The sequence below is a fragment of the Acidovorax sp. Root219 genome, from assembly GCF_001428665.1.
In the GTDB taxonomy this organism is placed as follows: Bacteria; Pseudomonadota; Gammaproteobacteria; order Burkholderiales; family Burkholderiaceae_C; genus Acidovorax.
In genome coordinates, this window is record NZ_LMIJ01000046.1 from 347 (window position 1) to 56,502 (window position 56,156).

Consider the following 56,156-nt stretch of genomic DNA (forward strand, 5'->3'; position numbering starts at 1 on the left):
ACCCTCAACAAAGGCACGCCTCATCAAAGCGAAGCGACACCCAAAGCCAAATAATCAAAAAACCCGCGCCATCACAACATGCGCAATCCCAGCCTCCTCATAAGACTCCCCCACCACAGCAAACCCCGCCCTCCGGTAAAACCCCTCCGCATTGCCCTGCGCATGCAACTGCACCTCCCGGTCCCCACGAGCCCGCGAAGCATCCACCAACGCATCCAATAACTTGCGCCCCCACCGCGTCCCCCGCACCGACCGGTCCACCGCCAACCGCCCAATGCGCCCAACACCCGGCGCCTCCTGCAACAGCCGCCCCGCCGCAATCGGCTGCCCCAGCCGGTTGTAGACCACCGCATGGCGCGCAGTGGCATCGAGCGCATCGGCCTCGATCTCGGCGGGAATGCCCTGCTCTGTGACGAACACGGCAGTGCGCAAGCGGCCCGCATCACGGCCCAGCGCATTCCAGTCGCCGGTCCTGACCTCGGCCGTGTCCTCCCCGGCTTCGAAGGCGGTGACGATGTCGCGCAGCGCCTGGGGCACAGGCCGCGACTTCTGCGCCACCGGATCGGCGAACACGTAGACCAGCTCGCCCGAGACCAGCAGCCGGTCGCCACTGAAAATGCCTGCCTCGAACAGGCACGAGGAATTGCCCACGCGCGCGCAGCGCATGCCCACGTCCAGCGTGTCGTCCATGCGCGCCGAGGCGTGGTATTCGAGGCTCGCCTTCTTCACGAACAGCTCGCCGTCGAGCGCGTGCATGCTGGCCTCGTAGGGCAAGGCCAGGGCGCGCCAGTATTCGGACATGGCGTTGTCGATGTACATCAGGTAGTGGCCGTTGAACACGATCTTCTGCATGTCCACTTCGGCCCAGCGCACCCGAAGGCGATGGAAACAACGGAAATCACGGCGTTGCATAGTTTGTGTCTCACTCCAATTGAAAAGCGTTGCGCAGCGCGCGCGCCGCGTCGGCATGGGCCTGGCGCGCCTCGGGTATGGCGCGGCCCATCTTGATGAATTCGTGCGTCACACCGCGGTAGATCTCCAGGTCCACCGCCACGCCGGCGGCGCGCAGCTTGTCGGCATAGTCCACGCCCTCGTCCACCAGCGGATCGCACTCGGCCAGTCCCATCCACACCGGGGCCACGCCGTCCACATCATCGGCATGCAAGGGCGCAAAACGCCAGTCCTCGCGCTGCCCGCGGGTGGTGACGTACTGGCCGAAGAACCAGGTGATGGCCGGCTCGTCCAGCACTAGGCCACTCGCAAAGCGGGTGTGCGAGGGTGTGTCCTGGTGCGCCGCGCAGCCCGGGTAGATCAGCAGCTGCAGTGCCAGCGGCAGGCCCGCATCGCGCGCCAGGATGGCGCTCACCGTGGCCAGCGTGCCGCCGGCGCTGTCGCCACCCACGGCGATGCGCGCCGGGTCGGCGCCCAGGCGGGTGGCATTGGCGTGCAGCCAGGCCAGAGCGTCCCAGGCGTCGTTGGTGGCGGTGGGAAAGCGGTGCTCGGGCGCCAGCCGGTAATCAAGCGACACCACCATGCAGCCCGCAAGCCGCGCCAGTTCCCGGCACAGAATGTCGTGCGTAGCGATGCTGCCGATGGTGAAACCGCCGCCATGGGTGTACAGCAGCACGGGCAGCGGGCCCGCGTCCTGCGGTGAGGGGGCGTACAGGCGCGCAGGCAGCGGATGGCCGTCGCGTGCAGGGATGGAGAAGTCCTCCACGCGGGGCAGAACGGGCTTGGGGATCTCCAGCACGTCGGCACCGGCCGCATAGGCGGTGCGCGCGTCCTGCGGGGTGCGGGTGTACAGCGGCGGGTGGCCCGCACGCGCCATGCGTTCGAGCACGCTGCGCATCTGGGGGGTCAGGCGATTGGCGTGGATGTGCAGATCGGTCAAAGGGCAAACTCGCTCAATTTCAAAAAAGGCAGGGACGAATCTACCCGAACGCCCTGCACCCTGCCGCAGCGCCCTGAAAAGCCGGCCACGCCGTTGTCACGGAGGTGACGAAAAAAGCGGCATCCATGAGGGTTTGCTTCAGGGCCATGCCGCCCCCTGGGTTGTAAAGTCGATAGCCATCCTCCACGCAATTTCCCGCAACGCCATGGCCTTCATCTACTACGTCACCCAGATCCAGTTCGAGTTCGGCGCCGTGAAGCTGCTCCAGCAGGAATGCGAGCGCGTGGGCATCACCCGCCCGCTGGTCGTGACGGACCCTGGGGTCAAGGCCGCCGGCGTGCTGCAAAAGGCGCTCGATGCGCTCGCGGGCCTGCCCGTGGCGGTGTTCGACCAGACTCCGGCCAACCCTACCGAGGCCGCCGTGCGCGCCGCAGTGGAGGTGTACAAACGCGAGGGCTGCGATGGCCTGATCGCCGTGGGCGGCGGCTCGGCCATCGACTGCGCCAAGGGCATCGCGATCGCTGCCACGCACGAAGGCCCGCTCACGCACTACGCCACCATCGAAGGCGGCTCGCCGCGCATCACCGAGCGCGCCGCGCCGCTGATCGCCGTGCCCACCACCAGCGGCACCGGCAGCGAGGTGGCGCGCGGCGCCATCATCATCGTGGACGACCACCGCAAGCTCGGCTTTCACTCCTGGAACCTGGTGCCCAGGACGGCCATCTGCGACCCCGAACTCACCCTGGGCCTGCCGCCCGCGCTCACTGCGGCCACCGGCATGGATGCCATCGCGCACTGCATGGAGACTTTCATGTCGGCCGCCTTCAACCCGCCGGCCGACGGCATTGCCCTGGACGGCCTCACGCGCGGCTGGGCGAACATCGAGCCGGCTACGCGCAACGGCAGCGACCGCGATGCGCGCCTGCACATGATGAGCGCCAGCATGCAGGGCGCCATGGCCTTCCAGAAGGGCCTGGGTGCCGTGCATTCGCTGAGCCACAGCCTGGGCGGCGTGAACCCGCGCCTGCACCATGGCACGCTCAACGCCATGTTCCTGCCCGCCGTGGTGCGCTTCAATGCCGGGGCCGAATCCGTGCAGAAGGACAAGCGCCTGGAACGCATGGCCCATGCCATGGGCCTGGCCAGCGCAGGCGACATCCCCGAAGCCATCCGCGACATGAACGCCCGCCTGGGCCTGCCCACGGGCCTGGCGGCCATGGGCGTGACCGAAAGCATGTTCGACGACATCATCAAGGGTGCGATGGCCGACCACTGCCACAAGACCAACCCGCGCATCGCCACGCCCGAGGAATACCGGGACATGCTCACGCAGTCGCTCTGACGCCTTCAGCAGCCCGCCCGGCGGCCGGCAAACCAGGTCCGCAGCCGCCTGCCAGCCCCACGGCGGCCTCCCCCATACGGGCGGGGCACAGACAGCGCCCGTGCAGCTAAACTGCGAGCTGTCAAACAATAATTAACAAAGTAATTAACGGACCGGCGCCGCAGGGCGCCGTGGGCCGTTGCCACTGCTGAGCGAGGCGGCATGCATGGTGGAGTGCATGGCCGGCACGCGGGCCGGGCTGTCGGCTGTGCCACCGGAAACGGGCGGGCGCTCGCCGCTGGCGATCCCGCGCGCTCTTTCATCCAATCCATGAAATGACCGGCTGATCCATCCATGCGCGCAGAAAAATTCAGGGCCTGGCTGACACAGGGAACCATTCCCCGGCTGTACCTCGCGATCCTGGTGATCATCGTGGCGGTCGTGGCCGTGCGCTACCAGCAACTGGTGTCGTTGGAGGAGGAGGAAGCCAACGACCGTGCCGTGGCCGAACTCGCGCGCGTGGGCGACAGCCTGCTGCCCACCCTGGTGGCCCTGGACCCAGCGAACCGCGAGTCGGCCGCCCGCGTGCTGCAGGCCACACCCACGCGCTTCGGCCCGGCCGTGCAGTCGCTGCTGTGGCAGGTCCCAGGCCAGGCGCCCCTGCAATGGACCGCGCCCCCCGTGGCCATGCAGGCCCCTGCGTGGTTTGCCCAGGTCCTGGACATCACCCCGCCCACGCAGCGCTTCGGCCAGGCGTTTGCGGACGGTCGCACCGGCGTGCTCACGGTCACCGCCGATCCCGGCATCCTGGTGGACCGGGTCTGGAAGACGGTGGTGGTGCAGGCCCGCATCTCGGCGCTGAACATCTTCACCATCCTGTTCCTGCTGACCCTGATCCTGCGCGCCAACGCCCGCATGCTGCGCCGCCTGACCGAGGCTACGGACCGCTTCCGCCAAGGGCACCTGGACACGCGCATGGACATCAAGGGCACCCTGGAATCGCGGGCGGTGGCCAACACTTTCAACGACATGGCGGGCAAGGTGCAGTCGCTGGTGCACTCGCTGCGCGAGACGCAGCAACTGCAGAGCGAGCAACTGCACTTCACGCGCCAGCTCATCGACGCCCTGCCCCTGCCGGTGTTCGTGCGCGAGGCGGACGGCACCTTCGTCGATGCCAACCGCGCCTGGCAACGGCTGTTCCAGAACGGCGACCCCGGCCTGCCGGGCCAGGGCATGTTCCCGGGCCTCACGGCGCCGCACCTGCTCTCACCCGCACAGTCCCGGCAACTGGCCATGTCGCAGGACAACGAGGTGCTGGTGCAGCCCCCCGGCCAACTGGCACGCACCATGGCCTACTATGAAGCGCCCTTCACCAGCACGAACGGCGCCGTGGCCGGCACCGTGGGCACGCTGGTGGACATCACCGAGCGCAAACGCGCCGAGCAGGCACTGCGCAACGAGAAGGACCGCGCCGAAGTCACGCTGGCCTCCATCGGCGATGGCGTGATCACCACCGACCTGGCCGGTTGCATCGAGACCATCAACGAGGCGGCCCAGCTCATGACCGGCTACACCGCCGATCAGGCCGTGGGTGAACTGCTGGACGACGTGTTCCGGCTGTACGAGGAGCCCGCGAGCCAGGCGGCCGGCCGTGCCACCGGGGAACAGGTCCATGCCAACGCCCATCGCCCGGCCATGCAGGAAGTGCTGCTGCACCGCTCGGGCGAGCGCTACGCCATCGAGTACACCGCATCGGCCATCCGCCAGGGCAGCGGGCGCGCATCGGGCTGCGTGCTGGTGTTCCGCGATGTGACCGAGGCCAGCCACCTGCGCCACCAGATCTCCTGGCATGCGCGGCACGATGGCCTGACCGGCCTGCTCAACCGCGCCGCCCTGGCCGAGCGGCTCACGCACGCCCTGTTCGTGACGGGCCGCAGCCCCACCCTGCTGGCCGTGTGCATGCTGGACCTGGACCATTTCCAGGGCATCAACGACGCCCACGGCCACCGCATGGGCGACCGCCTGCTCAAGGAGGTAGCCCAACGCCTGAACGCCTTTGCCACCGGCAGCAATGCCGCGGCGCGCCTGGGGGGTGACGAGTTCGTGCTGCTGCTCAACCACCAGACCGACGTGCCCGCCATCGAAGAGCATGTGCACCAGCTCATGCAACAGCTTGCCGCGCCCTATGCCATCGACGACCGCCTGCTGCACACCACCGCCAGCGTGGGCGTGGCCGTGTTCCCGCAGGACGACGTGAACCCCGACACCCTGCTGCGCCAGGCCGACCAGGCCATGTGCCAGGCCAAGCGCTCGGGCCGCAACCGCATGCACCTGTTCGACGTGCAGCTCGACCACGCGGTGCAGACCCAGCATTCGCAGCAGACCCGGGTGGCCCAGGGGCTGCAGGCCGGCGAGATGCGCCTGTACTACCAGCCCAAGGTGAACCTGCGCACCGGCGAGGTGCTGGGCATGGAAGCACTGCTGCGCTGGCAGCACCCGGAGCAGGGCCTGCTCGGACCCCAGCATGTGCTGCCCCTGCTGGAAGATGTGGAGGTGGTGGCCGAACTCGGCGAATGGGTGCTCAAGGAAGCGCTGGCTCAGATGCGGCAGTGGAGCCTGGCGGGTGTGCAGTGGGAGGTCAGCGTGAACATCGCTGCACAGCACTTTCACCGCCCCGACTTCGTGGACCGGCTCAAGGACCTGCTGCTGACCTGCCCGGAAGTGTCCCCCGCCCGGCTGGAACTCGAGATCCTGGAATCCGCCGCGCTGCAGGACATGCAGTACATGCGCAGCATGATGCACAGCTGCCAGGCACTGGGCGTGCGCTTCGCGCTCGACGACTTCGGCACGGGTTTCTCGTCGCTGTCCTACCTCAAACGCCTGCCGGCGGAAACCATCAAGATCGACCAGTCTTTCGTGCACGGCATCCTGCACGACGAGGACGACCTGACCCTGGTCAACGCCATCATCACCCTGGCCCGGGCCTTCAACCGCCACGTGATCGCCGAAGGCGTGGAAACGCAGGCCCATGGCGAGAAACTGCTGGCGCTGGGCTGCGAGCGGGCCCAGGGCTTCGGCATTGCGCCCCCTATGCCCGCGCACGAGGTGCTGGCCTGGACCCGGGCCTACGAGCAACGCCACCTCCAGCAGACTGCAGCGGCCCGGCCGGCCAGCATGGTCACGCCTTCTACCCCCACACCTGCCCGCTGAGCAGACCCGAGGCAGGGCTGGCTACAGTGCCTGCACGGCCCCCATATCGGGCCGGTGCAACCACTCGGCCAGCTCATCGGCCAGTTGCTGGCTGGCCCCCGTGGCGGCCAGCCAGGCTTTGGCGCGGCCCGTGCTGTCGGTGCCGTAGTGCGTGAAGTCGTTGCGGTCAGGCAGCTTGCCGTGTGGCAGCGTTCGCACCCATTCGGGGTGCGGCGACAGCACCACCATGGAGTCGAGCGCCGCAGTGGAGCCGTGCCGCCACTTGAGCCCCTTGTCCAGCCAGCCGGGCACCACCTGGTGCTGGAAATGGGGGTACAGCACCAGGCCCCCGGCCCCTGCGGGTGCCAGGTGGTAGCCCATGTGCAGGTGGTAGTCGGTGATGCCGCCATCCCAATAGGCGCCGCGCGGGGCGCCAGGAATGTCGTGCACGGCCTGCAGCACGAAGGGGATCGAACAACTGGCCTGCAGCGCGGGCATGAAGTTCTGCGCCGTGAGCTGTACCTGGCGTGTGCGGAAATCCGCCGTGCCGAATGGCAGCGCCGCGCCACCCGGGGCGGGGGCCGCGGCATCAGGGGACGAGAACACCACCCGCTCCAGCCACGCGCCCAGGGCCTTGCGATGCACCGTGTTGGTCAGAAAGGCGCCCAGGTAACCCAGCGGCGTGCCCACCCTGTGCTCGCGTGCCAGTACATGCCGGCCGCGCGAGGTGACGATGTGCAGGTGAAAGCGTGGGTGGCTCAGCACCTCGGCCACCCGCCCACCATAAAAGGCCTGCAGGTTCTGGCCAAAGCGTTCGCTCACATGGGACGCCGGGGGGCGCTTCTTGCCCGGGGGCAGCTCATAGCTCTGGTGGATGTAGTCGTGCTCCAGCCGCTCGAAGGCGGCCACCGACGACCCCAGGCAAGCCGTGGCCATGCGCCAGGCCCCGATGGAGGCGCCCACCAGGTGCACCGGCTGGCTGGAACCGGTCAGCCAATCGCCGAAAAGGAAGCGGTCCAGCGGCCCCAGGATCAGCCCCTTGGGGCCGCCGGCCGCAGCCGGGATCACGCGCACGTCGCCCGGTTGCAGGCCATGTTGTTCGAGGTGCTGGCGGGCGCGCGGGCCCGCATGGATGCGCAGTGCTTTCATGCCCGGCATTGTCCCAGAGCGAAGGCTCAGACCACGTAATCTGCGGCGGCCTCGGGGCGCACGTTCCAGTCGATGGGGTCCTGCTGCAGCACCATGTCGATATCGAGCCCCAGCACCAGCCCCACTTCGCCCGGGAAGGAGACAGCCAGTTCGTTCTCGTTGAGCCCCGCCTCGCGCGCGCGGGCGCGCCAAGAGGCCAGATGGATCACGCCCGCCAGCGGCTCGTAGGCCTTGTTCTCGAAAGGCGCGTCCTGGTACTGCAGGGCGTCCACCACCACCTCGGGCAATTGCCAGCGCCGGGCCAGCCCCGCGGACACATTGGCGTAGCAGTAACCGAAGATGCGCTGCTCCACCTTGCTGCGGCGCATGTCCAGGGGCGGCACCAGGGTGTTGACCGAATGGGCCTTCTCAGGGTCGGCCAGGTGGATCACGAGCTCGCCCAGGCCGTGCAGCAGGCCGGCCGTGTAGGCCGCGATCTGGTCATGGTGCACCAGGCCCGCGAGCGAGCGCGAGAGCTTGGCGGTGTTCAGGCTGTAGCGCCAGAACTGCTGCATGTTGATCCCGGGCACGGAGCGCGAGGTGGTGCCCAGGGGCGCCGAGGTGACCAGCGTGCGCAACTGGCCGGTGCCCAGCAAGGCCAGGGCCTGGGGGATGCCCGCGATCTGGCGCGGCATCTGGAAGGCGGGGGAGTTGGCGAGTTCGAGCAGACGCGCGGCCAGGGCCGGGTCGGTGCCGAAGAGCTGGTTCATGCGCCGCAGGCTGGGCTCGGGCTGGGCCAGCTCGCTCATCAGCAGCGCAACGGTGCGCGGCAGGCTGGGCAGGGCCGCCGGCTGGGCCAGCAGGGCATTCAACTCCATGGGTGATCGGGCGTCTGGTGGGACAAGCGGCGATTATGGCGCTGCCCGTACCAACAGCCCATCACCCATTTTGTCCATGCAGTCTAACCTGCACGGGCGGTTGCGGTGGCCGCATCAACGGTCAGCGGCCCTTGGCCTGCTGCAGCTTGGCAAAGGCCGAGGCCATGGCCGACTGCTGCGCCGGTTCGGGACCCCGGCGCTGGGGCTGCTGCTGGTAGCCGCGCCCGGCCCCTTCGAAGCGGTTGTCGCGCGCACCGCCCCGGTCGCCGCCCTGGCGCGGGGGCGCATCGCCGAGCTTCATCGACAGGCCGATGCGCTTGCGCTCCACGTCCACCTCCATGACCTTGACCTTGACGATGTCGCCAGTCTTGACCACTTCGCGCGCATCGTTCACGAACTTGTGCGCCAGCTGGCTCACGTGCACCAGGCCGTCCTGGTGCACCCCGAGGTCGATGAAGGCGCCGAACTGCGCCACGTTGCTCACCGTGCCCTCCAGGATCATGCCTTCCTTGAGGTCCTTGATGTCTTCCACGCCATCGTTGAAGCGCGCCACCTTGAAGTCCGGTCGCGGGTCGCGGCCGGGCTTTTCGAGCTCGCCCAGGATGTCCTTGACGGTGATCACACCGAACTTCTCGTTGGCGAACAGCTCCGGCTTCAGCGTCTTGAGCATGTCGCTGCGGCCCATGATCTCGACCACGGGCTTGCCCGTCTTTTCCATGATCTGCTCGACCACGGGGTAGGTCTCGGGGTGCACGCCCGTCATGTCCAGCGGGTTGTCGCCGCCGCGGATGCGCAGGAAGCCCGCGCTCTGCTCGAAGGTCTTGGCGCCCAGGCCCGACACGTCCATGAGCTGCTTGCGGCTCTTGAAGGCGCCATTGGCCTCGCGCCAGCGCACCACCGCCTTGGCCACGCTGGGCGACAGGCCCGAGACGCGGCTGAGCAGCGGCACGCTGGCCGTGTTCAGGTCCACGCCCACGGAGTTCACGCAGTCTTCCACCACCGTGCCCAGGGTGCGGGCCAGCTCGCTCTGGTTCACGTCGTGCTGGTACTGGCCCACGCCGATGCTCTTGGGGTCGATCTTGACCAGCTCGGCCAGCGGGTCCTGCAGGCGGCGCGCAATGCTGGCGGCGCCGCGCAGGCTCACGTCCACGTCGGGCATCTCCTGCGAGGCGTATTCGCTGGCGGAGTAGACCGAGGCGCCGGCCTCGCTCACCACCACCTTCTCGATGGCGCGCTCGGCCTTGGCGGCCAGCTTGATCAGGTCGGCCGCCAGCTTGTCGGTCTCGCGGCTGGCCGTGCCGTTGCCGATGGCGATCAGGTTCACGCCGTGCTTTTCCGCCAGCTTGGCCAGCGTGTGCAGCGAGCCTTCCCAGTCGCGGCGCGGCTCGTGCGGGAACACCGTGGCGGTCTCCACCAGCTTGCCCGTGGCGTCCACCACGGCCACCTTCACACCCGTGCGGATGCCTGGATCCAGCCCCATCACCACGCGCGGGCCGGCAGGCGCCGCCAGCAGCAGATCGCGCAGGTTGTCGGCAAACACCTTGATCGCGACCTTCTCGGCATCGTCGCGCAGGCGGGCGAACAGGTCGCGCTCGGTCGACAGGCTCAGCTTCACGCGCCAGGTCCAGCTCACGCACTTGCGCAGCAGGTCGTCTGCCGGGCGGCCGGCATGGCTCCAGCCCAGGTGCAGGGCGATCTTGCCTTCGGCCAGGCTGGGCTTGCCCGGCTCGGGCTCGACCGGCAGCACCAGCTTGCCTTCGAGGATCTCAAGCGCCCGGCCGCGGAACACCGCCAGCGCCCGGTGCGAGGGCACGCGGCCGATGGGTTCGTCGTATTCGAAATAGTCGCGAAACTTGGAGACCTCGGGGTCGTTCTCGTTCTTGCCGTCCACCTTCTTGCTGCGCAAGAGGCCTTCGGACCAGAGCCACTCGCGCAGCGACTGCACCAGCACCGCATCCTCGGCCCAGCGCTCCGAGAGGATGTCGCGCACGCCATCAAGCACGGCCGGCACGGTGGAGAAGTCGGCGCCGGTCTTGCCGTCGTCCAGCACCTCGGGCGGCTTGGTGAAGGCGGCGGCCTCGGCTGCGGGGTCCAGCGTGGGGTCGGCAAACAGCTTGTCGGCCAGCGGCTCGATGCCGAACTCGCGCGCCATCTGGCCCTTGGTGCGGCGCTTTTGCTTGAAGGGCAGGTAGATGTCCTCCAGCTCCTGCTTGGTAGGGGCGCTGGCAATGGCCACGCGCAGGGCGTCGGTCAGCTTGCCCTGCTCGTCGATGCTCTTGAGCACGGTGGCGCGGCGGTCTTCGAGCTCGCGCAGGTAGGACAGGCGCGCTTCCAGCTCACGCAGCTGGATGTCGTCGAGCCCGCCGGTCACTTCCTTGCGGTAGCGGGCGATGAAGGGCACCGTGGCCCCCCCGTCGAGCAGCTCCACCGCTGCACGCACCTGGGATTCACTGACTTTGATTTCTGCGGCCAACTGCCGGACGATCTGCTGCATGGGTGGGCAAACTCTCTGAAACTCGAAAAAATACGCGAAGCGCGGGAGTTTGCCACAGCCACTTTTGGTAACAGCCCGGGCAACGCCCTGGCTTACCCTCGGAAATGCCGGAGCTTCTTAGAGCGGCTAACAAAACTCAGCGAAGCGGTTCTGGCTAGGCGCTGCTTCGCAGGCAGTACGAGCAGTACGACAAGACGCTGCAACGCCGCCAGAAGAGGTTTGTTAGCCGCTCTTAGAATGCAGGGACCACGCCGCTCGCCAGATCCGCACGCCCTCTCCCTCCATGAAGCCTGTCCCCTTCCCCGTCCGCACGGAGTGCCCGCCTGGCGCCTGTGTCTGCGACCGGGACGCCCTGCTCCAGGCCCCCGATGGCGACACGCGCATCCTGCAGCTGACCCAGACCGAGGAAAAGAAGCTGCTCACCCGGCTCGAGGGCATCACCAGCCTGGCTGACCTGCGCCGCATGCAGGAGCGCATGGAACAGCAGCTCGGCATCCGCATCACCGTCACACCGAGCCCCAACGAAGTGCGCACCCTGCGTGGTATCGCCATCCTGGTGCACGAGCAGCCCGGCCTGTGCCGCAAGACGCGCCAGTCCATTCCGGCCGCGATCAAGAAGGGCATGGACCAGCGCCCCGAGATTGCCTACGAGTTGCTGGACGAGGGCGGCCTGTTCTCCAGCCCGTGAGGGGCCTTCCCCACGCCTTGCAGGGCGCAGGATGACGCTACCATCTCCTTACCCCGCGTTTCGTTCCCTCTTGTTGTTGTCCCGGAGTCCCCATGGCCGCTGCTGAATCAGGCACCGAACTCGTCAAAGTCGTCGTGCTGCTGGCCGCTGGCGTCATCGCCGTGCCCCTGTTCAAGCGCCTGGGCCTGGGCTCGGTGCTCGGCTACCTGGCCGCAGGCCTGGCCATCGGGCCGTTCGGCCTCGGCTTCTTCAGCGATGCCCAGACCATCCTGCACGTGGCCGAGCTCGGCGTGGTGATGTTCCTCTTCGTGATCGGCTTGGAGATGCAGCCCACCCGGCTGTGGAACCTCAGGCGCCAGATCTTCGGCCTGGGCCTGGCCCAGGTGCTGGTCTGCATCGCACTGCTCACCGCCACTGGCGTGGTGGCAGGGCTCTCGTCGGCCGTGGCTTTTATCGCGGCCTCGGGCTTTGTGCTCTCGTCCACGGCCATCGTGATGCAGTTGCTCGACGAGAGCGGCGACACCTCCACGCCGCGCGGCCAGCGCATCGTCTCCATCCTGCTGCTCGAAGATCTGGCCATCGTACCCTTGCTGGCCATCGTCGCCTTCCTTTCGCCCGCCCCGACCGGGGAGGCCGTGTCTCGCTGGGTCACCGTGGGTGTGGCGCTGGCGGCCGTGGTCGGCCTGGTCGCAGTCAGCCGCTGGCTGCTCAACCCGCTGTTCAGCGTGCTGGCCCGTGCCAAGGCGCGCGAGGTGATGACCGCCGCCGCCCTGCTGGTGGTGCTGGGCGCGGCGCTGGCCATGCAGTGGGGCGGGCTGTCCATGGCCATGGGTGCTTTCGCGGCCGGCGTGATGTTGTCTGAATCCACCTTCCGCCACCAGCTAGAGGCCGATGTGGAGCCGTTTCGCGGCATCCTGCTGGGCCTGTTCTTCATGGGCGTGGGCATGGCGCTCGACATTCCGCTGGTGCTGCAGAATTGGCCTCTGCTGCTGGGGGGCGTGGTGGCCTGCATGACCGTCAAGGGCATCGGCGTGTACGCCGTGGCACGCTTCACCAAGGCTGCGCACGGCGAGGCCCTGCAGCGCACCATGCTCATGGCCCAGGGCGGTGAATTCGCCTTCGTGCTCTATTCGGCTGCGGCTGCTGCGGGCATCGTGGAGGCACAGATGAATGCCGTGCTCACCGCTGCCGTGATCATCTCCATGGCGCTCACGCCGCTGGCCGTGCTCTCGCTGCGCTGGCTCATGCCACCCGAGCCCGCGCAGGACATGGCGGGCATCGACGCGGCCGATGGCCTCAAGGGCACGGTGCTGATCATCGGCTTCGGCCGCTTTGCGCAGATCGCCAGCCAACTGCTGCTGGCGCGGGGTGTCGACATCGCCATCATCGAGAACGACACCGACATGATCCGCGCGGCCGCGAAATTCGGCTTCAAGGTCTACTACGGCGACGGCACGCGCCTCGATGTGCTGCACGCCAGCGGCGCACACCACGCCAAATCCATTCTGGTCTGCGTGGACGATGCCAAGACCACCACGCGCATCGTCGAGCTGCTCAAGCACGAATGCCCGCTGATCCCGGTGCTGGCGCGCGCCTACGACCGCCAGCATGCCATCGAGCTGCTGCAGTTGGGCGTGGACTACCAGATGCGCGAGACCTTCGAGTCGGCCATGGGCTTTGGCATGCAGGCGCTGCAGACCCTGGGTGTGGACGCCGAAGAGGTGGCCGAAGTGGCTGAAAGCATTCGCCACCGCGATGCCGAGCGCCTGCAGCGGGAGCTGGCCGGGGACAAGGACGGCGCGCGCAACTTCTTCCAGGGCAACAAGTGGATTGCCACCCCGCTCACGCAACCCCAGCGCGAAGCCAGGGCACTCAACGAAGAAGCGGCCGATGCACTGGAGCAGCAGCCGCAGCCCGCAGTGGCTCCACAGGCCTGAACGCGAGAGGCGCCATGGGCATGCAGGACGATCTGTTCGGTGGCCCGCCTGAGCCACCGCCGCCGCCACCCGCAGCGCCCGCCGCCGTGCAGGATGAGAAGTCCCCTGCCCCGCCCGCACGCAAGAAAGGCCTGGGCGTCAGCGCACAGCCGCAGGACGACGCCACGCACGCCCTGGCCGCCAGCCTGTCGACCCACCTGCGCCTGGGTACCTCCACCTGGACCTACCCGGGCTGGAAGGGCCTGGTTTGGGAGGGCGAGCACTCCCCGGCACAGCTGTCCAAGAACGGGCTGTCAATCTACGTCCAGCACCCTTTGCTGCGCACGGTGAGCATCGACCGCAGCTTCTACCGCCCGCTCACGGTGAGCCAGTACGAGCGCTATGCCAGCCAGGTGCCCGACGACTTCCGCTTTGTGGTCAAGGCCCCGAGCCTGGTGACCGATGCATTGGTGCGCAGCGAAGATGGCCGTGGCCGCGAGCCCAACCCCGCCTTTCTGAATGCCGACCTGGCACGCACCGAGTTCGTGGAACCCGCGCTGCAGGGCCTGGGCCACAAGATCGGGGCGCTGGTGTTCCAGCTCAGCCCCCTGCCCATGGACCAGCTCGACCGCCTGCCCGAGGTGCTGCAGCGCCTGCGCACCATGCTGCTGGCCCAGCCCAAGCTCGCCCCCATTGCGCCCGACGGCATCCTGGCCGTGGAGGTGCGCGACCCCGAATGGATCAGCTCGCACTGGATGGCCCTCGACTTCGCGGCCGTGCTGCGCGAGGCGGGCGCCACCTACTGCATCGACCTGCACCCCAAGATGCCGCCGCTGGCCGACCAATTGCACATGCTGCGCGCGCTGTGGCCCGGCCCGCTGGTCTGCCGCTGGATGCTGAACCCGGTGCACGGCCCCTATGGCTACGAAGAGGCCGAAAAACTCTACGAGCCCTTCGACCAATTGCACCACCCCGACCTGCAGAACCGCGAGGAGCTGGCGCGCCTGATCGCCGGCGTGACCGGTGCCGGGCAGAACGCCTACGTCTGCATCAGCAACCATGCCGAGGGCTCGGCCCCGATCACCATCCAGGCACTGGCAGAGCGGGTGGCCGCGCAGCCGCCGGCCCGCAAGAAGACCTGACGGAGATCAGGCGCGGGCTGCGGCCACCGACTGGTCGCTGTGGCCCGCCAGCGTGATCCAGGCCAGCGCCACGCCCACCAGCGCGCCCGTGGCCATGCCGACCACCATGGGCAGCGGCTTGCCGTTGGCGAACAGGCCCACGATGCCCATGGCGGCAGCGCCCGTGAGCATCTGCAGTGTGCCAAGCAGGGCCGAGGCCGTGCCCGCAATGGCGCCGTGCTTTTCCAGCGCCAGCACCGAGGTGGTGGGAATCACCAGCCCCATCAGCGCGCTGGCCACGAAGTACAGGCCGATCAGCACCGCGAGCTCATCGCCGCCGAGCAGGTAGTAGCTGAGCATCGCCACCATGACCACGCCCGAGCCCGTGGCGGCGGCCTTGACCAGGCGCACCAGCCCGAAGCGCTCGCCCAGCGCGGCCGTGAACTGCGAGGTACCGATGAAGGCCGCTGCATTCACCGAAAATGCCAGGCTGTACTGCGTGGGCGTCAGGCCGTAGTGGTTGATGAGCACGAAGGGCGAGCCCGCCAGGTACACGAAAAAGCCCGCCATGGCGCAGCCGCCGATGAACACCAGGCCCAGGTAGTGCCAGTCGCGCAGCAGCAGCCCGTAGGCGGCGAGGGCCCCGCCCAGGCTGCTTTCCACCCGATCGGCCGCAGGCCGTGTTTCGCCCAGGCTGCCGTACACCAGCGCCAGGCCGGCCACGGCGGCCACCGCCACCACCCAGAACACGCCGCGCCAGCCGGCCAGGGCGATCACGCCGCTGCCCGCCAGCGGCGCCAGGATGGGCGAGACGCTGAACACCAGCATCAGCAGCGACATCAGCCGCGCCGCATCGGTGCCCGTGTGCAGGTCGCGGACCACGGCGCGCGGAATGGCCATGCCCGCCGCCGCGCCCAGGCCCTGCACGAAGCGCAGGGCGATCAGGGTCTCGATGTCGGTGGCCAGCGCGCAGCCCACGCTGGCCAGGGTGAACAAGGCCAGGCCGAAGTACAGCGGCGGCTTGCGCCCCACCATGTCCGACACGGGGCCGTAGAGCAGCTGGCCAGCCCCCAGCGAGAGGAAGAAGGCCGTGAGGCTCCATTGCACGGCCCCCACCGACGCACCCAGGCTGGCCCCGATCTCGGGCAGCGCGGGCAAATACATGTCGATGGCAAACGGGCCGATGGCCGAGAGCAGGCCCAGGATCAGGGCCATCTTGAAGAAGCGGGAAAAATGCATAGCCTGCCATTGTCGCGGGCACCCGGAAAAACCCTTATCGGCAGACTGGGCCGTTTCGAGGTAGGAGACCTGTTCAGTCGGCCTGTGGCTCGACCCGGTTGCCGCCGGCCTGCCGTGCCCGGGCCAGGGCGCTGCTGGCGGCGCGCACCAGTTCATCGGCGCGCTGGTCGCGCACAGGCACCAGCGCGGCCACCCCCCCGCCCAGGCTGAGCCGGCCCAGGGCCGAGCCTTCGTGGGGCAGTGCCAGCGAGCGCACAGCGACCACGGCGCCCTGCGCCAGGCCCTGGGCCTCATCGAAAGTCGCGCCGGGCAGCAGCAAGGCAAAGGCATCGCCCGCGAACCGCGCCACCAGGCCGCCTGGGCGCTCCTGCACGATCTGGGTGAGCGTGACGGCCAGGGTCTGCAGGCAGGCATCGCCCGCCAGGTGGCCATGGCGGTCCATGAAGTGGCGCAGCGCATCCACCTCCAGCAGCACCAGCGCCAGCGGGGTGGCGGCGCGCTGCGCGCGCTCCCAGGCCTGCTGCAGCACGTGGTCGAACTGGCGCCGGTTGCCCAGGCCGGTGAGGCTGTCGGTGCGGTCCATGGCGTCGATGCGCTGCTGCGCCTCGGCCAGGGCCCGGGTGCTCTCCTGCAGTTGCGCCTGCAGCACGCGGTGGTCGTTCTGCAGGCGCACCATGGCGGCAGAGCTCCCCTGCGGCAAGGGGCCCGAGGGCACCGAGGTGCCGCTGTGCACGATCTTCCACTCCGCGCCTTCCAGGCGGAACACCAGCACCAGGCGCGCCACCGGCACCTGGCCGGCCGGGGTCTCGCCCGCATCGGGGCCACGCACATGCACCAGCGCCGTGGCCGAGACAACGTCCTCGGCCAGGTCCTGCAGGCACAGGTCGAGCACCTCGATGCGCATGTGCTGCGGCACCAGGGCAAAGTCCTGCAGGATGGCGGCCACCCATTCGCTGCGGGTGTGCACCAGGCGGTCGCTGCGGCTGGCGTAGCCGCTGAACTGGGTGCTCAGGCGCCCGATCAGGCGCTCGTCGCGCGTGGAGTACAGCGCGATGTAGTCGTCGAAAAGTTGGCGGATGAGGGGCTGGCGATCCGGTCGCATGCGTGCGGGTTCCTCGTCAGGGCATCCTGAAAAAACATGCGGTGCACCGCCATGCGGGTCCGCACGGCCCCCGGTCCATGTTCCGGGTGGCGCGCGATGCACTTTAGCACCCCGCACCCAGGGCGGCCATGCATACTGCATGCACTCCCATGCGAACATCGCCTGTATGACGCACATCCCCAACACACGGACGGGCCGCACCGCATCGCTGGTGCTGGCCTGCCTCATCGCCCCCCTGCCCAGCCTGGCGCAGGCACCGAACCCCGAACCTGCTGCCGCACTGGTGCTCTCGGCCGATGGCAGCCTCGTGATCGACACGCGCGCCAGGCTGGCCTGGCCGCGCTGCGTCGAGGGCATGCAGTGGACCGGCACCACCTGCACGGGCACGCCGCTGGAGATCGACCATGCCCAGGCCCTGGCCCACGCCCAGGCGCGCTGGAAGGCCGAGGGCCTGCCCTGGCGCCTGCCGCGCGCCGCCGAGCTGCGCCGGCTGGTGGACAAATCGGCGCGCACGCCGGGGCTCGATGCACGGCTGTTCCCGGCCGCGCCCTCGGGCTGGTACTGGGCGGTCAACGCCAACGTCAAGGGGGGCCTGGCGGGCAACCAGTACAACTACGGCAACGTGGAAAAGGCCCAGCGCCAGGGCCAGGGCGGCGACAGCCTGGACACCACGCGCGTGAACCAGCGCTTTGCCGTGGACCTGGCGACCGGCGACATCCGCAGCGACGCAGCCAAGTTCAGCAAACTCCACATCCGCCTGGTGCGCACGCACAGCGACTGACGGCACGGCGGGCTCCGCCCCGCGCCACGCCGAGCCTTCTCTTTACGCTTTTTTTACGGCACGGCCTGCAGTCTGTGCCCTGTTTTTACGCGCGGATCCCGAGACTTCTCCCATTGCCCAAATGGAGAAGCAAACCATGGATTTCGTCTATATCGCGGCGGCCACCGGCCTGTGGGGCCTGGTCCTGCTGCTCGTGCGCGGCTGCAGCCGCCTGGAACAAAAACCCGCAGGAGAGCGCGCATGATCGCCGTCGAACTGCTCTATGGGCTCAGCGGCCTGATCGCGGTGCTGCTGCTCGCGTACCTGGTGTACGCCCTGATCTGCGCGGAGCAATTCTGATGACCGCCGCTGCGTGGGCCTTGCTGGGCTCTTTTCTCGTACTGCTGGTGCTCATGGCCTGGCCGCTGGGCCGCTGGGTGGCCGTGCTCGCCACCGGTGCCCCCCCGGCCTGGATGCAGAAGGCCGAATCAGGCCTCTATCGCCTGGCGGGCGTGGACCCGCAACAAGGTATGGGCTGGTCGCGCTATGCCCTGTGCCTGCTGGTGTTCAATGGTACCGGCCTGCTCTTCGTTTACGCCGTGCAGCGCCTGCAGGGCCTGCTGCCCCTGAACCCGCAGGCCATGCCCGCCGTGTCGGCCGATTCGTCGTTCAACACCGCGATCAGCTTCGTGTCCAACACCAACTGGCAGGGCTACGGGGGTGAAGCCACCATGAGCTACCTCACGCAGATGGTGGCGCTGGCCGGCCAGAACTTCTTCTCGGCCGCCACCGGCATCGCCGTGGCGTTCGCGCTGATCCGGGGCTTTACCGCCCGCTCCAGCGCCGTGTTGGGCAACTTCTGGGTGGACATCACGCGCATCACCGTGTGGCTGCTGCTGCCGCTGTCACTGGTGCTGGCCCTGTTCCTCGCCGGCAGCGGCGTGGTGCAGAATTTCAATGCCTACACCGACGTGGCCACCCTCGAATCCACCAGCTACCAGCAGCCGGCCTTGGACGGCCAGGGTGCGCCACTGCTCAATGCCCAGGGCCAGCCCGTGCTGCAGGCGCTGACCACACCCACGCAGACCCTGGCCATGGGCCCGGTGGCCTCGCAAGAGGCGATCAAGATGCTGGGTACCAATGGTGGCGGCTTCTTCAACGCCAACTCGGCCCACCCGTTCGAGAACCCCACGGCCTGGACCAACCTGGCGCAGATGCTGGCCATCTTCCTGATCCCGGCCGCGCTGTGCTTCGCCTTTGGCCGCAGCGTGGGCGACCAGCGCCAGGGCCTGGCGGTGCTGGCGGCCATGACCGTGCTGTTCGTGGCTGCGGTGCTGGCCATCATGCCGGCAGAGCAGGCGGGCAACCCGCTGTTCGCGCAGCTGGGCGTGGACCAGGCGGCCAGCGTGGCGCAGGCCGGCGGCAACATGGAAGGCAAGGAGACACGCTTTGGCATCACCGCCTCGGGCCTGTTCGCCGTGGTCACGACAGCCGCTTCGTGCGGTGCCGTGGTCGCGATGCATGACTCCCTCACGCCGCTGGGCGGCATGGTGCCCATGGTGCTCATGCAATTGGGCGAAGTGGTGTTTGGCGGCGTCGGCTCCGGCCTGTACGGTATGCTGGTCTTCGCCATCCTGGCGGTGTTCATCGCCGGGTTGATGATCGGCCGCACGCCCGAGTACCTGGGCAAGAAGATCGAGGCGCACGAGATGAAGCTGGCCTCGCTGGCCATCCTGGCGACTCCGCTGCTGGTGCTGCTGGGCACGGCCATCGCGGTGTCCACCACCTCCGGCACCGCCGGCATGGTGCAGGCCGGCCCGCACGGCTTCAGCGAGGTGCTGTATGCGCTGAGCTCGGCGGCCAACAACAACGGCAGCGCCTTCGCGGGCCTGTCGGCCAACACGCCGTTCTACAACATGCTGCTGGGCGTGGCCATGTGGCTGGGCCGGTTCGCGGTGATCGTGCCGGTGCTGGCGATTGCCGGCGCCCTGGCGCGCAAGAAGCGCCTGCCGGTGACGGCAGGCACCATGCCCACCCACGGCCCGCTGTTCGTGGTGCTGCTGATCGGCACCGTGCTGCTGGTGGGCCTGCTCAACTATGTGCCGGCATTGGCCCTGGGGCCCGTGGTCGAGCACCTGATGCTGGGAGTGGCCCCATGAACGCCCCGCGCAACCCCGCCCCTTCCACCCCCATTGGTACCCCTGCCATGCAAGCAACCCCTGCCCTGGCCTTGATGGACAAGGCCCTCGTGCTGCCCGCCCTGCGTGCCGCCTTCACCAAGCTCAACCCGCGCGTGCAATGGCGCAACCCGGTGATGTTCGTGGTCTACATCGGCAGCATCCTGACCACGCTGCTGTGGCTCAACGCCCTGGGTGGCCAGGGTGACCAGGGCGCCGGCTTCGTGCTCGCGGTGGCCGTGTGGCTGTGGTTCACCGTGCTCTTCGCCAACTTCGCCGAGGCCCTGGCCGAAGGTCGCAGCAAGGCCCAGGCCGCGTCGCTGCGCACGCTCAAGAAAAGCAACTGGGCCAAGAAGCTCAAGGAACCCCGCCACGGCGGCACCTGGCTGCCCGAGCAGGCCGAGAACCTGCGCAAGGGCGACGTGGTGCTGGTCGAGGCCGGCGACATGGTGCCCATGGACGGCGAGGTCATCGAAGGCGTGGCCTCGGTGGACGAATCGGCCATCACCGGCGAGTCGGCTCCCGTGGTGCGCGAATCGGGCGGCGACTTCTCCTCGGTCACCGGCGGCACGCGCGTGCTGTCGGACTGGCTGGTGGTGCGCGTGGCCGTGAACCCCGGGGATTCGTTCCTGGACCGCATGATCAGCATGGTCGAGGGCGCCAAGCGCCAGAAGACGCCCAACGAGATCGCGCTCAACATCCTGCTGGTGGCGCTGACCATCGTGTTCCTGGTGGTCACGGTCACCCTGCTGCCCTACTCGCTCTACAGCGTGCAGGCCGCCCAGGCCGGCACGGTGGTGAGCCTCACGGCCCTGGTGTCGCTGCTGGTGTGCCTGATCCCGACCACCATCGGCGGCCTGCTGTCGGCCGTGGGCGTGGCGGGCATGAGCCGCATGATGCAGGCCAACGTGATCGCCACCTCGGGCCGCGCGGTGGAGGCCGCCGGCGACGTGGACGTGCTGCTGCTGGACAAGACCGGCACCATCACCCACGGCAACCGCCAGGCCAGCGCCTTGCTGCCCGCACCGGGCGTCACGCAGGCCCAACTGGGCACCTGCGCCGCCCAGGCATCGGCCGCCGATGAGACGCCGGAGGGCCGCAGCATCGTGGCCCTGGTGCAGGCCGCAGGCGAGCCCGTGGCCGTGCCCGCAGATGGCAGCGTCACCGCCATCGCCTTCACTGCGCAGACACGCATGAGCGGCGTGGACATCGCCCAGACGGGCGGCAGCGTGCGCCAGCTGCGCAAGGGCGCGGTGGACGCCGTGCGCCGCCATGTGGAGGCCCTGGGCGCCCACATGCCCGCCGAGGTGCTGCGCGCCGCCGACGAGGTGGCACGCCGCGGCAGCACGCCGCTGGCCGTGGCCGACGGCAGCCGGGTGCTGGGCGTGGTGGAACTCAAGGACATCGTCAAGACCGGCATCCGCGAGCGCTTTGCGCAGCTGCGCCGCATGGGCATCAAGACCGTGATGGTGACCGGCGACAACAAGCTCACGGCCGCCGCCATTGCCGCCGAGGCCGGCGTGGACGACTTCCTCGCCGAGGCCACGCCCGAGGCCAAGCTGGCGCTGATCCGCCAGTACCAGGCCGAAGGCCGGCTGGTGGCCATGACCGGCGACGGCACCAACGACGCACCCGCCCTGGCCCAGGCCGACGTGGCCGTGGCCATGGGCTCGGGCACGCAGGCCGCGAAGGAGGCCGGCAACATGGTGGACCTGGACTCCAACCCCACCAAGCTCTTGGAAGTGGTGGAGACCGGCAAGGCACTGCTCATGACGCGCGGCTCGCTCACCACCTTCTCCATCGCCAACGACGTGGCCAAGTACTTCGCCATCATCCCGGCGATCTTCGTGAGCACCTACCCACAACTGGCGGCGCTCAACGTGATGCAGCTGACCAGCCCGCAGTCGGCCATCCTGGCCGCCGTGATCTTCAACGCCCTGGTCATCGTGTTTCTGATTCCGCTGGCGCTCAAGGGTGTGCGCTACCGCGCCGTGGGGGCCGCTGCCTTGCTGCGCCGCAACCTGGCCATCTACGGGCTGGGCGGGCTCATCGTGCCCTTCATCGGCATCAAGGCCATCGACCTGCTGCTCTCGGCCATGGGCCTGGTCTGAACACCCAAGGACATTTCTCCATGAACAATATTCTTCGCCCCACTCTGGTCCTGTTCGCCGCGCTCACGCTGGCGACGGGCGTGATCTACCCGATGGTCGTCACCGGCATTGCGCAAGCCGCCTTCCCGCACCAGGCCAATGGCAGCCTGGTAGTGAAAAATGGCGCGGCCGTGGGTTCCGAGCTCATCGGCCAGAACTTCACCGCACCCGGGCATTTCTGGGGCCGGCCCTCGGCCACCGCGCCCATGCCCTACAACGCCAGTGCCTCGGGTGGCTCCAACCAGGGGCCGCTGAACCCGGCGCTCAAGGACGCCGTCAGCGCCCGCATCGCCGCCCTGCGCGAAGCCGACCCCGGCAACACCGCGCCGGTGCCCGTGGACCTGGTCACCGCCTCGGCCAGCGGGCTCGATCCTCACATCAGCCCCGCCGCCGCACGCTACCAGGTGGCACGCGTGGCTACGGCCAAGGGCGTGAGCGCCGACAAGGTGGCGGCCCTCGTGGAATCACAGGTAGAGCTACCATGGCTGGGTTTCGTGGGCGAAGCGCGCATCAACGTGCTGCAGTTGAACCTGGCGCTGGACGCATTGCGCTGAGCCATGGCAGGCAATGATGTGCTCGCTGCGCTGTGCGCAGTGGCCGTGCTGCTGGTCCCGCTGGCGCTGGCCTGGCTGCTGGTGGCACGCCGGCCACGCGGCAGGCGGCCGCCCACAAACACATCCCAGGAACCTTGATGGCCTTGCACAGCGACAGCCGACCCGACCCCGACGAACTCCTGGAAAGTATCCAGCGCGACGCCCAGCAGGCGGCGAGCGGCCGGCTGCGCGTGTACTTTGGCGCCAATGCCGGCGTGGGCAAGACCTACGCCATGCTCAGCGCCGCCCAGCGCGCCCACCGCGCAGGCACCCAGGTGCTCGCCGGTGTGGTGGAAACGCATGGCCGCAGCGAGACAGCCGAGCTGCTCCAGGGCCTGCCGCGCCTGCCACCGCGCGAAGTGCCGTACCGGGACCGCACCCTGCCCGAGTTCGACCTGGATGCCGCGCTGGCAGCAAAGCCTGCGGTGCTGCTGGTGGACGAACTCGCCCACTCCAATGTGGAAGGCTCACGCCACCCCAAGCGCTGGCAGGACGTGCGCGAGCTGCTGGACGCCGGCATCGACGTCTGGACCACGCTCAACGTGCAGCACCTCGAAAGCCTGAACGGCGTGGTGGGCGCCATCACCGGCATCCGCGTGCACGAGACCGTGCCCGACACCGTGCTCGACAGCGCCGACGAGGTGGTGCTGGTGGACGTGACGCCCGACGAGCTGCTGCTGCGCCTGAAGGCCGGCAAGGTCTACCTGGCGCCCCAGGCCGAGCGCGCGGCGCAGAACTTCTTTCGCAAGGGCAACCTGATCGCGCTGCGCGAGATGGCGCTGCGGCGCACGGCCGAGCATGTCGAGGACGATGTGCGCAGCTACCGCATCGAGCAGTCCATCACCCCGGCATGGAACACCGATGGCGCCATCCTCGCCTGCATCGGTCCGCAGGCGGGCGCCGAGCAGACGGTGCGCACGGCCGCGCGGCTGGCGGGCCAGCTCAACGTGCGCTGGCATGCGGCCTATGTGGAAACGCCGCGCCTGCAGCGCTTGGCTGCGGCCGAGCGCGACCGCATCCTGGCCGTGCTGCAGCTCGCAGGCGACCTGGGCGCGCAGACCGCCGTGCTCACCGGGCATGACCTGCCCGCAGCCCTGGTGGCGCATGCCCAGGCGCTCAACTGCGCGACCCTGATCGTGGGCCGCCGCGCCGAAGCGCGCCGCCGCTGGCCGTGGCAGGTGGGCATGACCCAGAAGCTGGCCACCCTGGCGCCGGCCCTGGACGTGATGGAGGTGGGCCACACCCCGAGCACCCGGCGCCTTGCCCAGACCCTGCGCCAGGCAGACGGCGAAGAGCCTGATGCCGGCCTGCAGCCAGGCTGGCGACGCTATGCCTGGGCCGTGGCCGCCAGTGTGATGGCCACGGCACTGGCAGCGCCTTTGCATGGCTATTTCGAGCTGGCCAACATCGTCATGCTGTTCCTCATGGGGGTGGTGCTGGTCGCCGTGCGCCAGGGGCGCGGGCCGGCCGCACTCTCGGCCGTGCTCAACGTGGCGGCGTTCGATCTGTTCTTCGTGCCGCCGCGGTTTTCGTTCGCCGTGAGCGATGTGCAGTATTTCTTCACCTTCGCCGTCATGCTGGCCGTGGGCCTGCTCATCGGGCAGCTCACGGCGGGGCTGCGCTTCCAGGCGCGCATCGCGGCCAGCCGCGAGCAGCGTGCGCAATCGCTGTTCGAGCTCACGCGCGACCTGTCGGCCGCGCTCATGGCCTCGCAGGTGGTGGAGCTGGGCCGCACCGCCACCGAACGCAACTTCGGCGGTCAGGCCGTGGTGCTGCCCACCGATGCACGCGACCAGTTGGTGCTGCCCGACCCCGCGCCCGAAGGCTTCGATGCCTCCGTCGCGGACTGGTGCATGCGCAATGCCCAGCCCGCGGGCCTGGCCACGACCACGCTGGCCGCGCACAGCTGGCACTACGTTCCGCTGCAGGCACCGATGCGCGTGCGCGGCGTGCTGGCGCTCCAACCCGCCCAGCCGCGCTGGCTGCTGATCCCCGAACAGGCCAAGCAGCTCGATACCCTGGCGCGCCAGATCGCGATTGCGCTGGAGCGCGTGCACTACGTGGAGGTGGCGCAGGGCGCCGTGGTGGAGATGGAGTCCGAGCGGCTGCGCAATGCCCTGCTCGCGGCGATATCGCACGACGTGCGCACGCCGTTGACCAGCCTGATCGGCCTGGCCGAGTCGCTGCGCGATGCCACCCCGCCCCTGCCCGCGCACCAGGCCAGCGCCGCCGCCGCCATGGTGGCGCAGTCGCGCGAGCTCAACACCCTGGTCAACAACCTCCTGGAGATGGCACGCCTGCAAAGCGGTGCCGTGCACCTGCGCATGGACTGGCAGTCCACGGAAGAAGTGGTGGGCAGCGCCATCCGCGCCGCCGGCCCGGCCCTCGCGGGGCGCGAGGTGCAGGCACGCATCCCGGCCGACCTGCCCCTGGTGGAGTTCGACGCCGTGCTGATCGAGCGCGTGCTCGTGAACCTGCTGGAGAACGCGGCCAAATACGGTGCCCCACCCATCAGCGTGCAGGCCCATGCGCAACCCGAGGCCCTGGTGCTGAGCGTGCGCGACCACGGCCCCGGCCTGCCGCAGGGGATGCAAGGCGATACCGCACTGCTGTTCGAGAAGTTCACGCGCGGGCAGGCCGAATCGGCCACGCCGGGCGTGGGCCTGGGCCTGGCCATCTGCAAGGCCATCGTGGATGCCCACCAGGGCCAGATCGAAGCCCGCAATGCCGATGGCGGTGGGGCAGAATTCATGCTGCGCCTGCCCCGCAGGCCTCCTCCACCCCTGAAAGAAGCCCCCGCATGGCCAGCCTAGCCCCCGTTGCCGTCGTGATCGAAGACGAGCCCCAGATCCGCCGCTTCGTGCGCGGTGCGCTCGAAGCCGAGGGCTGGCAGGTGCACGAGGCCGACACCCTGCAGCGCGGCCTGACCGAGGCCGGCACGCGCAAGCCCGACCTGCTGGTGCTGGACCTGGGCCTGCCGGACGGCGACGGCCTCACGCTGATCCGCGACGTGCGCCAGTGGTCCACCGTGGCGGTGATCGTGCTGTCGGCGCGCATCGACGAGGCCGACAAGATCGCCGCGCTGGACGCCGGTGCCGACGACTACCTGACCAAGCCCTTCGGCGTGGGCGAGCTCATGGCGCGCGTGCGCGCCAACCTGCGCCGGCCACGCGCCACGGGGACGTCCGAAGAGGAGGACACCACCTTCAGCTTCGGCGAGGTGGCCGTGGACCGCAAGGCGCGCCTGGTACGGCGTGCCGGGCAGGAGGTACACCTCACGCCCATCGAGTACCGGCTGCTGTCGGTGCTGGTGGCCAACGCCGGGCGCGTGCTCACCCACCGCCAGTTGCTGCGCGAGGTGTGGGGCCCTTCGCACACCGAGCAGAGCCACTACCTGCGCATCTACATGGGCCACCTGCGCCAGAAGCTCGAACCCGACCCGGCCCAGCCGCGCCACCTGCTGACGGAAACTGCGGTGGGTTACCGACTGATGCCATGAACCTCATCCGTGGAAGAGCTTGGCCGGCCAGGTCACCAGCCACGGGAAGATCACCATGAGGAACATGACGGCGAACTCGGCGATCATGAAGGGCACCACGCCCTTGGTCACGTCGTCCATCGACATCCTGCCCACCCCCGCGACCACGTTGAGCACCGTGCCCACGGGCGGCGTCACGAGCCCGATGGAGTTGTTGATGATGAACATCACGCCGAAGTAGACCGGGTCGATCCCCGCCGCATTCACCACCGGCATCAGCACGGGGGTGAGGATCAGGATGGTGGGCGTCATGTCCATCGCGGTCCCCACCGCCATCACCAGCACCATGATGGCCGCCATCAGCAAAATCTTGTTGTCCATGAAGGGCTGCAGCAGCCCCACCACCTTGGACGGCAGGTCGGCCACGGTGATGAGCCAGGCGCTCACCATGGCGGCCGCGATCAGGAACATCACGATGGCGCTGGTCTTGGCCGCAGCGACGAAGATGCCGTACAGTTCGCGCCAGCTTATCTCGCGGTAGATCACCGCCGAGACGAAGAGCGCGTACACCGCCGCCACCACGGCCGCCTCGGTGGGCGTGAACACCCCCATGCGCAGGCCCACGAGGATGATCACCGGCAGCATCAACGCCCAGAGGGCCTTGCGCAGGGCCGTGAGGATCTCTGCGGCCGACTTGCGCGGCGGCGGCACGATCTTCTCGCGCCGCACCAGGAAGGCCCAGGTCAGCCACAGCGCGGCACCGATCAGGATGCCCGGCACGATGGCCGCCAGGAACAGCTTGGAGATGGACACGTTGGCCGCAACCCCGAAGATCACCAGGCCGATGCTCGGCGGGATCACCGGGCCGATGACGCCGGTGGCCGCGATCAGCCCGCCGGCGCGCGACTTGTCGTGCCCGGCCTTGACCATCATGGGCAGGAGAAGCGCCGTGAGTGCCGCCGCATCGGCCACGGCCGACCCCGACAGGGCCGACAGCAGGCAGCCGGCCATGATGGTCACGTAGCCCAGGCCGCCCTTGACGTGGCCCACCAGGGCCAGGGCGAAGTCCACGATGCGGCGCGACAGGCCGCCGACGTTCATGATCTCGCCCGCCAACATGAAGAAGGGCACGGCCAGCAGCGGAAAGCTGTCGGCCCCGCCGATCAGGTTCTGCGCGAGGATCTGCGCGTCGAACAGGTCCAGGTTCCACATCAGCGCGACGCCGCTGGCCAGCAGCGAGAACGCGATCGGAATGCCCATGGCCATGGCGAGCAGCAGCGCGCCGACAAAGACGACGATGGTCATGGCTTCGCACCTCCGTGGCCCGAGGGCGCACTGCCGGCTGGCGCCTGGGCAGAAGAGCCGAGGATCTGCTGCAGCTGCACGGCTTCTTCCGACTCCTGCACCATCACCAGGTCCTCATCGGCGATCTGGCCGCTGAGCAACCTGTACAGGTCGATGGCCAGGATCAGCGCCGCGCACACCGCGAACACCAGGCCCGCGCTGTAGACGATCGCCATGGACGCGCCCGTGGTCGGTGCCGTCACATCCCAGTTGATGCGCGCCTGCGCCAGGCTGCCCTGGAACAGCAGCCAGACGATGTAGAGCATGACCCCGTGCCCAAGCGCCAGGCACGCTTTCTTACCCGCCGCCGGCAGGCGCTGCACCACCATGTCCACCCCCAGGTGGCCATGCTCACGCAGTGCGACGATGGCCCCGAGGAAGGTCATCCAGATGAAAAGCCAGCGCGACACTTCTTCCGACACGGTGATGCCGGAATTGAAGCCATAGCGCAGCACCACGTTGCCGAACACCAGCACCACCATCAGCGCCAGCATGGCGGCAATCACCGCCTCCAGCACGCGGCAGGCGCGGTCCATCCATCGATTCATGTTGTATTTCCTGTGATGGCGGAACGGGACTCAGGCCGTCTGGGCGGCTTCGCGCAGGCTTTCCACCAGCGAGCGCAGCGCTGCCAGGTAGGAATGCGGGCCAAAGCCCTGCACCGTCGCCTTGACGGCCGGCGAGATGATGGAGTGCGCCCGCCAGGCCTCGCGCGCGGCGATGTTGGACATGTGCACCTCGATCACCGGGAAGGGCATGGCCTTGATCGCATCGTGCAGCGGCACGCCGTGCTGCGTGAGGCCCGCGGGGTTCACGAGCGCCCCCTGCGCCGCGTCGATGTGCTCGTGCAGGAAGTCGATCAGCGCACCTTCGTGGTTGGACTGCAGGATGTCGAGTTCCACGCCGAGCTCGGTTGCGAGCTTCTGCAGGCGCTCGTTGATCTGCGCGAGCGTGGTGGTGCCATAGATGTGGGGTTCGCGGCGGCCGAACAGGTTCAGGTTGGGGCCGTGGAGGACGAGGATTTTCATGGGTGTTCGCGCCGAATGTCTTACTTGCGGATGCGGGCCAGTTCGTCGTTGTAGAGCTTCACGATGGCCGGGTCGTAAGTCGCGGCGAACTTCTCGATCACGGGCTTGGCGATCTGCTGCATGCGCGCCAGTTCGGCAGGCGCGATCTCGTTGTAGGCCATGCCCTTGGCCTGCAGGTCACCCACCGAGCGCTGCGCGGCGGCGCGGCTCACCTGGCGCTGGTAGCCGCGCGCCTCGTTGGCGGCGTCGTTCATCATCTTCTGCTCGGCGGGCGTGAGCTGGTCCCAGAATTTCTTGCTCACCAGCACGATGTTGGCGGCGTACACGTGGTTGGTGGCGCTCACGTACTTCTGCACCTCGAACATCTTGTTCGACAGGATCACCGCATAGGGGTTCTCCTGGCCATCGACCGCCTTGGCTTCCAGCGCGCCGTAGAGCTCGGCAAACGGCATGGGCACGGGGTTGGCCTTGAAGGCCTTGAAGGTCTCCAGGAACACGGGGTTGGGGATCACGCGCAATTTGAGGCCGTCGAAGTCATCGGCCTTGGTGATGGCGCGCTTGCTGTTCGTCACGTTGCGAAAGCCCAGGTCCCAGTAGCCCAGGGCGACCAGGCCCTTTTCGGGCAGCTTGGCGATCAGCGCCTGGCCCAGTGGGCCGTCGAGCAGCGCATCGGCCTGGGCGAAGCTGGCCACGGCGAACGGAAAGTCCACCAGCCCGAATTCCTTGACGATGCCGGCCAGCGAGGTGGTGGCCGGTGCCGACATCTGCTGCACGCCGCCCTGCAGGGCCGACTGTTGCTGCATCTCGTTGCCCAGTTGCGAAGCCGGGAACTCCATGACCTTCATCTTGCCGCCGCTCTTGGCGGCCAGCAGCTCGCCAAAGCGCTTGACGCCAAAGCTCACGGGATGGTCGGCGTTGTTCAGGTGGCCGAAGCGGATTACGCGCTCCTGCTGCGCGGCGGCGGGCAACGCCATCAAAAGGGACAGGCCGGCGGCCGCCAGGATGCAAGCAGTTTTTTTCACGGGACATCTCCATCAAAAGTCGGACCAGGGACATGCAGCCGGAAGACCGGTTGCGCCATGGGGATTGATGGTAGTTAAAAAGTGGAAACACTTTCCATAGTAGAAACCCTTTAACAATTTTTGGTACATTGACGACAGTACAAAGACGATCACCGAAAGAGACCCGCCATGAGCAGCATCCTCGAGCGCAGTTTCAAAGTCCTGGAGCACCTGGCCCCCCATCCCGAGGGCAAGGCCCTGTCGAGCCTGGCCTCCGAGCTCGACATGCCGCTGAGCGCCACCCACCGCCTGCTGGCCGAGCTGGTGCGCTGTGGCTACGTGCGCCAGGACCACAGCCAGGGCAACTACATGCTGACCATCAAGCTGGTGTCGCTGGGCCTGGGCTTTCTGAGCGCCACGGGCGTAGTGGACATCGCCCAGCCACTGCTGGACCGGCTGGCCGCCGAATCCGGGGAGCTGGTGCGCCTGGCGGTGGTCGATGGGGACGAACTGACCTTCGTGGCCAAGGCGCAGGGGGCCATGCGCGGCCTGCGCTACGACCCGGACATGGGCCTGTCGGTCAACCTTTCGTGCAGCTCGGCCGGCCATGCCTGGCTGTCCACCATGAGCGACGAGGAGGCGCTGGCCCTGGTTGCGCGCCAGGGCTTTGGCCAGCCCGAGGACTACGGCCCGAACGCGCCCACCACGGTGAAGGCGCTGCTGGCCTACCTGCGAACGGCGCGCCAGCAGGGTTTCAGCACCATCGTGGAGGTGTTTGCGCCGGCCATGACGGCCATGGCCGCGCCCATCCGCCGGGGCAACGGCACGGTGATCGGGGTGGTGACGATTGCCGGCCCGCTGGTGCGCCTGACGCCTGAGCGCTTGCAGGCCCTGGGCCCGGCCCTCTTGAACACCACGCACGAGCTGGCCATGGCGAGCGGCGGGTCGGCTCTGTTGAAGAAACGGGGTTAGTGGCGCGGCGCGAACAAAGCCAGCGTGTCGTGGGCAAACGCGCCCTCGATCTCCAGCATGCGCATCTTGGTGGCGGCACCCCCGCCAGCCGAGAAGCCGCCGGTCTTGCCGCCTGCGGCGAGGATGCGGTGGCAGGGCACCACCGGCGCAAACGGGTTGTGGCCCAGCGCCTGGCCCACGGCGCGTGCGGCGCCGGGTTCGCCCAGCGCGGCGGCCATTTCGCCATAGGTCATGGTCTTGCCGGGCGGTATGCGCCGGGCCAGTTCGTACACGCGCGCATTGAAGGGCGGTACGCCCTCGGTGGCCAAGGGCACGTCGAGCAGATCGTCGTGCGCGCCTGCGAGCAAAGCCACCACGCGGGCCGCCCAGGTGGTCACTTCGGGTGGCATGGCCGACTCGGGCGCGCCCGGAAAGCGCCGCTGCATGCGCGCACGGGTGTGCGCCTCGCCCGCGTCCTCGGGCAGTTGCACACCGACCAGCAGGGGGCCATTCCAGGCCAGGCCGCAGTGCCCCACCGCCGTGGCAAACAGCGCGAAGCCCTGGGCCACTGCAGGCCCGCGTTTTTCAGTCTGCACGCAAGGCGGCCTTGAGTTGCTCGCCGATCTCGGGCTTGCCCGCGAAGGGATCGGTGGGGTTGCGCCCCAGCATGATGTCTTCCATGCGCGTCTGCACCGAGGCAATCGCCTTGGGGTGGCTGTAGATGTAGAACTGGCCGGCGGCAGCCGCGTCGAACACTTTCTGTGCCACTTCGGCCGCCGTCACCTTGCCACTGCCCACGGCCTTGTCGCTCATGGCCTGGCCGATGAGCTGGCTGCGGGTGGGCTTGCCGGCCGGCAGCTCGCCGGGGCGGTTGCGGTGGCTCTGGGCGATGCCGGTGGGCACGAAGAAAGGGCACAGCACGCTGGCGCTGACCTGGTCGGTCACCAGGGCCAGGTCCTGGTACAGGGTTTCGGACAGGCTCACCACCGCGTGCTTGCTCACGTTGTAGATGCCCATGTTGGGCGCATCGAGCAGGCCGGCCATGCTGGCCGTGTTGACGATGTGGCCGCGCCAGGCCGGGTCTTTCTTGGCGGCGGCGAGCATCATGGGGGTGAACAGGCGCACACCGTGCACCACACCCCAGAGGTTCACGCCCAGCACCCATTCCCAGTCCTTCAGGGAGTTCTCCCACACCAGACCGCCCGCGCCCACGCCGGCGTTGTTGAAAACCAGGTGCGGCGCGCCGAAGCGCTGCTCCACATCCACCGCCAGTTGCTCCATCTGCGCGGCGTCGGACACGTCCACCTTGCGCGCCAGCACCTGGGCTCCAGCATCTTGCGCCTCGGCAGAGGCTGCGTCGAGGGCGTCCTGCTGCACGTCCACCAGCACCAAATTCATGCCCAGGCGCGCGCCGATGCGCGCGCATTCGAGGCCGAAGCCCGAGCCCGCGCCGGTGAGAACGGCCGTCTTGCCTTTGAAGTCGTCGATCATGTGGGTTTCTCGGCCTTTCGCAATGTGTAGCCAATCCGGGGGAAGTGCACGTGCAGCGTGCCGGCACGCGGGTCGGTGCGGCGCAGGGTGTAGCGGGTGCGGGTGGCGGCGATCAGCTCGCCCTCCGTGGGTTCGGTGCCGAAGCTTTCGGCGGCAATCGTCACCAGGCTGCCCAGGGCAATGCCGTGGTCGTCCTGGAACAGGTCGTCGGCCAGCGGCAGCGGGTCCAGCCCCGCAGCCACGGTGATGGCGTCTTCGGACGTGAGCTTTTCCATGCGGCCGTGGCCCAGCGCCGCCACGCGGTCCATCCATTCGAGCACGGCGGGCGTGGCGCTGAAGATGTCGGCCATCACCGGCACGCACTGGCGCGTGAACCACAGCGGGTGGTAGGCGGCAAAGTCGGCCAGGCAGGGCTCGGCGCCGAACAGAAAGTCATGCTCTTCGGCCATGTGCGCGATGCGCCGCAGGTACGAGCGGTAGGCTCCCGTGGCATCGGCCGGGCGCAGCCGCTGCATGCCCGCGCTCATCTCGCGGCGGTCTTCGCCAAAGGCCTGGGCTGCGGCAGGGGGCAGGTTGGCGAACATGGCCGACGCGCCCTTGGGCTGCAGGTTGTAGGCCATGGCGGCCCAGAACAGCGTGGTGTCGGCCCACTGCGCGAACACGCGCGCCACGCCCTTGAGGTGCGGCGGGTAGAGCACCGGCTCGGGCTGCACATGCTCGAGCACGTCGCAGATCAGGGCCGAGTCGCAGTAGATGTCGGCGCCGATCTGCAGGAACGGCGTCTTGCGGTAGCCGCCCGTGAGGGCCACCACGTCGGGCTTGGGCGCGATGCTGGGAATGATCACGGACTTCCAGGCCAGCTGCTTGTAGCCCAGAGCCAGACGGATCTTTTCCGAGAAGGGGGACGATGGGTAATGGTGCAGGATAAGGGGCGTGGTCATCGGGGGTTCTCCAGCAATGCAAGGGTTGTTTGGTGAGGGTCAGGCAGGCAGCGCGCGGTCCAGCAGCGCATCGAAATCCACGCCCGCGCCCAGCGTGCCGAAGCTGTAGCCCCAGTCGCCGCCCAGGCGCGATGCGCAGAAGGCGCCGAACACGCTGGCCGGGGCGCTCTTGTACAGCAATGCGGCCTGCACGGCCAGGGCCACATCCTGCGCCAGACGCCGGGCCTCGGCCTCGGTGGTCATGGCGTCCACGCGCAGCGGCAGCGCGCTGGCCATGCGGTCCAGCGCCGGATGGGCGCCGCGTGCGGGGGCCAGTTCGTCGGCCAGGGCGGCGGCCGTATCAGCGCGGCGCACGGCGCGCAGCAGGTCCAGCGCCATGATGTTGCCCGCGCCTTCCCAGATGGAATTGAGCGGCATCTCGCGGTAGATGCGGGCCATAGTGCCTTCGCCGCCCTCCTCCACGTAGCCATTGCCGCCCAGGCATTCCATGGCCTCCTGCGCAAAGGCGCTGCCGCGCTTGCAGACCCAGAACTTGGCCACGGGCGTGAGCAGGCGCGCCATCACGGCCTCGTGCGGGTCGGAGTCTTTCTTGTCGAAGGCACTTGCCAGGCGGATGGACAGGGCCGTGGCGGCCTCGCTCTCCAGCGCCAGGTCGGCCAGCACATTGCGCATCAGCGGCTGCTCGATCAGCTTCTTGCCAAACGCCATGCGCTGGCGCGTGTGGTGCAGCGCCAGCGACAGCGCCTGGCGCATGAGGCCGCTGGTGCCCAGCGCGCAGTCCAGGCGCGTCATGGTGCCCATCTCGAGGATCTGGGCCACGCCGCGCCCTTCTTCGCCCACGCGCCAGGCCGTGGCGTCGATGAACTCCACTTCGGAGCTGGCATTGGCATGGTTTCCGAGCTTGTCCTTGAGCCGCTGGATACGGATGGCGTTGAGCGTGCCCTCTGCGCCATCGCCAGGAAGCACCCGGGGCAGGAAGAAGCAGGTCAGCCCGCCCGGCGCCTGCGCCAGCACCAGGAAGGCATCGCACATGGGGGCCGAGAAGAACCACTTGTGACCCGTGAGCCGGTAGCGCACACCCCAGGCGTCGCTGCCGTCGGCCACGGCCTGCGTGGTGTTGGCGCGCACGTCGGAGCCGCCCTGCTTCTCGGTCATGCCCATGCCCATGGTGAGCGCGGACTTCTGCGAGAACAGCGCCAAGCGCGGGTCATACCGGGTGCTGGCCAGGCCGGCATTCCAGTCGGCCCACACGGCAGGGTTGCCGCGCAGCGCCGGGGTGACGGCATAGCTCATCGAGACGGGGCACAGCACCGAGGGCTCGGTCTCGGTGAAGAGCATGAAGCCCGCCGCGCGCTCCACGTGTGCATGCGCGGCACCCGCATCCGTGCGCGACCAGGGCGTGGCGTGCAGGCCGTGGCGCAGCGCCGCGCCGATCAGCGCGTGGTAGCTGGGGTGGAACTCCACCGCATCGGTGCGGCGGCCCACGCGGTCGTGGGTGTGCAACTCGGGCTTGTGGGTGTTGGCAAGGCGCGCGTGCTCCTGCATCGCTGCCGAGCCCATCTCAGCGCCCAGGGCCGTGAGCGCGCTGCGGTCCAGCGCCGGGGCATGCAAGGCCACGGCATCCTGCAGCGGCCGGTTGCTGGTGAACAGGTTCACATCCCTGAGCGGCGCACTCTGGTTGAAGACCGTGTGCGTGGTGGAAACCGTGGCGGACAGAGGGGTCATGGTGCACTCCACAGCATTTCGATATGGGGGATGTCGTCCTCAAGGTACTCGTCCGACACCGCCACGAAACCCAGGCTGCCATAAAAACGCTGCAGGTGCGCCTGGGCACTGATGCGCACACTGCGGCCGGGCCAGGCCTGCGCACAGCGGGCCAGGCCCTCCTGCATCAACAGCCGGCCCGTCCCGCCTCCACGCGACTCCTGGGAGGTCACCACGCGGCCGATGGAGGGCTCGGGGTAGTTCACGCCCGGGTCCACCACGCGCAGGCAGGCATGCAGTGCACCGGCACCATCGTAGCCCAGCAGGTGCCAGGATTGCTTGTCGGCCCCGTCCGGGTCCTGGTAGGGGCCCTGCTCCAGGATGAAGACCTTGCAGCGCAGAGTCAGCGCGTCGTGCAGCGCATGCACGCCGAGGTCATCGAAGCGGGCCCAGGTCCAGTGCAGGTTCAACGCCATAGGTGCACATTCCTCATGTCAACTACCCATACCACTTGCACCACCCGCAGCCCATGAAACAGGCGCGCCGAAGCCAGCGCCCCCGCGCAAGGGCCGCCCCGCCGCGCTGGGGGCGTCCCCCTCCCGCATTGCGCAGCAATGCGAGAGAGGGGGAAGGCGCGAAGCGACTCAGGGGGTGCTTCATTTCAGATGAGTTTGACCAGTTGCTTGCCGAAGTTCTTGCCCTTGAGCAGGCCCAGGAAGGCTTCGGGGGCGGCGGCAATGCCCTCCGCCACCGTCTCGCGCGGGCGCAGCTTGCCGGTGCCCACCAGCGTGCCCAACTCCTTCAGGGCATCGGGCCAGACTTCCATGTGCTCGCTGACGATGAAGCCTTCGATCTTCATGCGGTTGATCAGCATCAGCGCCGGGTTGGCCATGGGCAGGGGCTGGCCATCGTAGCCGGCGATCATGCCGCACAGGGCCACGCGGCTGAAGGCGTTCATGCGCAGCATCACGGCGTCCATGATCCAGCCGCCCACGTTCTCGAAGTAGCCGTCGATGCCCTTGGGGCAGGCTTCCTTCAGGGCCTTGGACATCGCCTTCACGTCGCTGTGCTCCTTGTAGTCGATGCAGGCATCGAAGCCCAGTTCCTCGACCGCATAGCGGCACTTCTCGGCACCGCCGGCAATGCCCACGGCACGGCAGCCACGCGCCTTGGCCAGCGCGGCGAAGGCGCTGCCCACGGCGCCGGTGGCGGCGCTCACCACCACGGTGTCACCTTCCTTTGGCGCGATGATTTTCACCAGGCCATACCAGGCCGTCACGCCGGGCATGCCCACGGCGCCCAGGTAGTGCGACAGGGGTACATGCGTGGTGTCCACCTTGCGCAGGGCACCGGGCGTGTTGGCGTCGACCACGCTGTACTCCTGCCAACCGCCCATGCCCACGACCTTGTCGCCCACGGCGTACTTGGGGTTCAGGCTCTCGGCCACCTCGCCCACGGTGCCGCCGATCATGACCTCGCCCAGGCCTTGCGATGCCGCGTAGCTCTTGCTCTCGTTCATGCGGCCGCGCATGTAGGGGTCCAGGCTCAGGAAATGGTGGCGCACCAGCACCTGGCCGTCCTGCAGCGCGGGCGTGTCGGTGGCCACGAGCTTGAAGTTGCCGGCCACGGCTTCGCCCTGCGGGCGGTTGTCGAGCACGATCTGTTGGTTGCTGGCCATGGGGAACTCCTGGGAAAAATGGGGCTTGTGGTTAAAGGCCTGGGCCTTCGGATGCGAAAACTCCGCGCGCTCAGTCGCTGGAGATGTTTTTGAGGGGTTGACCAGTAGCGGGGTCTACCGCCGGCCGGCGCACGTACTTGAAGGTACCCGTCGCATGGCTGCACAGGCGCCCCTCGCCGTCATAGACCGAGGCCTCGGTAAAGGCCATCGAGGCCGTGCGGTGCAGCAGGCGCCCCTTGGCCACCAGCGGGCCGCGGGCAGCCTGCATGAAGCTGGTCTTCATCTCGATGGTGACCACGCCGTAGTCCGGCGTCTCGCTGCGCGCTGCCGTGGCCATGGTCACGTCGAGCAAGGTCATGGTGGCGCCGCCGTGCGTGACCTCGAAGGAATTGAGGTGCTCGGGCGCCGCCTCGTAGTGCAGCTCCGACTCGCCCTGCTGCATGCGGTGCAGCGTGAAGCCCAGGTGGCTGACGAAAGGAATGGGAACACCGAAATTCAGCACAGGCAACTCCAGAATACAAAGGGGAAAACTGCAAGCATAGCCCCGCTGGAGCCGCTCCGCAGCCGGCCCGCGCACCGCCGGCGCGCAGGCGCGGGCCTCAGCCTCCCGTGACGATGCTCACGCCGCCATCCACCGCCAGCCATTGGCCGGTGATGTGCTTGCCGGCGTCCGAGGCATACAGCGCGCACAGCCCCTTGAGGTCTTCGTCGTCACCCAGGCGGCCCAGCGGGGCGTGGGCGGCCAGGGCTTCCTCGCCCATCGCCTTGAGCGTGCCCACCGTCATCTTGCTCGGGAAAAAACCCGGGCAGATGGCGTTGACGCGGATGTTGTACTGGCCCCATTCGGCCGCCAGCGCACGCGTGAAGTTGATCACCGCACCCTTGGAGGTGTTGTAAGCAATGGTGTTCATGCCCTTGGGGTTGCCGCCCAGGCCGGCGATGGACGCCACGTTGATGATGCTGCCGCTGCGCCGGCCGATCATGCTGTGCTTGGCAATGTGCTGCGACAGGATGAAGTAGCCCCGCACGTTGAGGTTCATGACCTTGTCCCAGGCTTCCACCGGGTGGTCTTCGGCCGGTGCGCCCCAGGCGGCGCCAGCGTTGTTGAGCAGGATGTCCACATGGCCCAGGCGCGCCAGAGTCTCATCGCCCAGGCGGCGGATGTCGGCTTCGTTGGAGCAGTCGGCGGCGATCCACTGCGCGTCGATGCCGGCGGCCTTCAGCTCTGCAGCGGCCTCTTCCAGGTCGGACGCCTTGCGCGAGCTCAGCAGCACCTTGGCGCCGGCCTCGCCCAACGCCTGCGCCAGCTGCAGGCCCAGGCCGCGCGAGCCGCCGGTCACCAAGGCGGTCTTGCCGGTCAGGTCGAACAGTTGTTGGATGGTGCGGGTGGTCATGTTGTCTCCTTGGATGGTCGTTGGTGGCTGCGCATGGCGTGGTCGCCATGCACACGTGAAATGGCGGTTGCGCAGTCATTGTGCGGCGCAACCAAACAGGGCCGTGTCGCCTGCGCGATTGGCGCCCCGCAATTCTCAGGCGCCGGGCTGCATGCGCGAGCGCACGCCGATCAACACCACGCCCACGGCCGCCAGCACACCGCCGGTGAGCCCCAGCGCCCAGCCCAGCGGCTCGTCCGCCGGGGCCGTGGCAATGCCCAGCACCAGCGTGAGCAGGCCGCCATAGATCAGCGCCCAGATGAGCTGGTGCATGCGCTGCAGTGTCTGCGGTGCGGTCATCAAAAGGCGTCCTCAGGGAACACCGCGCAGGTCGCGTCGCGCGTGCTGACGACCTGCAGCCAGGCGCCGATCTTGGGCAGCTCGTAGTGGAAGAAAAAGCGCATGGCGCCCATTCTGCCCACACTCGCGGGCTGCTCCAGCGCAGGGTCGGCCTGCAGCGTGGCCAGGGCCACGTCCAGCCAGACCCAGGCCAGCACCATGTGGCCAAAGGCCTGCATGTAGGGCACGGCATTGGCCAGCGCATCGGCCGGCTGACCTGTGGACCAGGCGGCCTTGGTGGCGGCGCCCACCTGCTGCAGCGCGCTGCCCAGGGCATTGGCGTGGGCAGCCATGGCAGGCACCTGGATGGCGCGCTCGATAGTGCCGTTGATGCGCGCGGCCAGCAACTGCAGGCCCCGGCCGTTTTCCATCAGCACCTTGCGGCCCAAGAGGTCCATGGCCTGGATGCCGTGCGTGCCTTCGTGAATCATGTTCAGGCGGTTGTCGCGCCAGTACTGCTCCACCGGGAAGTCGCGCGTGTAGCCGTAGCCGCCGTGGATCTGGATGGCCAGGCTGTTGGCCTCCAGGCACCACTCGCTGGGCCAGCTCTTGGCGATGGGAGTGAGCACTTCCAGCAGCAGGCGGGCCTCGTCGGCGGCCGCCGAATCGCCGGTGGCCTGCTCGTCCACCAGGCGCGCGCAGAACAGGTTCAGCGCCAGCGCGCCCTCGCCGTACGACTTTTGCGCCAGCAGCATGCGCTTGACGTCGGCGTGCTCGATGATGCGCACCTGGGGCTGCGCCACGTCCTTGACCACGGCGGCAGCCGCAGCGTCCTTGTCCTTGGGGCCCTGCACCGGGCGGCCCTGGGGGCGGTTCTTCGCGTAGTCGAGGCTGGCGTAGTAGCCCGCCAGCCCGAGCATGGTGGCCGCCATGCCGATGCCGATGCGCGCCTCGTTCATCATGTGGAACATGCAGTGCAGGCCCTTGCCGGCCTGGCCCACGAGGTAGCCCACGGCGCCCGCCTGGCCATCGACAGGGTACTTGCCCTCGCCGAAGTTGAGCAGCGTGTTGGTGGTGCCGCGCCAGCCGAGCTTGTGGTTCAGGCCCGCCAGCGCCACGTCGTTGCGCACGCCGGTCAGTTGGCCATCGGTGTCCACCATCTTCTTGGGCACGATGAACAGCGAGATGCCCTTGGTGCCGGGCACCAGCTTGCCGTCGGGGCCGGGGATCTTGGCCAGCACCAGATGGATGATGTTCTCGGTGAGCTCATGCTCGCCGGCCGAGATCCACATCTTGTTGCCCTTCAAGCGGTAGCGCGGGCCCAGCGGGTCGCCCTCGAAGCCCTCGCCATCGGGCACGGCGCGCGTGGCCACGTCGCTCAGGCTGGAGCCGGCCTGCGGCTCCGACAGGCACATGGTGCCCGAGAATCGACCCGAGAACTCATTGAGCGCGAACACCGTCTTCTGCGCCTCGGTGCCGTGCACCATCAAGAGGTTGGCATTGCCCACCGTGAGCAGGCCCGAGCCCATGCTGATCGACGCCACGGCGAAGAAGCTGTTGGCTGCGGCCTCCACGGTGTAGGGCAGTTGCATGCCGCCGATGTCGTAGTCCTGCGCGGCGCTGAGCATGCCCGAGGCCGCATAGGCCCTGTTCGCATCGTGCGTGCACTGGGGCAGCGTGACCTTCTCGCCGTCGAAATGCGGCTCCTGTGTGTCCACCGTGCGGTTGAAGGGGGCGTACTTCTCGCGCGCGATGCGCTCGCAGGTGTCGAGCACCGCGTCGAAGGTGTCGCGCGAATGGTCGGCAAAGCGCTCACGCTCGGGCAGGGTCTGCGCGTGCAGCCACTGGTAGAGAAGGAATTCGACGGTGGGGCGAAGGCTCATGTGTGAAAACCCTGGAGAAAAACGCGCGCAGGGCGCAGGGATGAACCACCGGGCCGCACCGCCGCCGCACGGGGCGGCGGTCACCTGCCTGGCGGCTGCTACTTCTTGTTGGTCAGCACGACTTCGGCAAAGCACCAGTAGTCCATGTCGTCGTCGGGCTTGGGCTGGCAGTTGTTCTCACCCAGCTGCAGGCGCCGTGCCGTGGCGGGTAGGCCGGGAAACTCGATCTTCAAGGTCTTGCGCGCACCCGGCTTGATGGTGTCCATGCCCTGGTCGCAGGCCTTGAGGCCCGTGGAGCCCAACTGCTTGACGACCTTGCCGGTATCGAGGTCCTTGATCGAGAAGGACTCGGGCCGCGCGCTGGCATGGGCACAGGCCTCGATGGTTTCCTTGCTGGTGTTGCGCAGCAGGATGGTCGCGGTGACACGGTCGGCCGCGATGGTGATTTCCTGCAGGATGGTGTCGCGGTCTTCGGGCAAGGCCTGGTTGAGCTTGTAGCTCTGTGCGTGGGCAGTGCCCGCAGCGCCCAGGGTGGAGGCGACCAGGACGGCCAGTACTGCGCAAACCTTCGTGAACATAGGTTGGATCTCTCTTGATGGAATGGTGATTGTTGTAGACCCGGGAGAGGGCACAGCGCTTGCTGCGCCCTGTCTGCAGGCCGGCCGCCGAAGCAGCCGGCCCGCATTGTCCCAAAGCCCCGTGTGAGCAAACGTAAGCGCCACAACCCTTACATGCCCACACGCATCACCGGCACATCAGAGCACTTCGAAGATGCCCGCAGCACCCATGCCACCGCCGATGCACATGGTCACCGCCACGCGCTTGGCGCCGCGGCGCTTGCCTTCGATCAGGGCGTGGCCCGTCAGGCGCTGGCCCGACACGCCATAGGGGTGGCCCACGGCGATGGCACCGCCGTTGACGTTGAGCCGGTCGGCTGGAATGCCCAGCTTGTCGCGGCAGTACAGCACCTGCACGGCGAAGGCTTCGTTCAGCTCCCACAGGTCGATGTCGTTGACCGTGAGGCCCAGCTTCTTGAGCACCTTGGGCACGGCGAACACCGGGCCGATGCCCATTTCGTCAGGCTCGCAGCCGGCCACGGCGAAGCCGAGGAAACGGCCCAGGGGTTTGAGGCCCTTCTTGCTCGCGTACTCTTCGCTCACCACCACGCAGGCACCGGCACCGTCGGAGAACTGGCTGGCATTGCCGGCCGTGATGAGGCCGCCGGGCAGTGCCGAGCGCAGGCCGCTGATGGACTCGACCGTCGTGCCTTCGCGCGTGCCTTCGTCCTTGCTCAGGGTGACCTGCCTGGTGATCAGGCCCAGGTTCTTGTCGGCCACGCCGGCCGTCACGGTGATGGGGGCGATCTCGGCATCGAACAGGCCGGCGGCCTGGGCTGCGCAGGCCTTTTGCTGGCTGGCGGCGCCGTACTCGTCCATGGCTTCACGGCTGATGTTGTAGCGCTTGGCCACCTGCTCGGCGGTCTGCAGCATGCTCCAGTAGATCTCGGGCTTGACCTTGTCCAGGGCCAGGTCGCGCAGCATGTGGATGTTCATTTCCTGCTGCACGCAGGAGATGCTTTCCACACCGCCGGCAACATACACGTCGGCTTCGCCGGCGATGATGCGCTGTGCCGCCAGGGCGATGGTCTGCAGGCCCGAAGAGCAGAAACGGTTGACCGTGACGCCCGATGCCGTGACCGGCAGGCCGGCGGCCAGCGCGATCTGGCGTGCGATGTTGGCGCCGGTGGCGCCTTCGGGGTTGGCACAGCCCATGATGACGTCTTCGACGTCGGCGCCGTCGATGCCGGCGCGCTCGATGGCGTGCCTGACGGCATGGCCGCCCAGCGTGGCGCCATGGGTCATGTTGAGGGCACCCTTCCAGCTCTTGGCGAGCGGGGTACGGGCGGTGGAAACGATCACTGCGGAGGTCATGGGAAAAATCCTTTCAGGGGTGGAACGCACCGATGGCCGCCAGGGGCGTATGCATCCGGTGCGGCTTCACTGCATCAATCAGTAGTTCGCTCAGGCGAACGCCTTGCCTTCGGCTGCCAGCTTGGCCAGCAGCGGCGCGGGCTTCCAGAACTCCGCATCGTCGTTGGGGTTCTTGGCAAAGCGGTCCATGGCCTGCACCACGTTGAACAGGCCCACTTCGCTGGCGTAGTGCATGGGGCCGCCGCGGTAGATGGGGAAGCCATAGCCCGTGAGGTAGACCATGTCGATGTCGCCGGACTTGCTGGCGATGCCGTCTTCCAGGATGTGTGCGCCTTCGTTGACCAGTGCGAACACCAGGCGCTGCACGATTTCCTCGTCGGAGATCTTGCGCGGCGTGATGCCCAACTCCTTGCGGTGGTCTTCGATCATCTTGTTGACCAGCTCGCTCGGAATCGCATCGCGCTTGCCGGCCTGGTAGTCGTACCAGCCTGCGCCGGTCTTCTGGCCGAAGCGGCCAAGCTCGCACAGCTTGTCGGCGGTGCGGCTGTACTTCATGTCGGCGCGCTCGACGGAGCGGCGCTTGCGGATCGCCCAGCCGATGTCGTTGCCAGCCAGGTCGCCCATGCGGAAGGGGCCCATGGCAAAGCCGAACTTCTCGACGGCCTTGTCCACCTGCTGGGGCGTGCAGCCCTCGTCCAGCAGGAAGCCGGCCTGGCGGCTGTACTGCTCGATCATGCGGTTGCCGATGAAGCCGTCGCACACGCCCGAGACCACCGAAGTCTTCTTGATCTTCTTGCCGATGGCCATCACGGTGGCCAGCACGTCCTTGCTGGTCTTGGCGCCGCGCACCACTTCCAGGAGCTTCATCACGTTGGCGGGGCTGAAGAAGTGCATGCCCACCACGTCTTCTGGGCGCTTGGTGAAGGCAGCGATCTTGTCCACATCCAGCGTGGAGGTGTTGGAGGCCAGGATGGCGCCGGGCTTCATCACGGCGTCGAGCTGCTTGAACACGGTTTCCTTGACGCCCAGCTCCTCGAACACAGCCTCGATCACGAGGTCGGCATCCTTGAGGTCGGCGTAGTCGAGCGTGGTCGTCAACAGGGCCATGCGCTGCGCGTACTTGTCTTCCTTGAGCTTGCCCTTCTTGACCTGCGCTTCGTAGTTCTTCTTGATCGTGGCCACGCCGCGGTCCAGGGCTTCCTGCTTGGTCTCCAGGATCTTGACGGGGATGCCGGCGTTCAGGAAGTTCATGGAGATGCCGCCGCCCATGGTGCCGGCGCCGATCACGGCCACGGACTTGATCTCGCGCTTCGGGGTGTCGGAGGGCACGTCAGGGATCTTGGAGGCAGCGCGCTCGGCCATGAACAGGTGGCGCAGGGCGCGCGACTCGGGCGTCCACATCAGGTTGATGAAGACCTCGCGCTCGAACAGCATGCCGTCGGCGAACTTGCGCTTGGTGGCGGCTTCGACCGCGTCCACGCACTTGGCGGGCGCGGGGTAGTTCTTGGCCATGCCCTTGACCATGTTGCGCGCGAACTGGAAGTACGCATCGCCTTCGGGGTGCTTGCAGGGCAGGTTGCGCACCAGCGGCAGCGGACGCACGTCGGCCACGCTCTGGGCAAAGGCCAGGGCTTCGGCGGCCAGCGCCTCGGCGGATGCGGCCATCTTGTCGAACAGCTTCTGGCCGGGCACAGCGGCGATCAGCTCGCTCTTGACGGGCTCGCCGCTGACGATCAGGTTCAGGGCGGCTTCCACGCCCAGCACGCGCGGCAGCCGCTGCGTGCCGCCGGCGCCGGGGATCAGGCCCAGCTTGACTTCGGGCAGCGCAAGGCTGCAGCCAGGCGCGGCGATGCGGTAGTGGCAACCCAGGGCCAGCTCCAGGCCACCGCCCATGGCAACCGTGTGCACGGCGGCCACGACGGGCTTGGACGAATTCTCGATGGCGGCGATCACCGACAGCAGATTGGGTTCCTGCAGGGACTTGTCGGTGCCGAACTCCTTGATGTCTGCGCCGCCGGAAAACGCACCGCCAGCGCCAGTGACGACGATGGACGTGACCGCTGCATCGGCATTGGCGCGGCCGAGGCCGTCCACGATGCCTTGGCGGGTTGCCAGGCCCAGTCCGTTGACGGGGGGGTTGGCCAGGGTGATCACGGCAACGGAGCCGTGGACTTTGTATTCAGCGGTCATGCTGTTGTTCCTTGGAGAGTGAAAAAGAACGATCGTGCGTTTTTATTGTAGAGACTTCGCGCGGCCCTGGCGTGTCAATTTGTCCCGGTGGGGACATGGCTCTGGGCCACCAAACCGTCTCCTTGGGCAAAAAAAGAGGCGCCATGAGCTGTCAGGCGCCTCTTTGTCATGCTTTGGCCGGAAGTCGTCAGACTTCAAGCCACTCCTTGCGGATGTAGTTGTCGGCCCGCAGGCTGTCGGGCGTGCCCTGGAAGACGATGGAGCCATGGCCCATCACCAGTGCCCGGTCCGAAATCTTCATGGCGATGGTGAGCTTCTGCTCGATCAGCAGCACCGAGATGCCGCGCGCCTTGATGGTCTGCAGGTACTGCCCCACCAGCTCGACGATCTTGGGCGCCAGGCCTTCGGTGGGCTCGTCGATGATGATCAGGTCGGGGTCGCCCATCAGCGTGCGGCACAGCGTGAGCATCTGCTGCTCGCCACCGGACATCACGCCCGCCTCGGTGTGCTGGCGCTCCTTGAGGCGCGGGAACATCTCGTACATGTCGTCGAACGACCAGCGGCTGCCCTTGCCGCTGCCCTTCTGGCCCAGCAGCAGGTTCTGGTGCACGGTGAGGTTGGGGAACACGTCGCGGCTCTCGGGCACATAGCCCAGGCCCAGGTGGGCGATCTCGTAGGCCTTCTTGCCCGTGAGGCTCTGACCCTTGAACTCGAGCGTGCCCTCCCAGTCCACCAGGCCCATGATGGCCTTGGCGGTGGTGGAGCGGCCCGAGCCGTTGCGCCCGAGCAGCGCCACGATCTCACCGGGCTGCACGTCGAAGCTCACGCCATGCAGCACATGGCTCTTGCCGTAGTAGGCGTGGAGGTTGTCAATTTTCAGCATAAATCAGTGTCCCGCGCCCTGCTCGTCGGCCACGGCCGATCCCAGATAGGCCTCCTGCACGCGCGCATTGGCGCGCACCTTGTCGGGGGTGTCGAAGGCGATCACCTCGCCGTACACCACCACGGCGATCTTGTCGGCCAGGCCGAACACCACGCCCATGTCGTGCTCCACGGTCAGCAGGGTGCGGCCCTCGGTCACCTCCTTGATGAGGCCGATGAAGCGGGTGGTCTCGCTCTTGCTCATGCCGGCCGTGGGCTCGTCCAGCAGGATCACGTTGGCACCACCGGCGATGGTGATGCCGATCTCCAGGGCGCGCTGCTCGGCATAGGTCAGGTTCATGGCCAGCGTGTCGCGCTTCTTGTCGAGCTTGATCATCTCCATGAGCTCCCTGGCGCGCTGGTTGGCATCGTGCAGGTTCGACAGGAAGCGCAGGAAGGTGTACTTGTAGCCCATGCTCCACAGCACGCCGCAGCGCAGGTTCTCGAACACGCTCAGCTTGGGGAAGATGTTCGTGATCTGGAAGCTGCGCGACAGCCCCATGCGGTTGATCTCGTACGGGGCCAGGCCGTTGATGCGCTGGCCGTTCAGGATCACGTCGCCGCTGGTGGGGGCGAAGCGCCCGCTGATGAGGTTGAACAGGGTGGACTTGCCGGCGCCGTTGGGGCCGATGATGGCCACGCGCTCGCCGGGTGCCACCACCAGGTTGGCACCGCGGATGATTTCGGTCTTGCCGAAGCTCTTGCGCAGGTCACGCAGTTCGAGCGCGCAGGACGCTTGAGGGGTCATGGTATTGCTCACTGTGCCTCCCCCCGCTTGATGGCATGTTCGATCTCTTCCTGGATGGTGCTCCACTGGCGCAGGAACTGGCGCCGGCACATCTCGAAGAGCGCCAGGCCGGTGAGGAACACGAAGCCCGCACCGAACCAGGCCGTGAGGCCCTTGGCATCGATCATGGCGCCCATGAACTTGAGCTCGGATCCCAGGGCCGCGTTGAGCTGCAGGTGGTAGGTCATCTCCACCATGCATGCAGCACCCAGCACGGCCACCAGGCCGGTACCGGCCAGGCCCATGTACGACACCCAGAGCTGGCGCAGCTTGCCGTACTTGGCCAGGCGCAGGTTCATCATGATCAGGCTGGCGATGCCGCCAGGGGCGTACATCACCATGAACAGGAACACCAGGCCCAGGTACAGCAGCCAGGCCTTGGATATCTCGGACAGCAGCACCGAGGCCAGCACCAGCAGCACGGCGCCGATGATGGGCCCGAAGAAGAACGTGGCCCCGCCCAGGAAGGTGAACAGCAGGTAGCCGCCCGAACGCAGCACGTTCACGCTGTCGGCACCGGTCACGATCTCGAAGTTGATGGTGGCCAGCCCGCCGCCGATGCCGGCGAAGAAGCCCGCGATGATGAACGCGAAATAGCGCACGCGCTGCGTGTTGTAGCCGATGAACTCCACGCGCTCCGGGTTGTCGCGCACGGCATTCAGAATGCGGCCGAGCGGCGTGCCCGTGAAGGCGAACATGGCCGCCGTGCAGACGAAGCAGTAGGCGGCAATCAGGTAGTACACCTGCATGCCAGAACCGAAGTTCAAGCCGAAGAAGGGCTTGCCGTAGACGCGGTCGGTGGTGATGCCGCCCTCGCCGCCGAAGAACTCGGGGAACATCAGCGCCATGGAGGCCACCAGTTCACCAATGCCCAGCGTGATCATGGCAAACGTGGTGCCCGACTTCTTGGTGGTCACGAAGCCCAGCAGGATGGCGAAGAACATGCCTGCCAGCCCGCCGACCAGTGGAATCAGCACCAGCGGGATGGGCAGCCCCCCCTTGGTCGCCATGTTCATGGCGTGGATGGCGATGAACGAGCCCAGGCCCGTGTAAACCGCGTGCCCGAAGCTGAGCATGCCGCCCTGCCCCAGCAGGATGTTGTAGGACAGGCAGATGATGATCAGGTAGCCGATCTGCGAGAGCATGGTCAGCGCCAGGCCGCTGCGGAACACGTGGGGGGCCACGATCAGCATCGCGGCGAACAGCGACCAGACGACGAAGCGGCCCACGTTCCACGGCTTGAACCGGTAGTGGGAGGTGCCCTGTGGGGCGCTGGCCTGTGGCGCAGCGCCGGAAACGGTGGTGGTGGATGAGGTCATGGCATCAGTCCTCGCGGGTGCCCAGCAGGCCCTTGGGACGGAAGATCAGGATGAGCACCAGGAACAGGTACGGAAGAATGGGCGCCACCTGGGAGATGGTGAGCTTGAGCAAGGGGTAGCCGAAGGTCTGGTCGGTCACCGCCACGCCCAGGGGTCGCAGCACGTGGATCATCGAATAGTCGAGCGCCACCGCGAAGGTCTGCACCAGGCCGATCAGCAGCGAAGCCAGGAACGCCCCAGTCAGCGATCCCATGCCGCCGACCACCACCACCACGAAGATGATGGAGCCGACCGAGCCCGCCATGGCCGGCTCGGTGACGTAGGTGTTGCCGCCAATCACGCCGGCCAGGCCGGCCAGGGCCGCGCCGCCGCCAAACACCAGCATGAACACACGCGGCACGTTGTGGCCCAGCGCCTCGACCATCTCGGGGTACTTGAGCGCCGCCTGGATCACCAGGCCGATGCGTGTGCGGGTGAGCAGCAGCCACACCGACACCAGCATCAGCAATGCGATCAGCATCACGAACGAGCGCGACCTGGGGAACTGCGTGCCGTACAGGCTGAACAGCGGGCCCTGCAATTGCGTGGGCAGACCGTAGGGCACCGTGGCACGGCCCCAGACGAGCTGCACCAGCTCGAGGATCAGGTAGGACAGGCCGAAGGTCACGAGCAGCTCAGGCACGTGGCCGAACTTGTGCACGCGGCGCAGGCAGTAACGCTCGAACGCAGCACCGAGCGCGAAAACGAGGAGCGGCGCCAGCACCAGCGCCGGCCAGAAACCGATGACGCCCGAGATGCTGTAGGCAAAGTAGGCACCCAGCATGTAGAAGCTGGTGTGTGCAAAGTTGAGCACACCCATCATGCTGAAAATCAGTGTGAGTCCCGAGCTCAGCATGAACAGCAGCAGCCCGTAGCTCACGCCATTGAGCAGGGAGATCACGAAAAACTCAGGATTCATTGGAATTTTTCAGGTCAAGGGTAAAAAAAGAGGCCCGAGCCAGGTCGGGCCTCGATACGCAGCAAAGGCCTGGTCAGGCCCCTATGGGCGCTTATAGGCGCTTATGGCCGCTTATGGTCGCTTCATCTGGCACGAGGTGGGCGTGCTGGCCACGAAGGGCTCGTAGTACTTCACGGGCACAAAGGTGTAGCCGGTGCTTTCCGAGTCGAGCGGGAACTTGCCGCCGGCCTTCTCCCACTTGGAGATGAACAGGCCCTGCTGCAGCTGGTGGTCGGTCTTGCGCATCTCGACTTCGCCATTGAAGCTCTTGAACTTCATGCCTTCCAGGGCCGCCGCCACCTTCACAGGGTCGGTGGACTTGGTCTTCACGAAGGCTTCGGTGAGCATGGAGAAGGCGTGGTACACGGCTCCGGTGTACATGTCGTCGTTGAACTTCTTCTTGTAGTCCACCACGATCTTGTTGATTTCGCCCGGCAGGTTGATGTGCGCGTAGGCCACCATGTACACACGGCCAGCGGCGGCCGAGCCCATTGCGGTCGGGCTGCCGGTGACGGAGCCGTAGTAGGTGTAGAAGTTGACGTTGTTCAGGCCGGCGTCGTTGGCGGCCTTGATCAGGAGCGCCAGGTCGGAACCCCAGTTGCCGGTGATCACGCTGTCGGCGCCCGACTGCTTGATCTTGGCGATGTAGGGCGAGAAGTCGCGCACCTGGGCCAGGGGGTGCAGGTCGTCGCCGACGAATTGCACGTCAGGGCGCTTGCGGGCCATCATTTCCTTGGCGTACTTGGAGACCTGGTGGCCGTGCGCGTAGTTCTGGTTGATCAGGTAGACCTTCTTGACTTCGGGCATGTCCTTCATGAAGGTGGTCAGCGCTTCCATCTTCATGGAGGTGTCAGCGTCCAGGCGGAAGTGCCAGTAGCTGCACTTGCTGTTGGTCAGGTCCGGGTCCACGGCGGCGTAGTTCAGATACACGACTTCCTTGCCGGGATTGCGTGCGTTGTGCTTTTCCAGCGCATCCATGATCGCCAGGGCCGGGCCCGAGCCGTTGCCCTGCACCACGTAGCGCGCGCCCTGGTCCATGGCCGAGCGCAGTGCGCTGGTGGTCTCTTGCGGGCTGAGCTTGTTGTCGATGCCGATGATCTCGAACTTCACTCCGGCAGCGTTCTTCTTGTTGAACTCTTCGGAGATGAACTGGAAGCTCTTGAGCTGGTTGGTTCCCACGGCCGCCATCAAGCCCGAAAGCGGGTCGAGCCAGGCGATCTTGACGGTCTCACCTTTTTGAGCGAATGCGGCGCCAGCGCTCGCCAACAGGACGGTGGCTGCTACAGCCTTCATAGCGAATTTCATGGTTTTGTCTCCTTGTAAATCGACACGACGCAGCGTACCGCGTTGCAACACGACGCCCCTCAGGGATTGCCCCTACCGGCGTCGCCCACGTGACTGGCGGGCACTCCCCCGAGCGCCGCACCAGCCTGGGGCAGCGCTGACAACAGCCCTCGCGACCTTCGCGAAGACCTGCCCAGCGCAGCCCCGGATCACAGGCCCGGAAGCCTGTAATCCTTGAGTTGCTCACGCAACTTTGTCTTGAGCATCTTGCCCGTGGCACCGATAGGGATGGCCTCCAAGAACACCACGTCATCGGGGATCTGCCACTTGGCGGTCTTGCCCTCGAAGAAGGCCAGCAGTTCCTCGCGCGTGACCTCGGCGCCCGGGCGCTTGACCACGGCCACGATGGGGCGCTCATCCCACTTGGGGTGCGGCATGCCCACGCACGCAGCCATGGCGATGGCCGGATGGGCCATGGCGATGTTCTCGATGTCGATGGAGCTGATCCACTCGCCGCCGGACTTGATCACGTCCTTGCTGCGGTCGGTGATCTGCATGAAGCCGTCGGCGTCGATGGTGGCCACGTCGCCCGTGGGGAACCAGCCGCGGCCCTGCGCGTCCTTGACCAGCGGATGGCCGCCCTCGCCCTTGAAGTAGCTGTCCACGATCCACGGGCCCTTGACCAGCAGGTCGCCATAGGTCTTGCCATCCCAGGGCAGTTCCTCACCGTCGGCGCCGACGATCTTCATGTCCACGCCGTAGATGGCGCGGCCCTGCTTGAGCAGGACCTTCATCTGCTCTTCCTTGGGCAGCGCCAGGTGCTTGTTCTTCAGGGTGCACAGCGTGCCCAGCGGGCTCATCTCGGTCATGCCCCAGGCGTGCAGCACTTCCACGCCGAAGTCTTCCTTGAAGGCGTGGATCATCGCGGGCGGGCAGGCCGAGCCGCCGATGACGGTGCGCTTGAGGGTGGAGAACTTCAGGCCCGCAGGCTTCATGTGGCCGAGCATCATCTGCCACACCGTGGGCACACCGGCGGCGTAGGTGACCTTCTCGGACTCGATGAGTTCGTAGATCGACTTGCCGTCCATGGCCGGGCCGGGGAACACCAGCTTGCAGCCCGTGAGCGCAGCCGAATACGGGATGCCCCAGGCGTTGACGTGGAACATGGGCACCACCGGCAGCACCGAGTCGCGGGCCGACAGGCACATCACGTCGGGCAGTGCTGCCGCATAGGCGTGCAATGTGGTGGAGCGGTGGCTGTAGAGCGCGGCCTTGGGATTGCCCGTGGTGCCGCTGGTGTAGCACATGCTCGATGCGGAGTTCTCGTCGAACTCGGGCCAGGCGTAGTCGGGCGAGTGGGCACCGATCCAGGCCTCGTAGCTCGTGAGGCCGGGGATGCCGGAATCCGCAGGCAGCTTGTCGGCGTCGCACAGCGCCACCCATTTCTTCACCGTGGGGCACTTGGCGTGCACCGCCTGCACCAGGGGCAGGAAGGTCATGTCAAAGCACAGCACCTGGTCTTCGGCATGGTTGGCGATCCACGCGATCTGCTCGGGGTGCAGGCGCGGGTTGATGGTGTGCAGCACGCGGCCCGAGCCGGAGACGCCGAAGTACATCTCCATGTGGCGATAGCCATTCCAGGCCAGCGTGGCCACGCGGTCGCTGAACTGCAGGCCCAACCCGTCGAGCGCATTGGCCAGGCGGCGCGCGCGCTGGCCCAGGTCCTTGTAGGTATAGCGGTGGATGTCGCCCTCCACGCGCCGCGAGACGATTTCGGCGTCGCCATGGTGGCGTTCGGCGAACTCGATCAGCGACGAGATCAACAGGGGTTGGCTCTGCATCAGGCCCAGCATGTGTGCTCCTTGAATGTTGTGGTGAAGTGGGCAATCATCGTAACGCGCGCTGGCCTGCTGCGGGGTCTCCGAAGCGCCCCTTTCGGCTGCGTGCCACGCGGGCTTCCTGGCTGCGCAGTGTGCGGCGTGGGCCGCTTGGCGCCAACACCTGTCGCCCGCCCGACAAAGGCCAAGGGATTACCCTGCATGCCGCTGTGCGCTGCGAGAATTGGCAGCATGCTCTGCCTCGCCCCGCACGCCCAGCGCTTCATCACCGCCCAGCCCTGGTCCGCCGGCCTGCCGGCGGCCATGCAGGAGCGCGTGCGCGCCGAAGTGTTCGAAGAAAGCGGTGACAAGGGCGACGTGATGATGCCCGCTGGCAGCGCCGTGCAGGGCTGGCACGCCGTGCTCTCGGGCCTGGTGATGCTGCAAAGCCCGGCCAGCCGCGGCCGCGCGTCGGCCTTCATCGGCGTGCCCGATGGCGAATGGTTCGGCGAAGGCTCGGCCATGAAGCCCGAGCCCCGCAGGTACCACGTGGTGGCCCTGCGCCCTACCCGCCTCATGTGCCTGCCGCTGCCGGTCTTTGCCGCGCTGCGCGAGAGCAGCCTGGCCTTCAACCAGTTCCTGGTGCTGCACCTGAACATGCGGCTCGGGCAGGCCATGACCATCATCGAGGCCGGGCGCACGCAGTCCACCGAGCACCGCGTGGCGCTGTACCTGAGCCGCCTGTTCTGGCCCAGCACGCGCCGGCTCAACCTGACGCAGGACGAGCTGGGCCAGCTCGTGGGCCTGTCGCGCCAGACAGTCAACCGCGTGCTGCGCTCGCTCGAAGGCATGGGCATCGTGTCGCTGGATTTCGGCAAGGTGGCCATCGTGGACGACGACGCGCTGGGCGCATACCTCGCCGCCACCGCAGCCGCCTGAAAGGACATTAAAAGGGGCATCAGGATCCTGGCTTACTGGAGGCTCAGGCGCGTGGCCTTCTGGTCGGCGTCGAAGATGAACTTGCGCGGCCAGGGCTGCCACTCCTGGCCCAGGCCCGCATGGTTGGGGTTGCCGGTGTGCACAAAGGCACGCACGCTGTCCATCATCACGCCCGAGAGCGCCAGCCGGCCCGGCTGGTTGGCCGTGCTGTTGGCCGCTTTGGCCAGCAGCGAGGGGCCGAAGTTGCCGAACACGAAGGGCAGATCGAAGCCGTGGGCTGCGCCGTACACATCGTTCCAGGGCGCGGGCTGCTGGGCCCAGTTGAACTGGTAGCTCCAGACGTTGGTCTGCTGCGTGCGCAGGGTATTGAGCAGGCTGTCGCGGCTCGGCTCGATGAATACGCTGCCCAGCAGCTTCATGCGCGCGTTGTAGCCCGTGGCAGGGGCTGTGACCGGCAGGTAGGAGGCATCGACGATGTCCGCCACCGTGAGCATGGTGGGCGCATCGGGGTTGAAGGCCTGCGTCATCGCGAAGCGCTCGGCGTCGCTGATCTTCATGCCCGGCTTGCCGCCCAGGAGGGCGAGGAACGGGGCAAAGAGCTTGGCCTCGTCGGCCGTGTAGCCCGAGAGCACTGGCACCTTGTGGTAGCGTCCGGCCGCCATCTCTGCGATCGGATCCACCGGCAGCACCACGCCATCGGGGATGGGGCCCGAGCCCGTGAGCCCGCTTTTCAGCACCGTCTGCAGCACCACGCGGCCGTCCTTGCCACGCAGGTAGCTGGCGGTCTGTGCAGGTGTCCAGCCAGCCACCAGCGCCGCCGCAGCTGCAGCATCGGGCGCCAGGCCATCGGCCAGCGCCAGGGCCGCCAGCAGCGCAGCCGACTGGCCCGCGTATTTGGAGGCAGGGTTGAGCGTGGGGATGGAGCCTGCAGGCAACTGGCTCGCCAGCGAGGTGCCACCGCTGATCGGCAGGGCCTTGTGGAACAGGCCCGCCGCCTGGGGCGAGGTGAGCAGCGCCAGCACGTTGCCGGCACCGGCCGACTGCCCCATCAGCGTGACGTTGCCCGCATTGCCGCCAAAGTTGCCGATATTGCGCTGGATGAACGACAGGGCCTGCACGTTGTCGAGCAGCGCGTAGTTGCCGGTATAGGCCTGCGTACCGGTATGCAGCTGCGGCATCTGGAAGAAGCCCAGCACGTCGAGCCGGTAGTTGGCCGTGACCACCACCGCGTTGGCCGAGCGGGCCAGAGCCGCCCCGTCATAGACCGGGTCGGCCGTGTAGCCCGAGATGGCGCTGCCGCCGTGCAGGAACAGCAGCACGGGCAGGTTGTCCTGCGTGGTCGCAGGGCGCCAGATGTTCAGCGTCAGGCAGTCCTCGTTGCCCACGGGCGTGCCCAGGGTCTGGCCGATGCTGTCGTCAAAGCGGTTGTTGGCCCCGGGGCCATACAGGCGCCCCATCTGCAGGCAGGCATTGCCAAAGCGCGTGGCATCGCGCTCGCCGCTCCAGGCCACAGGCGCCACGGGGGGCTGCCAGCGCAGCTCGCCAACGGGGGGCCGGGCAAAGGGGATGCCCTTCCACGAATAGGTGCCCGTGGTGGCGCTGGCATCCACGCCGCGCACTGAGCCGTACGCGGTCTCACGCATCTCGGGCGCAGTGCCCGAACCACCGCCACAGCCGGCCACCGCCAGCACGGAAAGGACTGCTCCCAGGCATTGCATACGCCAGCGCACATCGACCATGTCTTGTCTCCTTTGGGGTTTTCTCAAAACGGGTCGGGCCTCTGTGTACAGTAACGTGACGCCAGGGCACAACCTCGACGCCGATTGTGGAAAGGAGCAGGCCTTTCGCTACTATCGCAACCTTGCCAAAACACTGACTTCAGCTCCCACCTCGCGTAAACCCTGAGCCCACCGTGACCTCGATCGCAACCCGATGACCCCCCGCACAAGTTCCGCCGCCTGGGTGCGCGGCACCACCGACATGATGGCCGCCGAGGGCCTGCCCGTGGCCGAGCTGTGCAGCGAGGCCGGCATCGACCTGGCGGCGCTGCAGCAGCCCCATGCGCGCGTGGATGTGGACCGGATCAGCCAGCTGTGGGAGCTGGCCGTGGCGCGCTCCGGCAAGCTGGACCTGGGGCTTTGCCCCCAGCTCACCGCGCGCTATGGCAACGTGGACGTGGTGGGCTACGCGCTTGCATCGGGCCCGAACCTCATGGTCGGCTTTCAGCACCTCACGCGCCACATGGCGGTGATATCCGACTGCACCGCGTTCGAGCTGGAGCGCGAAGCGCGCGGCTACTGGTTCTCCATCGCGCACATCGGCGGTACGCGCCCGGTTCCGCGCCAGCGGGTCGAATACGCGCTGCTCACCCTGTTCACGCTGTGCGGCTGGCTCACGCGCCGCGAGCTCAAGCCCATCGCCGTGGAACTGACCACGCCGCAGCCGGCGCCTTGCAGCGAGGCACGCTACGAAAAAGCCTTCGGCCTGCTGCCCCGCTTCGCGCAGCAGGCCAGCCGCATCCTGCTGGCCGAGGCCGACATGCTGGCCGACATCCCCACGCACAACCCGAGCCTGTGGGCCATGCACGAGCGGCTGGTGGAGACCGAGCTTGATCACCTGGGCCACTCGCTGGCGAGCACGCGCGTGCGCGCTGAGGTGGCGCGCATCCTGCACAAGGGCGAGCCGCGCCGCGACGACATCGCCGCGCGCCTGAACATGACCGACCGCACCCTGCAGCGCCGGCTGCAGGCCGAATCGGCCACCTACCAGCAACTGCTGGACGACACGCGCTGCGAACTCGCACGCCAGTACCTGGCCGACCCGCGCCGCAACCTGACCGAAGTGGCCGACCTGCTGGGTTTTGCCGACCAGAGCAACATGTTCCGCGCCTGCAAGCGCTGGTTCGGCATGCCGCCCGGGCAATACCGGGCACTGCTGCAACAGGGGGTCTGACAGCTGCACCCGGAACGCACCCCAGCGCTCAGGCGCCTTCCGGAATCAGCCCCTTGCTGTTGAACGCGATCTGACCATACATCAGCTCATAGACCAATTGCTTGATCTCGATCTGGTTGAACGGATCACCCTCCTTGAAGCTGGCCTCCCACTCCCGCGTGCCCTCGTCGTTGAGCACCACCGCGTCGGGGCGCAGGCGCACCGCAAAGATGGGCAACCGGGTTCCGGTAAGAGGATTGAGCGTGAGAAACAAGACCCGGCCCCACACCGCCTCGGCACCATCGCTGCAGATCAGCAGGTAAGGCGACGATTCACCCGAGGGCGTGGTGATCACCACGTCCTGCCCCACATCGGCCACGAAGAAGCCCACATCGGGCAAGCCGCTGGCCTGCTTGAGCGAGGCAAGAAACGCGGTATACGCCTGCCGGATTTCATGGCAGTCGCGCGCCCTGCGCAAAGCTGTCTGGCTGTTGGAAGGCATCTTCTCTGTGAACATAGGCAATCTCCGGTAGATCACCGACCGTGGCAGGTGGGGAGGCTGCGGTCAAGAAAATTAAGACCATCGCAAAGGCGGCCATGGGCCGGCGCAAGAGAGTCGGGCTTCAGGCTTTGCGCCCCGGCACCATCTGGATGGTGGCCAGCCCCACCTGGCGGCGCGGTACCAGCCAGTGCACCCACAGGCCCCGCAGCCAGGCCAGGGTGAAGACCACCGCCAGCGCCAGCACACCCCAGTGCTGGGCCTGCCAGGCGATGTAGAAGGCAAATGGCTGCGCCATCAGCCCGGCCAGGCAGGCCAGGCGGCGCGCAGGCTCATGGGCGGACTGGGACAGCCACACGGCAACGGCGCCGAGCACTGCGATGGCCCATTGATCGAGCGTCATGCCAGCGATCTCTGCGCCCGGCATCAGGCCAGGCGCACTTCGAAGTACGCGCCATCGACCTCGCCCAGGCCCTGGTAGCCGGCCTCGCGGGCGGCATTGGCCGCCTTCGTCCACTGGCCGGCCATGGCCAGGTCCTCGGCGCTGACATCATTGCCGTCAGACTCTTCCAGTTGCATCACGGCACGCAGCGCATCGGCCACCACGTCGGGGCCGCCCAGCTTGCGCTCCAGCACACGCAGGTAGCGGGCCTCGGCAGCTGTGCGCTCCTTGGCCGGCAGTT

The 56,156-nt window shown here is 67.5% G+C and carries 49 protein-coding genes (1 of these 49 cut by a window edge); 15 read left to right on the forward strand and 34 right to left on the reverse strand.

Translation table 11 applies throughout. The features are described from left to right. Positions 1 to 54: 54 nt before the first annotated feature. Both ASE28_RS28525 and ASE28_RS28530 read right to left on the reverse strand, forming a co-directional pair. Complete coding sequence (locus ASE28_RS28525; protein WP_057269476.1) at positions 55 to 912, reverse strand: YbgC/FadM family acyl-CoA thioesterase; 858 nt, start codon at positions 910 to 912, stop codon at positions 55 to 57. Between the two features lie 10 nt (positions 913 to 922). Further along, complete coding sequence (locus tag ASE28_RS28530; protein WP_057269477.1) at positions 923 to 1,891, reverse strand: alpha/beta hydrolase; 969 nt, start codon at positions 1,889 to 1,891, stop codon at positions 923 to 925. A 205-nt stretch (positions 1,892 to 2,096) separates the two neighbouring features. Between ASE28_RS28530 and ASE28_RS28535 the strand changes: the two genes are divergently transcribed. Continuing rightward, entirely contained in the window at positions 2,097 to 3,233 is a 1,137-nt protein-coding gene (locus ASE28_RS28535) for an iron-containing alcohol dehydrogenase (protein ID WP_057206028.1), read from the forward strand. A gap of 333 nt (positions 3,234 to 3,566) precedes the next feature. Further along, a complete protein-coding gene (locus tag ASE28_RS28540) occupies positions 3,567 to 6,422 on the forward strand; it encodes an EAL domain-containing protein (protein WP_057269478.1) in 2,856 nt (951 codons plus the stop codon). Between the two features lie 21 nt (positions 6,423 to 6,443). Here the strand turns inward: ASE28_RS28540 and ASE28_RS28545 are convergent, their stop codons facing one another. From ASE28_RS28545 to ASE28_RS28555, 3 genes are all read right to left on the reverse strand, one after another. After that, complete coding sequence (locus ASE28_RS28545; protein ID WP_057269659.1) at positions 6,444 to 7,550, reverse strand: patatin-like phospholipase family protein; 1,107 nt, start codon at positions 7,548 to 7,550, stop codon at positions 6,444 to 6,446. Between the two features lie 26 nt (positions 7,551 to 7,576). Beyond that, the gene (locus tag ASE28_RS28550) at positions 7,577 to 8,407 is read right to left on the reverse strand and encodes an HDOD domain-containing protein (protein WP_057206022.1); all 831 of its coding nucleotides are present in this window, start codon (positions 8,405 to 8,407) and stop codon (positions 7,577 to 7,579) included. 121 nt (positions 8,408 to 8,528) lie between these two features. Next, a complete protein-coding gene (locus ASE28_RS28555) occupies positions 8,529 to 10,901 on the reverse strand; it encodes a Tex family protein (protein ID WP_057206020.1) in 2,373 nt (790 codons plus the stop codon). A gap of 283 nt (positions 10,902 to 11,184) precedes the next feature. Here ASE28_RS28555 and ASE28_RS28560 point away from each other — a divergent pair, with 283 nt between their 5' ends. The 3 genes from ASE28_RS28560 (at position 11,185) to ASE28_RS28570 (ending at position 14,647) form a co-directional block, all read left to right on the forward strand. Next, on the forward strand, positions 11,185 to 11,589 hold the full coding sequence (locus ASE28_RS28560) for a hypothetical protein (RefSeq protein WP_057269479.1): 405 nt from the start codon (positions 11,185 to 11,187) through the stop codon (positions 11,587 to 11,589). Between the two features lie 92 nt (positions 11,590 to 11,681). Continuing rightward, on the forward strand, positions 11,682 to 13,526 hold the full coding sequence (locus tag ASE28_RS28565; RefSeq protein ID WP_057269480.1) for a monovalent cation:proton antiporter-2 (CPA2) family protein: 1,845 nt from the start codon (positions 11,682 to 11,684) through the stop codon (positions 13,524 to 13,526). Positions 13,527 to 13,546: 20 nt separating this feature from the next. Continuing rightward, positions 13,547 to 14,647 (forward strand): DUF72 domain-containing protein, encoded by a 1,101-nt coding sequence (locus ASE28_RS28570; RefSeq protein WP_057269660.1) that lies wholly within the window; start codon positions 13,547 to 13,549, stop codon positions 14,645 to 14,647. A gap of 6 nt (positions 14,648 to 14,653) precedes the next feature. Here the strand turns inward: ASE28_RS28570 and ASE28_RS28575 are convergent, their stop codons facing one another. Together ASE28_RS28575 and ASE28_RS31705 are read right to left on the reverse strand one after the other, a co-directional pair. Continuing rightward, positions 14,654 to 15,865: a multidrug effflux MFS transporter gene (locus tag ASE28_RS28575; protein WP_057269481.1), complete on the reverse strand. Its 1,212-nt coding sequence runs from the start codon at positions 15,863 to 15,865 to the stop codon at positions 14,654 to 14,656. A gap of 73 nt (positions 15,866 to 15,938) precedes the next feature. Beyond that, entirely contained in the window at positions 15,939 to 16,967 is a 1,029-nt protein-coding gene (locus tag ASE28_RS31705) for a diguanylate cyclase domain-containing protein (RefSeq protein ID WP_057269482.1), read from the reverse strand. A 166-nt stretch (positions 16,968 to 17,133) separates the two neighbouring features. On the opposite strand from ASE28_RS31705, the gene ASE28_RS28585 reads away from it, so the two are divergent. The 7 genes from ASE28_RS28585 to kdpE all read left to right on the forward strand — a co-directional run bounded on the left by ASE28_RS28585 (position 17,134) and on the right by kdpE (position 26,146). Continuing rightward, a complete protein-coding gene (locus tag ASE28_RS28585; protein ID WP_057269483.1) occupies positions 17,134 to 17,748 on the forward strand; it encodes a DUF1566 domain-containing protein in 615 nt (204 codons plus the stop codon). 240 nt (positions 17,749 to 17,988) lie between these two features. Continuing rightward, entirely contained in the window at positions 17,989 to 18,087 is a 99-nt protein-coding gene (gene kdpF / locus ASE28_RS28590) for a K(+)-transporting ATPase subunit F (protein ID WP_057206008.1), read from the forward strand. Further along, the gene (gene kdpA / locus ASE28_RS28595; RefSeq protein ID WP_057269484.1) at positions 18,087 to 19,886 is read left to right on the forward strand and encodes a potassium-transporting ATPase subunit KdpA; all 1,800 of its coding nucleotides are present in this window, start codon (positions 18,087 to 18,089) and stop codon (positions 19,884 to 19,886) included. Before kdpF ends, kdpA begins: the two co-directional genes overlap by 1 nt. A 47-nt stretch (positions 19,887 to 19,933) precedes the next feature. Next, a complete protein-coding gene (gene kdpB / locus ASE28_RS28600; protein WP_157422171.1) occupies positions 19,934 to 22,015 on the forward strand; it encodes a potassium-transporting ATPase subunit KdpB in 2,082 nt (693 codons plus the stop codon). A 20-nt stretch (positions 22,016 to 22,035) separates the two neighbouring features. Further along, entirely contained in the window at positions 22,036 to 22,608 is a 573-nt protein-coding gene (gene kdpC / locus ASE28_RS28605; RefSeq protein ID WP_057206001.1) for a potassium-transporting ATPase subunit KdpC, read from the forward strand. A 137-nt stretch (positions 22,609 to 22,745) separates the two neighbouring features. Continuing rightward, positions 22,746 to 25,460 carry a DUF4118 domain-containing protein gene (locus ASE28_RS28610; RefSeq protein ID WP_200964006.1) on the forward strand — a complete coding sequence of 905 codons (2,715 nt, stop codon included), beginning with the start codon at positions 22,746 to 22,748 and terminating at the stop codon, positions 25,458 to 25,460. Beyond that, complete coding sequence (gene kdpE / locus ASE28_RS28615; protein ID WP_057269486.1) at positions 25,448 to 26,146, forward strand: two-component system response regulator KdpE; 699 nt, start codon at positions 25,448 to 25,450, stop codon at positions 26,144 to 26,146. Before ASE28_RS28610 ends, kdpE begins: the two co-directional genes overlap by 13 nt. 3 nt (positions 26,147 to 26,149) lie before the next feature. Here the strand turns inward: kdpE and ASE28_RS28620 are convergent, their stop codons facing one another. From ASE28_RS28620 to ASE28_RS28635, 4 genes are read right to left on the reverse strand one after another with little or no spacing between them, the layout of a single operon-like run. Then, on the reverse strand, positions 26,150 to 27,430 hold the full coding sequence (locus ASE28_RS28620) for a TRAP transporter large permease (protein ID WP_057269487.1): 1,281 nt from the start codon (positions 27,428 to 27,430) through the stop codon (positions 26,150 to 26,152). Beyond that, positions 27,427 to 28,017 (reverse strand): TRAP transporter small permease, encoded by a 591-nt coding sequence (locus tag ASE28_RS28625; protein ID WP_057269488.1) that lies wholly within the window; start codon positions 28,015 to 28,017, stop codon positions 27,427 to 27,429. The genes ASE28_RS28620 and ASE28_RS28625 overlap by 4 nt, the downstream gene beginning before the upstream one ends. A gap of 30 nt (positions 28,018 to 28,047) precedes the next feature. After that, complete coding sequence (locus tag ASE28_RS28630; protein WP_057269489.1) at positions 28,048 to 28,497, reverse strand: type II 3-dehydroquinate dehydratase; 450 nt, start codon at positions 28,495 to 28,497, stop codon at positions 28,048 to 28,050. A 20-nt stretch (positions 28,498 to 28,517) separates the two neighbouring features. After that, on the reverse strand, positions 28,518 to 29,471 hold the full coding sequence (locus ASE28_RS28635) for a TRAP transporter substrate-binding protein (RefSeq protein WP_057269662.1): 954 nt from the start codon (positions 29,469 to 29,471) through the stop codon (positions 28,518 to 28,520). A gap of 216 nt (positions 29,472 to 29,687) precedes the next feature. Between ASE28_RS28635 and ASE28_RS28640 the strand changes: the two genes are divergently transcribed. Further along, on the forward strand, positions 29,688 to 30,470 hold the full coding sequence (locus tag ASE28_RS28640; protein ID WP_057269490.1) for an IclR family transcriptional regulator: 783 nt from the start codon (positions 29,688 to 29,690) through the stop codon (positions 30,468 to 30,470). Here the strand turns inward: ASE28_RS28640 and ASE28_RS28645 are convergent. The 19 genes from ASE28_RS28645 to ASE28_RS28735 all read right to left on the reverse strand — a co-directional run bounded on the left by ASE28_RS28645 (position 30,467) and on the right by ASE28_RS28735 (position 51,140). After that, positions 30,467 to 31,045 (reverse strand): methylated-DNA--[protein]-cysteine S-methyltransferase, encoded by a 579-nt coding sequence (locus ASE28_RS28645; RefSeq protein ID WP_057269491.1) that lies wholly within the window; start codon positions 31,043 to 31,045, stop codon positions 30,467 to 30,469. The two genes, ASE28_RS28640 and ASE28_RS28645, sit on opposite strands and share 4 nt — an antisense overlap. Continuing rightward, on the reverse strand, positions 31,035 to 31,940 hold the full coding sequence (locus ASE28_RS28650; protein ID WP_057205984.1) for an SDR family oxidoreductase: 906 nt from the start codon (positions 31,938 to 31,940) through the stop codon (positions 31,035 to 31,037). The genes ASE28_RS28645 and ASE28_RS28650 overlap by 11 nt, the downstream gene beginning before the upstream one ends. Next, positions 31,937 to 32,881: a glutathione S-transferase family protein gene (locus tag ASE28_RS28655; protein ID WP_057205979.1), complete on the reverse strand. Its 945-nt coding sequence runs from the start codon at positions 32,879 to 32,881 to the stop codon at positions 31,937 to 31,939. Before ASE28_RS28655 ends, ASE28_RS28650 begins: the two co-directional genes overlap by 4 nt. A 39-nt stretch (positions 32,882 to 32,920) precedes the next feature. Next, the gene (locus ASE28_RS28660; protein WP_057269492.1) at positions 32,921 to 34,606 is read right to left on the reverse strand and encodes an isovaleryl-CoA dehydrogenase; all 1,686 of its coding nucleotides are present in this window, start codon (positions 34,604 to 34,606) and stop codon (positions 32,921 to 32,923) included. Beyond that, positions 34,603 to 35,061 carry a GNAT family N-acetyltransferase gene (locus tag ASE28_RS28665; RefSeq protein WP_057269493.1) on the reverse strand — a complete coding sequence of 153 codons (459 nt, stop codon included), beginning with the start codon at positions 35,059 to 35,061 and terminating at the stop codon, positions 34,603 to 34,605. The genes ASE28_RS28660 and ASE28_RS28665 overlap by 4 nt, the downstream gene beginning before the upstream one ends. Before the next feature lie 185 nt (positions 35,062 to 35,246). After that, positions 35,247 to 36,263 (reverse strand): NADP-dependent oxidoreductase, encoded by a 1,017-nt coding sequence (locus ASE28_RS28670; RefSeq protein WP_057269494.1) that lies wholly within the window; start codon positions 36,261 to 36,263, stop codon positions 35,247 to 35,249. Positions 36,264 to 36,333: 70 nt separating this feature from the next. Beyond that, positions 36,334 to 36,765: a PaaI family thioesterase gene (locus ASE28_RS28675; RefSeq protein ID WP_057269495.1), complete on the reverse strand. Its 432-nt coding sequence runs from the start codon at positions 36,763 to 36,765 to the stop codon at positions 36,334 to 36,336. 97 nt (positions 36,766 to 36,862) lie between these two features. Then, on the reverse strand, positions 36,863 to 37,657 hold the full coding sequence (locus ASE28_RS28680) for an SDR family oxidoreductase (RefSeq protein WP_057205971.1): 795 nt from the start codon (positions 37,655 to 37,657) through the stop codon (positions 36,863 to 36,865). A gap of 135 nt (positions 37,658 to 37,792) precedes the next feature. Then, positions 37,793 to 37,996 (reverse strand): hypothetical protein, encoded by a 204-nt coding sequence (locus ASE28_RS28685; protein WP_057269496.1) that lies wholly within the window; start codon positions 37,994 to 37,996, stop codon positions 37,793 to 37,795. Continuing rightward, entirely contained in the window at positions 37,996 to 39,858 is a 1,863-nt protein-coding gene (locus ASE28_RS28690) for an acyl-CoA dehydrogenase (protein WP_057269497.1), read from the reverse strand. The genes ASE28_RS28685 and ASE28_RS28690 overlap by 1 nt, the downstream gene beginning before the upstream one ends. A gap of 98 nt (positions 39,859 to 39,956) precedes the next feature. Continuing rightward, on the reverse strand, positions 39,957 to 40,436 hold the full coding sequence (locus ASE28_RS28695) for a hypothetical protein (RefSeq protein WP_057269498.1): 480 nt from the start codon (positions 40,434 to 40,436) through the stop codon (positions 39,957 to 39,959). Between the two features lie 177 nt (positions 40,437 to 40,613). Further along, complete coding sequence (locus ASE28_RS28700) at positions 40,614 to 41,789, reverse strand: acetyl-CoA C-acyltransferase (RefSeq protein WP_057269499.1); 1,176 nt, start codon at positions 41,787 to 41,789, stop codon at positions 40,614 to 40,616. 90 nt (positions 41,790 to 41,879) lie between these two features. Beyond that, the gene (locus ASE28_RS28705; protein WP_057269500.1) at positions 41,880 to 43,979 is read right to left on the reverse strand and encodes a 3-hydroxyacyl-CoA dehydrogenase NAD-binding domain-containing protein; all 2,100 of its coding nucleotides are present in this window, start codon (positions 43,977 to 43,979) and stop codon (positions 41,880 to 41,882) included. A gap of 187 nt (positions 43,980 to 44,166) precedes the next feature. Then, a complete protein-coding gene (locus ASE28_RS28710) occupies positions 44,167 to 44,862 on the reverse strand; it encodes an ABC transporter ATP-binding protein (RefSeq protein ID WP_057205959.1) in 696 nt (231 codons plus the stop codon). Positions 44,863 to 44,865: 3 nt separating this feature from the next. Beyond that, the gene (locus ASE28_RS28715; protein ID WP_057205957.1) at positions 44,866 to 45,648 is read right to left on the reverse strand and encodes an ABC transporter ATP-binding protein; all 783 of its coding nucleotides are present in this window, start codon (positions 45,646 to 45,648) and stop codon (positions 44,866 to 44,868) included. 8 nt (positions 45,649 to 45,656) lie between these two features. Continuing rightward, a complete protein-coding gene (locus tag ASE28_RS28720) occupies positions 45,657 to 47,006 on the reverse strand; it encodes a branched-chain amino acid ABC transporter permease (protein WP_057205954.1) in 1,350 nt (449 codons plus the stop codon). 4 nt (positions 47,007 to 47,010) lie between these two features. Next, positions 47,011 to 47,964, reverse strand: coding sequence for a branched-chain amino acid ABC transporter permease (locus ASE28_RS28725; RefSeq protein WP_057269501.1), 954 nt, complete (start codon positions 47,962 to 47,964; stop codon positions 47,011 to 47,013). Positions 47,965 to 48,075: 111 nt separating this feature from the next. After that, positions 48,076 to 49,308, reverse strand: coding sequence for a branched-chain amino acid ABC transporter substrate-binding protein (locus ASE28_RS28730; RefSeq protein ID WP_057205952.1), 1,233 nt, complete (start codon positions 49,306 to 49,308; stop codon positions 48,076 to 48,078). Between the two features lie 188 nt (positions 49,309 to 49,496). Then, positions 49,497 to 51,140: a 3-(methylthio)propionyl-CoA ligase gene (locus tag ASE28_RS28735; RefSeq protein ID WP_057205950.1), complete on the reverse strand. Its 1,644-nt coding sequence runs from the start codon at positions 51,138 to 51,140 to the stop codon at positions 49,497 to 49,499. A 216-nt stretch (positions 51,141 to 51,356) separates the two neighbouring features. Here ASE28_RS28735 and ASE28_RS28740 point away from each other — a divergent pair, with 216 nt between their 5' ends. Then, entirely contained in the window at positions 51,357 to 52,043 is a 687-nt protein-coding gene (locus ASE28_RS28740) for a Crp/Fnr family transcriptional regulator (RefSeq protein WP_057269502.1), read from the forward strand. A 32-nt stretch (positions 52,044 to 52,075) separates the two neighbouring features. On the opposite strand, the gene ASE28_RS28745 is transcribed toward ASE28_RS28740, so the two are convergent. Next, positions 52,076 to 53,782, reverse strand: coding sequence for a carboxylesterase/lipase family protein (locus tag ASE28_RS28745; protein WP_057269503.1), 1,707 nt, complete (start codon positions 53,780 to 53,782; stop codon positions 52,076 to 52,078). Positions 53,783 to 53,975: 193 nt separating this feature from the next. On the opposite strand from ASE28_RS28745, the gene ASE28_RS28750 reads away from it, so the two are divergent. Beyond that, positions 53,976 to 54,995, forward strand: coding sequence for an AraC family transcriptional regulator (locus ASE28_RS28750; RefSeq protein ID WP_057269504.1), 1,020 nt, complete (start codon positions 53,976 to 53,978; stop codon positions 54,993 to 54,995). Positions 54,996 to 55,023: 28 nt separating this feature from the next. Here ASE28_RS28750 and ASE28_RS28755 read toward each other — a convergent pair whose 3' ends face one another. The 3 genes from ASE28_RS28755 to ASE28_RS28765 all read right to left on the reverse strand — a co-directional run. Next, a complete protein-coding gene (locus ASE28_RS28755; RefSeq protein ID WP_057269505.1) occupies positions 55,024 to 55,491 on the reverse strand; it encodes a hypothetical protein in 468 nt (155 codons plus the stop codon). Between the two features lie 106 nt (positions 55,492 to 55,597). After that, the gene (locus ASE28_RS28760; RefSeq protein WP_057206232.1) at positions 55,598 to 55,876 is read right to left on the reverse strand and encodes a hypothetical protein; all 279 of its coding nucleotides are present in this window, start codon (positions 55,874 to 55,876) and stop codon (positions 55,598 to 55,600) included. Positions 55,877 to 55,899: 23 nt separating this feature from the next. Beyond that, positions 55,900 to 56,156, reverse strand: partial view of a hypothetical protein gene (locus ASE28_RS28765; protein ID WP_057205941.1) — the 3' portion only. 49 nt of this gene lie beyond the right edge of the window; the window shows 257 of its 306 coding nt (coding positions 50-306); its start codon lies off the right edge, out of view — the gene reads right to left on this strand; its stop codon occupies positions 55,900 to 55,902.

What these genes read in the sequence shown, in the direction of transcription:
- ASE28_RS28525 (WP_057269476.1), bottom strand. Translation starts at nt 912, where the DNA reads ATGCAACGCCGTGATTTCCGTTGTTTCCATCGCCTTCGGGTGCGCTGG.
- ASE28_RS28535 (WP_057206028.1), top strand. Translation starts at nt 2,097, where the DNA reads ATGGCCTTCATCTACTACGTCACCCAGATCCAGTTCGAGTTCGGCGCC.
- ASE28_RS28540 (WP_057269478.1), top strand. Translation starts at nt 3,567, where the DNA reads ATGCGCGCAGAAAAATTCAGGGCCTGGCTGACACAGGGAACCATTCCC.
- ASE28_RS28545 (WP_057269659.1), bottom strand. Translation starts at nt 7,550, where the DNA reads ATGAAAGCACTGCGCATCCATGCGGGCCCGCGCGCCCGCCAGCACCTC.
- ASE28_RS28550 (WP_057206022.1), bottom strand. Translation starts at nt 8,407, where the DNA reads ATGGAGTTGAATGCCCTGCTGGCCCAGCCGGCGGCCCTGCCCAGCCTG.
- ASE28_RS28555 (WP_057206020.1), bottom strand. Translation starts at nt 10,901, where the DNA reads ATGCAGCAGATCGTCCGGCAGTTGGCCGCAGAAATCAAAGTCAGTGAA.
- ASE28_RS28560 (WP_057269479.1), top strand. Translation starts at nt 11,185, where the DNA reads ATGAAGCCTGTCCCCTTCCCCGTCCGCACGGAGTGCCCGCCTGGCGCC.
- ASE28_RS28565 (WP_057269480.1), top strand. Translation starts at nt 11,682, where the DNA reads ATGGCCGCTGCTGAATCAGGCACCGAACTCGTCAAAGTCGTCGTGCTG.
- ASE28_RS28570 (WP_057269660.1), top strand. Translation starts at nt 13,547, where the DNA reads ATGCAGGACGATCTGTTCGGTGGCCCGCCTGAGCCACCGCCGCCGCCA.
- ASE28_RS28575 (WP_057269481.1), bottom strand. Translation starts at nt 15,865, where the DNA reads ATGCATTTTTCCCGCTTCTTCAAGATGGCCCTGATCCTGGGCCTGCTC.
- ASE28_RS31705 (WP_057269482.1), bottom strand. Translation starts at nt 16,967, where the DNA reads ATGCGACCGGATCGCCAGCCCCTCATCCGCCAACTTTTCGACGACTAC.
- ASE28_RS28585 (WP_057269483.1), top strand. Translation starts at nt 17,134, where the DNA reads ATGACGCACATCCCCAACACACGGACGGGCCGCACCGCATCGCTGGTG.
- kdpF (WP_057206008.1), top strand. Translation starts at nt 17,989, where the DNA reads ATGATCGCCGTCGAACTGCTCTATGGGCTCAGCGGCCTGATCGCGGTG.
- kdpA (WP_057269484.1), top strand. Translation starts at nt 18,087, where the DNA reads ATGACCGCCGCTGCGTGGGCCTTGCTGGGCTCTTTTCTCGTACTGCTG.
- kdpB (WP_157422171.1), top strand. Translation starts at nt 19,934, where the DNA reads ATGCAAGCAACCCCTGCCCTGGCCTTGATGGACAAGGCCCTCGTGCTG.
- kdpC (WP_057206001.1), top strand. Translation starts at nt 22,036, where the DNA reads ATGAACAATATTCTTCGCCCCACTCTGGTCCTGTTCGCCGCGCTCACG.
- ASE28_RS28610 (WP_200964006.1), top strand. Translation starts at nt 22,746, where the DNA reads ATGGCCTTGCACAGCGACAGCCGACCCGACCCCGACGAACTCCTGGAA.
- kdpE (WP_057269486.1), top strand. Translation starts at nt 25,448, where the DNA reads ATGGCCAGCCTAGCCCCCGTTGCCGTCGTGATCGAAGACGAGCCCCAG.
- ASE28_RS28620 (WP_057269487.1), bottom strand. Translation starts at nt 27,430, where the DNA reads ATGACCATCGTCGTCTTTGTCGGCGCGCTGCTGCTCGCCATGGCCATG.
- ASE28_RS28625 (WP_057269488.1), bottom strand. Translation starts at nt 28,017, where the DNA reads ATGAATCGATGGATGGACCGCGCCTGCCGCGTGCTGGAGGCGGTGATT.
- ASE28_RS28630 (WP_057269489.1), bottom strand. Translation starts at nt 28,497, where the DNA reads ATGAAAATCCTCGTCCTCCACGGCCCCAACCTGAACCTGTTCGGCCGC.
- ASE28_RS28635 (WP_057269662.1), bottom strand. Translation starts at nt 29,471, where the DNA reads ATGGCGTTGCCCGCCGCCGCGCAGCAGGAGCGCGTAATCCGCTTCGGC.
- ASE28_RS28640 (WP_057269490.1), top strand. Translation starts at nt 29,688, where the DNA reads ATGAGCAGCATCCTCGAGCGCAGTTTCAAAGTCCTGGAGCACCTGGCC.
- ASE28_RS28650 (WP_057205984.1), bottom strand. Translation starts at nt 31,940, where the DNA reads ATGATCGACGACTTCAAAGGCAAGACGGCCGTTCTCACCGGCGCGGGC.
- ASE28_RS28655 (WP_057205979.1), bottom strand. Translation starts at nt 32,881, where the DNA reads ATGACCACGCCCCTTATCCTGCACCATTACCCATCGTCCCCCTTCTCG.
- ASE28_RS28660 (WP_057269492.1), bottom strand. Translation starts at nt 34,606, where the DNA reads ATGACCCCTCTGTCCGCCACGGTTTCCACCACGCACACGGTCTTCAAC.
- ASE28_RS28665 (WP_057269493.1), bottom strand. Translation starts at nt 35,061, where the DNA reads ATGGCGTTGAACCTGCACTGGACCTGGGCCCGCTTCGATGACCTCGGC.
- ASE28_RS28670 (WP_057269494.1), bottom strand. Translation starts at nt 36,263, where the DNA reads ATGGCCAGCAACCAACAGATCGTGCTCGACAACCGCCCGCAGGGCGAA.
- ASE28_RS28680 (WP_057205971.1), bottom strand. Translation starts at nt 37,657, where the DNA reads ATGACCACCCGCACCATCCAACAACTGTTCGACCTGACCGGCAAGACC.
- ASE28_RS28685 (WP_057269496.1), bottom strand. Translation starts at nt 37,996, where the DNA reads ATGACCGCACCGCAGACACTGCAGCGCATGCACCAGCTCATCTGGGCG.
- ASE28_RS28690 (WP_057269497.1), bottom strand. Translation starts at nt 39,858, where the DNA reads ATGAGCCTTCGCCCCACCGTCGAATTCCTTCTCTACCAGTGGCTGCAC.
- ASE28_RS28695 (WP_057269498.1), bottom strand. Translation starts at nt 40,436, where the DNA reads ATGTTCACGAAGGTTTGCGCAGTACTGGCCGTCCTGGTCGCCTCCACC.
- ASE28_RS28700 (WP_057269499.1), bottom strand. Translation starts at nt 41,789, where the DNA reads ATGACCTCCGCAGTGATCGTTTCCACCGCCCGTACCCCGCTCGCCAAG.
- ASE28_RS28705 (WP_057269500.1), bottom strand. Translation starts at nt 43,979, where the DNA reads ATGACCGCTGAATACAAAGTCCACGGCTCCGTTGCCGTGATCACCCTG.
- ASE28_RS28710 (WP_057205959.1), bottom strand. Translation starts at nt 44,862, where the DNA reads ATGCTGAAAATTGACAACCTCCACGCCTACTACGGCAAGAGCCATGTG.
- ASE28_RS28715 (WP_057205957.1), bottom strand. Translation starts at nt 45,648, where the DNA reads ATGACCCCTCAAGCGTCCTGCGCGCTCGAACTGCGTGACCTGCGCAAG.
- ASE28_RS28720 (WP_057205954.1), bottom strand. Translation starts at nt 47,006, where the DNA reads ATGACCTCATCCACCACCACCGTTTCCGGCGCTGCGCCACAGGCCAGC.
- ASE28_RS28725 (WP_057269501.1), bottom strand. Translation starts at nt 47,964, where the DNA reads ATGAATCCTGAGTTTTTCGTGATCTCCCTGCTCAATGGCGTGAGCTAC.
- ASE28_RS28730 (WP_057205952.1), bottom strand. Translation starts at nt 49,308, where the DNA reads ATGAAATTCGCTATGAAGGCTGTAGCAGCCACCGTCCTGTTGGCGAGC.
- ASE28_RS28735 (WP_057205950.1), bottom strand. Translation starts at nt 51,140, where the DNA reads ATGCTGGGCCTGATGCAGAGCCAACCCCTGTTGATCTCGTCGCTGATC.
- ASE28_RS28740 (WP_057269502.1), top strand. Translation starts at nt 51,357, where the DNA reads ATGCTCTGCCTCGCCCCGCACGCCCAGCGCTTCATCACCGCCCAGCCC.
- ASE28_RS28745 (WP_057269503.1), bottom strand. Translation starts at nt 53,782, where the DNA reads ATGGTCGATGTGCGCTGGCGTATGCAATGCCTGGGAGCAGTCCTTTCC.
- ASE28_RS28750 (WP_057269504.1), top strand. Translation starts at nt 53,976, where the DNA reads ATGACCCCCCGCACAAGTTCCGCCGCCTGGGTGCGCGGCACCACCGAC.
- ASE28_RS28755 (WP_057269505.1), bottom strand. Translation starts at nt 55,491, where the DNA reads ATGTTCACAGAGAAGATGCCTTCCAACAGCCAGACAGCTTTGCGCAGG.
- ASE28_RS28760 (WP_057206232.1), bottom strand. Translation starts at nt 55,876, where the DNA reads ATGACGCTCGATCAATGGGCCATCGCAGTGCTCGGCGCCGTTGCCGTG.